43 protein-coding genes (2 of these 43 running past the window's edge) are annotated in these 57,671 nt (G+C 44.1%); 28 read left to right on the top strand and 15 right to left on the bottom strand.

Features of this window, described 5'->3' with window-relative positions; genetic code table 11:
• Nucleotides 1-550, bottom strand: partial view of an HAD family hydrolase gene (locus AAIR98_RS06400; RefSeq protein WP_423971366.1) — the 5' portion only. It extends 107 nt beyond the left edge of the window; only the first 550 of its 657 coding nucleotides appear in the window; it begins with the start codon at nucleotides 548-550; its stop codon lies off the left edge, out of view.
• Between the two features lie 46 nt (nucleotides 551-596).
• Between AAIR98_RS06400 and AAIR98_RS06395 the strand changes: the two genes are divergently transcribed.
• Together AAIR98_RS06395 and AAIR98_RS06390 are read left to right on the top strand one after the other, a co-directional pair.
• Nucleotides 597-1,151, top strand: a complete 555-nt coding sequence (locus AAIR98_RS06395; RefSeq protein WP_423971365.1) for a LemA family protein — start codon at nucleotides 597-599, stop codon at nucleotides 1,149-1,151.
• 20 nt (nucleotides 1,152-1,171) lie between these two features.
• Nucleotides 1,172-1,588 carry an FKBP-type peptidyl-prolyl cis-trans isomerase gene (locus AAIR98_RS06390; RefSeq protein ID WP_423971364.1) on the top strand — a complete coding sequence of 139 codons (417 nt, stop codon included), beginning with the start codon at nucleotides 1,172-1,174 and terminating at the stop codon, nucleotides 1,586-1,588.
• Nucleotides 1,589-1,709: 121 nt separating this feature from the next.
• On the opposite strand, the gene AAIR98_RS06385 is transcribed toward AAIR98_RS06390, so the two are convergent.
• The 4 genes from AAIR98_RS06385 to pbpC form a co-directional block, all read right to left on the bottom strand.
• Nucleotides 1,710-3,497 carry a hypothetical protein gene (locus tag AAIR98_RS06385; protein ID WP_423971363.1) on the bottom strand — a complete coding sequence of 596 codons (1,788 nt, stop codon included), beginning with the start codon at nucleotides 3,495-3,497 and terminating at the stop codon, nucleotides 1,710-1,712.
• Between the two features lie 158 nt (nucleotides 3,498-3,655).
• Nucleotides 3,656-5,485, bottom strand: a complete 1,830-nt coding sequence (locus AAIR98_RS06380) for a hypothetical protein (RefSeq protein WP_423971362.1) — start codon at nucleotides 5,483-5,485, stop codon at nucleotides 3,656-3,658.
• A gap of 181 nt (nucleotides 5,486-5,666) precedes the next feature.
• Nucleotides 5,667-7,469 carry a hypothetical protein gene (locus AAIR98_RS06375; protein WP_423971361.1) on the bottom strand — a complete coding sequence of 601 codons (1,803 nt, stop codon included), beginning with the start codon at nucleotides 7,467-7,469 and terminating at the stop codon, nucleotides 5,667-5,669.
• A 102-nt stretch (nucleotides 7,470-7,571) separates the two neighbouring features.
• Entirely contained in the window at nucleotides 7,572-9,707 is a 2,136-nt protein-coding gene (pbpC, locus tag AAIR98_RS06370; RefSeq protein ID WP_423971360.1) for a penicillin-binding protein 1C, read from the bottom strand.
• Nucleotides 9,708-9,766: 59 nt separating this feature from the next.
• Between pbpC and gmk the strand changes: the two genes are divergently transcribed.
• The 7 genes from gmk to AAIR98_RS06335 all read left to right on the top strand — a co-directional run bounded on the left by gmk (nucleotide 9,767) and on the right by AAIR98_RS06335 (nucleotide 17,740).
• Nucleotides 9,767-10,369 carry a guanylate kinase gene (gene gmk / locus AAIR98_RS06365; protein ID WP_423971359.1) on the top strand — a complete coding sequence of 201 codons (603 nt, stop codon included), beginning with the start codon at nucleotides 9,767-9,769 and terminating at the stop codon, nucleotides 10,367-10,369.
• Nucleotides 10,370-10,380: 11 nt separating this feature from the next.
• The gene (locus AAIR98_RS06360) at nucleotides 10,381-10,671 is read left to right on the top strand and encodes a hypothetical protein (protein WP_423971358.1); all 291 of its coding nucleotides are present in this window, start codon (nucleotides 10,381-10,383) and stop codon (nucleotides 10,669-10,671) included.
• A 4-nt stretch (nucleotides 10,672-10,675) separates the two neighbouring features.
• Nucleotides 10,676-11,572 (top strand): uracil-DNA glycosylase, encoded by an 897-nt coding sequence (locus tag AAIR98_RS06355; RefSeq protein WP_423971357.1) that lies wholly within the window; start codon nucleotides 10,676-10,678, stop codon nucleotides 11,570-11,572.
• Nucleotides 11,573-11,911: 339 nt separating this feature from the next.
• Nucleotides 11,912-13,807 carry a replication restart helicase PriA gene (priA, locus tag AAIR98_RS06350; protein WP_423971356.1) on the top strand — a complete coding sequence of 632 codons (1,896 nt, stop codon included), beginning with the start codon at nucleotides 11,912-11,914 and terminating at the stop codon, nucleotides 13,805-13,807.
• A 58-nt stretch (nucleotides 13,808-13,865) separates the two neighbouring features.
• Nucleotides 13,866-15,023, top strand: a complete 1,158-nt coding sequence (gene tyrS, locus AAIR98_RS06345; RefSeq protein WP_423971355.1) for a tyrosine--tRNA ligase — start codon at nucleotides 13,866-13,868, stop codon at nucleotides 15,021-15,023.
• Nucleotides 15,024-16,004: an endolytic transglycosylase MltG gene (gene mltG, locus AAIR98_RS06340; RefSeq protein ID WP_423971354.1), complete on the top strand. Its 981-nt coding sequence runs from the start codon at nucleotides 15,024-15,026 to the stop codon at nucleotides 16,002-16,004.
• A gap of 275 nt (nucleotides 16,005-16,279) precedes the next feature.
• The gene (locus AAIR98_RS06335; protein ID WP_423971353.1) at nucleotides 16,280-17,740 is read left to right on the top strand and encodes a phospholipase D-like domain-containing protein; all 1,461 of its coding nucleotides are present in this window, start codon (nucleotides 16,280-16,282) and stop codon (nucleotides 17,738-17,740) included.
• A gap of 70 nt (nucleotides 17,741-17,810) precedes the next feature.
• Here the strand turns inward: AAIR98_RS06335 and AAIR98_RS06330 are convergent, their stop codons facing one another.
• From AAIR98_RS06330 to crcB, 3 genes are all read right to left on the bottom strand, one after another.
• Complete coding sequence (locus tag AAIR98_RS06330) at nucleotides 17,811-22,823, bottom strand: MFS transporter (protein ID WP_423971352.1); 5,013 nt, start codon at nucleotides 22,821-22,823, stop codon at nucleotides 17,811-17,813.
• A gap of 248 nt (nucleotides 22,824-23,071) precedes the next feature.
• Nucleotides 23,072-23,470: an OsmC family protein gene (locus tag AAIR98_RS06325; protein ID WP_423971351.1), complete on the bottom strand. Its 399-nt coding sequence runs from the start codon at nucleotides 23,468-23,470 to the stop codon at nucleotides 23,072-23,074.
• Between the two features lie 13 nt (nucleotides 23,471-23,483).
• Nucleotides 23,484-23,849 (bottom strand): fluoride efflux transporter CrcB, encoded by a 366-nt coding sequence (gene crcB / locus AAIR98_RS06320; RefSeq protein WP_423972039.1) that lies wholly within the window; start codon nucleotides 23,847-23,849, stop codon nucleotides 23,484-23,486.
• A 73-nt stretch (nucleotides 23,850-23,922) separates the two neighbouring features.
• Here crcB and AAIR98_RS06315 point away from each other — a divergent pair, with 73 nt between their 5' ends.
• Nucleotides 23,923-24,348 (top strand): hypothetical protein, encoded by a 426-nt coding sequence (locus AAIR98_RS06315; protein ID WP_423971350.1) that lies wholly within the window; start codon nucleotides 23,923-23,925, stop codon nucleotides 24,346-24,348.
• Complete coding sequence (locus AAIR98_RS06310; protein ID WP_423971349.1) at nucleotides 24,329-25,519, top strand: PBSX family phage terminase large subunit; 1,191 nt, start codon at nucleotides 24,329-24,331, stop codon at nucleotides 25,517-25,519. The genes AAIR98_RS06315 and AAIR98_RS06310 overlap by 20 nt, the downstream gene beginning before the upstream one ends.
• A 156-nt stretch (nucleotides 25,520-25,675) precedes the next feature.
• Here AAIR98_RS06310 and mgrA read toward each other — a convergent pair whose 3' ends face one another.
• The 3 genes from mgrA to AAIR98_RS06295 all read right to left on the bottom strand — a co-directional run bounded on the left by mgrA (nucleotide 25,676) and on the right by AAIR98_RS06295 (nucleotide 28,148).
• A complete protein-coding gene (gene mgrA / locus AAIR98_RS06305) occupies nucleotides 25,676-26,665 on the bottom strand; it encodes an L-glyceraldehyde 3-phosphate reductase (RefSeq protein WP_423971348.1) in 990 nt (329 codons plus the stop codon).
• A gap of 9 nt (nucleotides 26,666-26,674) precedes the next feature.
• The gene (locus tag AAIR98_RS06300) at nucleotides 26,675-27,622 is read right to left on the bottom strand and encodes a permease (protein ID WP_423971347.1); all 948 of its coding nucleotides are present in this window, start codon (nucleotides 27,620-27,622) and stop codon (nucleotides 26,675-26,677) included.
• A 112-nt stretch (nucleotides 27,623-27,734) separates the two neighbouring features.
• Nucleotides 27,735-28,148 carry an ArsR/SmtB family transcription factor gene (locus tag AAIR98_RS06295; protein WP_423971346.1) on the bottom strand — a complete coding sequence of 138 codons (414 nt, stop codon included), beginning with the start codon at nucleotides 28,146-28,148 and terminating at the stop codon, nucleotides 27,735-27,737.
• A gap of 123 nt (nucleotides 28,149-28,271) precedes the next feature.
• Between AAIR98_RS06295 and AAIR98_RS06290 the strand changes: the two genes are divergently transcribed.
• Complete coding sequence (locus AAIR98_RS06290) at nucleotides 28,272-28,748, top strand: hypothetical protein (RefSeq protein ID WP_423971345.1); 477 nt, start codon at nucleotides 28,272-28,274, stop codon at nucleotides 28,746-28,748.
• A 15-nt stretch (nucleotides 28,749-28,763) separates the two neighbouring features.
• A complete protein-coding gene (locus AAIR98_RS06285; protein ID WP_423971344.1) occupies nucleotides 28,764-29,780 on the top strand; it encodes a hypothetical protein in 1,017 nt (338 codons plus the stop codon).
• Nucleotides 29,781-29,822: 42 nt separating this feature from the next.
• On the opposite strand, the gene AAIR98_RS06280 is transcribed toward AAIR98_RS06285, so the two are convergent.
• A complete protein-coding gene (locus AAIR98_RS06280) occupies nucleotides 29,823-32,015 on the bottom strand; it encodes an acetate--CoA ligase family protein (protein ID WP_423971343.1) in 2,193 nt (730 codons plus the stop codon).
• Between the two features lie 44 nt (nucleotides 32,016-32,059).
• On the opposite strand from AAIR98_RS06280, the gene AAIR98_RS06275 reads away from it, so the two are divergent.
• The 5 genes from AAIR98_RS06275 (at nucleotide 32,060) to AAIR98_RS06255 (ending at nucleotide 37,275) form a co-directional block, all read left to right on the top strand.
• On the top strand, nucleotides 32,060-32,377 hold the full coding sequence (locus AAIR98_RS06275; protein WP_423971342.1) for a DUF1232 domain-containing protein: 318 nt from the start codon (nucleotides 32,060-32,062) through the stop codon (nucleotides 32,375-32,377).
• A gap of 94 nt (nucleotides 32,378-32,471) precedes the next feature.
• The gene (locus AAIR98_RS06270) at nucleotides 32,472-34,469 is read left to right on the top strand and encodes an ankyrin repeat domain-containing protein (protein WP_423971341.1); all 1,998 of its coding nucleotides are present in this window, start codon (nucleotides 32,472-32,474) and stop codon (nucleotides 34,467-34,469) included.
• A gap of 112 nt (nucleotides 34,470-34,581) precedes the next feature.
• Nucleotides 34,582-35,043 carry an AsmA family protein gene (locus AAIR98_RS06265; protein WP_423971340.1) on the top strand — a complete coding sequence of 154 codons (462 nt, stop codon included), beginning with the start codon at nucleotides 34,582-34,584 and terminating at the stop codon, nucleotides 35,041-35,043.
• A gap of 59 nt (nucleotides 35,044-35,102) precedes the next feature.
• Nucleotides 35,103-36,776 carry an AsmA family protein gene (locus AAIR98_RS06260; RefSeq protein WP_423971339.1) on the top strand — a complete coding sequence of 558 codons (1,674 nt, stop codon included), beginning with the start codon at nucleotides 35,103-35,105 and terminating at the stop codon, nucleotides 36,774-36,776.
• A 322-nt stretch (nucleotides 36,777-37,098) separates the two neighbouring features.
• Nucleotides 37,099-37,275 (top strand): hypothetical protein, encoded by a 177-nt coding sequence (locus tag AAIR98_RS06255; RefSeq protein ID WP_423971338.1) that lies wholly within the window; start codon nucleotides 37,099-37,101, stop codon nucleotides 37,273-37,275.
• A 268-nt stretch (nucleotides 37,276-37,543) separates the two neighbouring features.
• On the opposite strand, the gene AAIR98_RS06250 is transcribed toward AAIR98_RS06255, so the two are convergent.
• Together AAIR98_RS06250 and AAIR98_RS06245 are read right to left on the bottom strand one after the other, a co-directional pair.
• On the bottom strand, nucleotides 37,544-38,191 hold the full coding sequence (locus AAIR98_RS06250; RefSeq protein WP_423971337.1) for a hypothetical protein: 648 nt from the start codon (nucleotides 38,189-38,191) through the stop codon (nucleotides 37,544-37,546).
• 9 nt (nucleotides 38,192-38,200) lie between these two features.
• The gene (locus tag AAIR98_RS06245) at nucleotides 38,201-38,704 is read right to left on the bottom strand and encodes a hypothetical protein (protein WP_423971336.1); all 504 of its coding nucleotides are present in this window, start codon (nucleotides 38,702-38,704) and stop codon (nucleotides 38,201-38,203) included.
• 569 nt (nucleotides 38,705-39,273) lie between these two features.
• Here AAIR98_RS06245 and AAIR98_RS06240 point away from each other — a divergent pair.
• The 4 genes from AAIR98_RS06240 (at nucleotide 39,274) to AAIR98_RS06225 (ending at nucleotide 49,082) form a co-directional block, all read left to right on the top strand.
• A complete protein-coding gene (locus tag AAIR98_RS06240) occupies nucleotides 39,274-40,746 on the top strand; it encodes a T9SS type A sorting domain-containing protein (RefSeq protein WP_423971335.1) in 1,473 nt (490 codons plus the stop codon).
• A 286-nt stretch (nucleotides 40,747-41,032) separates the two neighbouring features.
• Nucleotides 41,033-45,667, top strand: coding sequence for a PAS domain S-box protein (locus tag AAIR98_RS06235; RefSeq protein WP_423971334.1), 4,635 nt, complete (start codon nucleotides 41,033-41,035; stop codon nucleotides 45,665-45,667).
• 17 nt (nucleotides 45,668-45,684) lie between these two features.
• Entirely contained in the window at nucleotides 45,685-46,578 is an 894-nt protein-coding gene (locus AAIR98_RS06230) for a hypothetical protein (RefSeq protein WP_423971333.1), read from the top strand.
• A complete protein-coding gene (locus AAIR98_RS06225) occupies nucleotides 46,575-49,082 on the top strand; it encodes an autotransporter family protein (RefSeq protein WP_423971332.1) in 2,508 nt (835 codons plus the stop codon). The genes AAIR98_RS06230 and AAIR98_RS06225 overlap by 4 nt, the downstream gene beginning before the upstream one ends.
• A gap of 59 nt (nucleotides 49,083-49,141) precedes the next feature.
• Here AAIR98_RS06225 and AAIR98_RS06220 read toward each other — a convergent pair whose 3' ends face one another.
• Nucleotides 49,142-50,392, bottom strand: a complete 1,251-nt coding sequence (locus AAIR98_RS06220) for an MDR family MFS transporter (protein WP_423971331.1) — start codon at nucleotides 50,390-50,392, stop codon at nucleotides 49,142-49,144.
• An 84-nt stretch (nucleotides 50,393-50,476) separates the two neighbouring features.
• Between AAIR98_RS06220 and aqpZ the strand changes: the two genes are divergently transcribed.
• The 6 genes from aqpZ to nifJ form a co-directional block, all read left to right on the top strand.
• Nucleotides 50,477-51,178 (top strand): aquaporin Z, encoded by a 702-nt coding sequence (gene aqpZ / locus AAIR98_RS06215; RefSeq protein ID WP_423971330.1) that lies wholly within the window; start codon nucleotides 50,477-50,479, stop codon nucleotides 51,176-51,178.
• Between the two features lie 157 nt (nucleotides 51,179-51,335).
• Complete coding sequence (locus AAIR98_RS06210; RefSeq protein ID WP_423971329.1) at nucleotides 51,336-52,463, top strand: hypothetical protein; 1,128 nt, start codon at nucleotides 51,336-51,338, stop codon at nucleotides 52,461-52,463.
• Nucleotides 52,464-52,468: 5 nt separating this feature from the next.
• Nucleotides 52,469-53,668 (top strand): hypothetical protein, encoded by a 1,200-nt coding sequence (locus AAIR98_RS06205; RefSeq protein ID WP_423971328.1) that lies wholly within the window; start codon nucleotides 52,469-52,471, stop codon nucleotides 53,666-53,668.
• Between the two features lies 1 nt (nucleotide 53,669).
• Nucleotides 53,670-54,890, top strand: a complete 1,221-nt coding sequence (locus AAIR98_RS06200) for a hypothetical protein (protein ID WP_423971327.1) — start codon at nucleotides 53,670-53,672, stop codon at nucleotides 54,888-54,890.
• A gap of 189 nt (nucleotides 54,891-55,079) precedes the next feature.
• Nucleotides 55,080-56,219, top strand: coding sequence for a hypothetical protein (locus AAIR98_RS06195; protein WP_423971326.1), 1,140 nt, complete (start codon nucleotides 55,080-55,082; stop codon nucleotides 56,217-56,219).
• A gap of 285 nt (nucleotides 56,220-56,504) precedes the next feature.
• Nucleotides 56,505-57,671 carry the 5' end (the start) of a pyruvate:ferredoxin (flavodoxin) oxidoreductase gene (gene nifJ, locus AAIR98_RS06190; protein ID WP_423971325.1) on the top strand. It continues 2,403 nt past the right edge of the window, so only the first 1,167 of its 3,570 coding nucleotides appear in the window; it begins with the start codon at nucleotides 56,505-56,507; its stop codon lies beyond the right edge, outside the window.

Raw genomic sequence — 57,671 nt, 5'->3', positions numbered from 1 at the left:
TGCCCGCCGCCTCGGCCGCCAGTACGCCGTTTTCACTGTCTTCAAAAACTATGCAGTCCTTGGGCGCTATATTAAAGTCTTTGGCGGTTTTTAAAAATAAATCAGGCGCGGGTTTGGTGCGCTCAACGTCTCCGGCGGTATTTATTACTTTAAATTCCCCCGCCAGGCCGCTGCGTTCAAGGGCGAAGTGTACAAAATTTTTATCGTTAGAGGACGCTACGGCCGCCGGTATGTTCAACTGCTTAAGGCGTGCTAAAACCTCTTTTACGCCTGTTTTTTGGTCGATACCGTGCGTTTGAACGTGTTTCCATATGTTTTTGTAGGAAGTCTGTTCTATTTCCTCTGCCGGGAAATCTTGGCCAAAGCGCTCTCTTAAAATACGGCGTATATTGTGGTTGCCTATACCTATGCAAAGAGAGTAAATTTCTTTGGTACCCTCGTAGCCAAATTGTTTGGTTGTTTTAAAAAAGAAGTCTTCATACAAACGTTCACTGTCTAAAAGCAGGCCGTCCATATCAAATATCGCAAGTTTAATATTTTTATTCGTCATATATATATGATATCTTTTTAGGGCAAATATATGCTAAATTATTGTTATGACAGCGTTAATAATATTTTTTAGTATATTATTTTGCACGGTGGGGTTTGCCGCGTATTCTTACTTTAAACTTTCACGTTTGCATGAAAGTTTAAAAAGCGCGTGGGCGTCCTTAGACGTGGCGTTGAGATTTAGAAGAGAGATTGTAAAAAATTTTGTATCTCTTACTGAAAAACATTCTATAGAAACTGAAGAGCTGGTAAAAGTTATCAACGCGCTTAATACGGACTTAGACCCCGAGGTTATGCCCAACCAACGCAGCAAAGAAGAGGTGGAAATATCACACAATCTGCGCAGTTTTTTTATTTTAACCGATATTAACTTATCGCTTACAACTAACGAGAATTTTGTTCTTTACAAAAAATCTTTAGCCAAAGCTGAGATAAAAATAAAACAGACTGTATCCGGGTATAATAACGCCGTGAGGGATTTTAACACTATGCTTTCAATTTTCCCCGTAAGTATAGTGGGCAAAATGTTTGATTTTGAAAGATATGATTTTTTTATTTTCGAAGAAACCGACCCCGGCGCCGGCCATCAGGCACAAATTTAAATTAAATAATGGAGAAATAAATGATAAAACAAGGTTCAAAAGTCAAATTTGACTATACATTAAAAGTAGACGGCGACGTAAAAGACACATCTTCAGGCCGCGGCCCGTTGGAATATGAGCATGGCGCCGGGCAGATTATAAAAGGGTTGGAAAAAGAACTTGAAGGCATGAAAGTAGGCGACTCTAAGGTAGTAACAGTAGCCCCCGCCGAAGGCTACGGTGAAGTTAACGCCGACGCCAAAAAGACCGTTCCCGCCGAAGCCATAACCAACGCCAAAGACCTTAAAATAGGCGACATTGTAGGCGCGCAAGCGGGCGGGCAGACATTCCAGGCTGTGGTAAGCAAAATTTCCGACAAAGAAATAGAGCTTGATTTCAACCACCCCTTAGCCGGTAAGGAACTGCACTTTGAAGTAAAGATTGTAGAAATTAATTAAGCTTTATATAAAACCCCCGCCCGTTATTTATGGGCGGGGGTTTTTTGTCTAAATTACTCAAAGTATAATTGTAAAAATAAAAAACTCCACAGCCTTGGCTGTGGAGTTTTGGTTTTAAATATTAATAACCGCCGTCGTCGTAACCTCTGTCGTCGTCACAATACCACGGTACATGTTCACACAAACCTTCGTCGAGACCTTGTTGCGGTGAACAGATGTCATGGCCGCTGTTTAAGTAATAGCCAGGGTCACAAATAATTTCGCACTGCATTTTTTGTAAGTTAAACACAGCTTTACCGTTGTAAAGAGGCTGCTGGTAAACATCGTCAAAGAAAGGCGTGCATTCTTTACATGTACCATCATAAGGTGAGAGCGACTGGCCCCACGGGCAACATTTTTTTGTTACGCCGTTGGAAGACATGTAGTTTTCCTCAGGGCAAGCGTCGCATCTTTCATAATTGGGCCAGTAATACTGCGCGGTTGCGGGACAGCAAACACCGTCGCCGTTTATCGCGGGTATCTGCCCGTCTTTACAATAGGTACAAACGTCGTAATTAGCGTCGAAATAAGGCTTATCTGCGGTGCAGCAGGCGCCTGTTTCGGTATTATAGTCTACACCGGCCTCATTACACTCACATTGTTTTCTTTCCGTTTCGTTAGTTAAAGCGGCGCAGCCTGTTGGGGTAACGCCCTTGCTGTCACCACAACACTGCTGTTCGTAGTATTTTCTTTCTATAATGCCGGTTTCCCCGGTGGAACCGTCACTGCCGCCTGAAACTTTGAATTTACAGGTAAGTAATGTGCCGGCTACAGATGTACCGCTTACGCATTGTTCCTGGCTGCTTTGGTTAATATTGTCCGTTAAGAAAATTGAACACGTATCTGTGCTTTGCGCTTTGCAACCGGATAAAGCTTCCATACAATATTCCGTTTCATTGCCGGACAAAAGTAATTCTCTGTGATGGCCGGGGTCTACAGCTACGGAAGAATTGTAGGGTTGGTTTAACTTACCGCCAATACAAGGTAGCGAGGACGCCGATTTAGAGTATGACTGTAACTCATAAGTAGGTTCCTGCGAAGAACTGCCGCCTGTACCTGTTGTGCTGCCGTCAGGGTTAACAAAGTAGTAACAAGATTTTTCTTCTGTAATGCCTGTACACTTGTCGCTATATTGCGGATAGGGGCAGGCGTTGTTAAACCAATAGCCATAAGCGCCTAAAAGTATTTCCAATGGAATATATTCACCTATGTTAAAAAATCCCGCGTTGTCAGGGTTTCTTGCTACAAGCTGAGCCATTAGATTATTATCAACTAAAAAGTCCCCGTCGCCGTTGCGCACTAATTTGGCTGTATCAAAAAGGAGTGAGCTTTTTTGTTCGCAGCCGGGGTCATATTCATTAATAGCAAGAAATTTACCCTTTTTCTTTTTGCCGTCAAGGCCGGTAAAAGTAATTTCTTTCCATATTAATTCCTGCGCCGCGGGTACCGCCGCCTTGGCGTATGGGAATATTTTATCGCCAAAAGTTATAGTATCCACTATATGCGCCTGCTTGGCTTGTATATTGTTAGATTCTAAATCAGCGTTAAGCTTAATAGTGCCGGCTTTAAGTTTGCCCCCTTCTGAAGTCTTGGCTGTGGGGCCGACGCTAAGATTTTTTGTTTTAAGCTGTTTTACGCTTTCTGCCGACAAACTACCGCCAACCTCAAGTGTTGTGATGTTGATGTTTTGCGCGGAAAAGGCGCCGCCGCCTTTATCCGTGGCAATGTTAGTTTCCCCCACTGCTACATTATCGTACGAAGCGTACGGGGTGGGGTAGTATGTTGTCATCTTCATTGGTTCCGCGGCGTTAGCGTTTGCTGACGCTAAACAAAATGCGGAAGCGATGATAATTGCTATATACTTTTTCATGTTATCCCTCTTACCTACTTGTTTATGAGTATCATATATATTTAATATATTATAGTAATTATTACATGTTTGTACAGACCTAACTTTATTTATAAAAAATCCCCCGGTTTTGACGGGGGATTTTTTTATAGACAGATATATATGTTTATTTTATCAACTTAATTACCGCAGCACTGTTGCTCAAAGTATCTGTAAGTTAAGCCGTCACTGCCGCCGCCGCCACCCTGGTTGCCCTGGGTAACATTATACTTACACGTAAGCATTGTGCCCGGTACGCTGGTACCGCTTACACACTGTTCCTGCGTGCCTTGGCTAAGATGGTCAGTAAGGAATAAGCTGCATGTGTCTTTGTTTTGTGTTTTACAGGCAGATATTGCATCTTGATCACAGTAGTCCGCCTCATGTCCTGCCAGAAGGCTTTCTTGATGGTGGCCGGGGTCTACTGGTGAACCTGTATCAGGTTGCGTTAATTTACCGCCCACACACTGAAGTGACGAAGGCGCCTTGGTAGCCGATAGTAATGTATACGTAGTCTCTGTATTGCCGGATGAAGAACCGTGACCAAAAGGCCCGCGTATAACACCGTTAGAGTCTATTGGGAAAATACATTTTTTCATAGTGTCTATACCCAAACATTTATCTGAACCTAATGGATATCTGCAATAGTCATTATTTGTGTCATAACCCAGTGCGTATAATACTATATCCATATCAATAATTGCGCCTATAGCAAAATGTAGGCTATTATCAGGATCACTTGATACCAACAGGTTGTGCAAATAAGTGTTTACAACTATATTATTACCGGAATATTGGAACATAGCGGTATCAAAAATAAGTCTGTTTGATTGTGTGCAAAGTTCCGGCCCGGGGGGCGGTGTATATTCGTCACAGCAGCTTACCATTCTAAATTTTACCGAGTCAGGTAAACGTATAGTGTTAGGACAGTGTATGTTGTAAAGCCTGGCGCAATTGTTTTGCGTATAGGTGCTGCCGCCGCCAGTAGCGCACTCCAGCAATTGTTCGCACGGCAATACTGATTGGTAATCAGGCTTTAGATCTAAGCCTACTCCGGGAGGAAACTGCGTATATCCGCCGCCCGCTTTTCCTGATTTTAATTTTGGAGAGATAATCGTTCCCGCAAAACCTACAAACCGTATCCAGTTTGTTGTGCCCTCATCAAGCGTAAAGCTGGCGGTACCGCCCGGTACGCTTATTACGTCTATACATCTTTTGGGCTCAAGATTGGGACAGGTGTAGTCCGCTGCTTCATTATCGTCACAAAGGTTCGCTTCAATTAAAGCTTCACAGTATTTAAATGTTTCGTCTACATATTCCACATCATCAGACATAAAAATATCCGATGGTATCGTATAACCTAAAAACTGGCACGCCGCTAATACTTCTATCTCGTATTGGCTCACTTCCTCTGTGGCGGACTGCTCAACAACATAGTTGTATTGCGCACAAGTGTTTTCCACGTCTATAGCCAAAAACGTGCCTTTTTTCTTTTTACCGTCAAGCCCTTTAAAAACAATTTCTTTCCAAACTAATCTTTCTGCAGCCGGCGCCGCCGCTTTAGCGTATGGAAATACCTTGCCGCCAAAGTCTATGGTGTCAACTATATGCGCCTGCGCGGCTTCAATATTATTTGCTTCTAAATCAGCGTTAAGCCTTATTTTAGACGCTTTTAATTTACCGCCGGATGTGCTTGCCGCCGGGCCAACTCTAAGAGTTCTGGCCTTAAGCTGCGTCACATTATCAGCAGTTAAAGAACCGCCAACTTCCAATGTGGTAACATTAAGGTTTTGTGTGGCCAGCGCGCCGCCGCCGCTCTCTGTGCCTATGTTAGTTTCCCCCACAGTTACTGTCGAATACGACGCGTACGGCGTGGGGTAATAGGTTGTCATCTTCATCGGCTCTGCCGCTTGCAATGCCGGCGCCAAAAGCATGAGCGCCCCTACAAAAACAGCTATATATTTTTTCATAAGAACTCCTTTACTATAGTTCTATATTTTTTATTAGTGCAGTATAATATGTGCGCATATAAAACCTTTGCAATTATTATAATAATTATTTGGTATTTATACAGTGATAATTTTTGTGTAAAAAAAACATCCCCCGGTTTTAGCGGGGGATGTTCTTTTTGATTACTAAAAATAAACTGCTTTATGGCGCAGGCTGGCAAGCGCGGTCGCCTGATATCCACGTCATCGTACCTGGTTTACAGCATTGTAGCGTGGGCTCAAAATCATGTCCGGAGTTCCACAGCCACTCTAGCTGCCCCTGGCCGCTAGCGCAGGAACAGCCTTCCATATAGGCATATTCGCCAACGCAGGGGTTGGTTTGGCAGGTCAATTTGTACTGCATCTTTTTTACAATTTCTTGAGACCATTCATTACCAAGAATATTGTAATACTCAGTGGTTCTGCCGTTTACTGAAGTATATCTGCCGCCTACCTGGCACTCTGTGGTATTAACGCCCACGTCTAAACAGTTGCATGACCTGAAATCGCCGTTTATACATCTGCATTCATAGGAAAGCAGATTATCCGCGCAGTAATCATTGCATTTTTTTGTAAGGCCGCAATCCTGGCAAAGTTTTATATTTGCGCTGCCGCCCGTTTCGGTAAAGTAACATATGCCGGTATCCTCGGCGCCGGGGCGTACGGTAAAGCATTTTTCCAGTCCGTTATCTATACACGGTTCACACTTTTTATTTGCTACGTTAAAGCGATGGTCGCTGGGACATAATGTATATTTTAACGGGTCAGGACATTTATCCTCAGTTAGTGCGGCGCCTTCCGGTGTATATTCGTCGCAGCAGCTTACCATTCTTAATTTTATTGTGTCAGGTAACTGTAAGGTTGTCGGGCACATCATGTTGTGCATTCTGGCGCAAAGCTGCCTTAAATATTCGGTGGAACGTGACGAGCAGTCCTGCCAGTATTCACACGGCAATACTGCCTGTATACCGCCGCCGCCAGGGCCTATTTCAAGTTCTACACCCGGAGGGAACTGCGTATAGCCGCCCGCTCTAAGTTGAGGTGTGGTAGACCCTGTGCCAGAGCTGGTGGACGCAGCCGCTGATCTTTTGCCCGGCGTATAGGGCAATGCTATACCCTGGAAGCCGTTAAACGGTATCCAGTTCCATTCCCCGGTCTCCGCAGTTAAATCAACCGTCCCGCCGGGTACAGACATTACGTCTATACATCTTTTCGGTTCAAGAGTTTCGCAGGTGTATAAAGCTTCCTCGTTATCATCGCAAAGGTTTGCTTCTATCAAAGCTTCGCAGTACCTGAAGGTTTCGTCTATAACATCAACGTCGTCCGTTACAAAAATATCAGACGGTACGGGATAACCTAAAAACTGGCACGCCGCCACTACTTCTATTTCGTATTGGCTTATTTCTTCAGTTGCGTTGTAGGGCACCGCGTAAGTATGCTGGGCGCAAGTATTTTCTACATCTATAGCCAAAAACGTGCCTTTTTTCTTTTTACCATCAAGCCCTTTAAAAACAATTTCTTTCCAAACCAATCTTTCTGCGGCCGGCGCCGCCGCTTTAGCATATGGAAATATTTTTCCGCCAAAGTCTATAGTGTCAACTATATGCGCCTGCGCGGCTTCAACCGTTGTGGTTTCTAAATCAGCGTTAAGTTTTATTTTAGACGCCTTAAGTTTGCCGCCTGATGTTCCCGCCGCGGGCCCCACTCTAAGATTTCTTGTTTTAAGCTGCGTAACATTATCAGCGCTGAGAGTCCCGGCCACGTCCAGCGTGGTAATGTTAAGGTTTTGGGTGGTTAGCGCCCCGCCGCCGGTTTCTGTACCTACATTAGTTTCCCCCACAGTTACTGTCGAATATGACGCGTACGGCGTGGGGTAATAGGTTGTCATCTTCATCGGCTCTGCCGCCTGTAATGCTGTCGTCAAAAGCATGAGAGATGTTACAAATAACACTATAGTTTTTTTCATTATTAGCCTTTTACTCAGTTAATTAGGATAGGTCAGACAAGTACTATTATAATACTTCTTCATTATTATAATAATTATTTAGACAAATTAAAGCGGTAACTTTTATTTTAAAATTTTAAATGAAATTCTTTCTTTTTGTTTTGACGGAGCGGCGCACTCAAGTTGGTGCTGCCCGGGTGTAAGCTGCCACCAAAAATTTGTAAGCGGTTTGCCGTTAAGTTCGCAAACAATATTTTCTGAAGTAAATTTGAACAGCAGTTTTTGTGAGTCTAACGGCACGGAGGAGTCTATTTTAAAAACGTCGCCCTCTTGCGGAAATTTTATTAAATAATTTTTTTCTTCTCCGCCGTGGTCATGGCTGCCGTCGCAATTTTCTTGCGGCGTAAATTTAGAGTTAAAAACTTCGTCTTTTATATTTTTGCATTTGGGGCCCGGCAGTAAACCTGACTGCTGGCATACTGAAAGTTTTACTATGCCCTCAGGCATTGTAAAATTAGTTGTAGGATAATGCTTGTGCATATACATCGCCACGTCTCTAAGTAAAGGCGCGCTGCCGCTGATGCCAGAAACCTTACGCATAGGCTCGCCGTTAAAGTTGCCCACCCACACAACTATTGTCCACTGCGGCGTATAGCCGGCGGCCCAGTTGTCGCGGTAATCTTTTGATGTGCCTGTTTTTGAGGCGAAATCAAATGGCAAATGCAGCGGCGAGTTTAGGCCGAACGCTTCCGCCCTGGCGTTATTGTCAGCCAAAATGTCTGTAATTAAATAGGCTGTTTGGCGGGTGAAGACGCGTCTTGGCCGCGCCGCAGGCGCGGGCGGGGCCAGCGTATACACAACTTCTCTATACACCCCCCCGTTAGCTAAAGCCGCGTAAGCGGCGGCAAGTTCAACGGGTTTAACTTCCCCGTTGCCAAGCGATATGCCCAGGCCGTAAACATCAGGCTCTTTACTAAGGCTGTCAAAACCTATTTGCCGCAAAACATTTAAAATTTTTGTTGTGCCAAGATACTCCGCCACGCGCACAACGGGTACATTATAAGAGTTAGCCAGTGCGCTTCGCAGGCGTACATTGCCGTGGAAAGTTTCATCGTAATTTCTGGGGCGGAAGCCGCCGGTAAAAAATGTATCTTCATCTTTTATCACAGTGGCGGGCGTATACCCCTCCTCCATAGCCATGGCGTAAATAAAAGGTTTTAGGGCGGACCCCGGCTGGCGCAAAGCGTTTATACCGTTTACCTGGCCGGCAGACGCCTCGTCAAAATAATTTTGTGAACCCAAGTACCCAAGCACCTGCATCGTTTTATTATCCAATACAATTACGGCGGCATTGTTAACATTGTTTGACGACATTTTTTTAATATAAGCGGGTACAATTTTTTGCAAATGATTTTGCAGGGCGGCGTCTATGGTAGTGGTTACGCGCGTTTGGGGTGAGGGTAAATTATTTATTATAAACTGCGCGTAGTGCGGCGCGTCAAACGGGCGTGCGGCGGCTGTTATGGCTATGGTTTCTTCTTTAGCTATGCGGTGCATTTCTTCTGTTATCAGGCCGTTCTCAAGCATTTTATCAAGTACATTGTCACGGCGCTGTAGTGCGAGTTTAAAATTTTTAAGCGGGTTATAAGAGGCGGGCGCCTTTACCATGCCCGCCAAAAATGCAGCCTGTGATAAAGATAAATTTGCCGCGTTGGTATTAAAATAGAAACGGGCGGCGGCCTCGGCCCCTTGTATCATGTTTGAAAATTCTACCGTGTTAAGGTAAGACTCCAGTATTTGGTATTTATCCAGCTTGCGCTCCATACGCAGGGCGATAAGAGCTTCTTTTATTTTAGCGGGTAAACTTTTGGGGCGGGGTTCTATGGCTTTTACAAGCTGCTGTGTTATGGTGCTGGCGCCGGACACCACTTCCCCCGCCGTTATATTTTGCCACATAGCCCTGGTAACAGCCTTTATATCCACGCCGGGGTGTGTAAAAAACCTTTTATCTTCCGCCGCTGTCAGCGCCAGTATAAGCCAGGGTGAAATATCTTCAAGCGGCACAGGCGTGCTGTAGGTTTGGTTGGCCGAAATAAAACTGCGCATAGGCACGCCGTTGCGGTCGTACAACGATATGCCCGCCTGTACAGAGTAATCCTCAGCGGCGGGAGATTCTGTAAATAACATCCCCGCCCCCATGCATAAAGCCGCAAAAATTATTATGATTAATACTAAGCGCAGTTTGTTTTGGCGTTTCATAAGAGAATTTTATCAATTTTTACGGTTGCGCTGCAGTGATTTATTTAATAAAATAAACTATGAACGCTTTTCCGCTTATAGTATCTTCGCCGTCAGGCGGAGGTAAGACAACTATAGTCACCGCTCTTCTTAAGGAAATTGACGGTGTAAAAAGAGTAATCACAGCCACCACCCGCGCCCCCAGACATGGCGAGCGTAACGGGGCGGATTACCATTTTTGGACGGTAAAACAGTTTGAATCCGCCATAAAAAATAAAAAAATGGCGGAGTGGGCCAAAGTACATACAGACTACTACGGCGTGCCAAAAACCAGTTTGGACGCGTTAATAAAAAAGGGTATCATCCCCGTATTAGTAATAGACGTGCAGGGCGCCAAAACAATAAAGAAACATTATAAAAACGCGGTAAGTATTTTTATAATGCCGCCCACCTGGAGCGAGCTTAAAAAAAGGCTGCTGGCCAGAAGTCAGGACGGGACAAATAATATAACCCTGCGCTTAAAAACAGCTAAAAAAGAAGCGGCGGAAATAAAAAATTACGACTATGTTTTAATTAACGACAACTTGGAAGAAGCGGTGCAAAATTTAGGCAAAATTATATTTGCGGAGCAAAGCAAAACGGCGCGTAAACTGCCGCTGCTTAAAAAACGCAAACTTATTTAACGGAGAAAAAAATGGCAACAGATAAAGAATTTGAAACCAAACTTATGGACTATAGCGGCGACCGCTATGACATGGTTGTGCTTGCTACAATGTGGGCAAAAGAGTTAAGAAAAAAAGAAGAATACAAGTCCCAGCCCGCCGCGGTTGTTATTAAAGTAGCGTTAGACGATATCCTTTCCAACAAAGTTCTTAAAGAGCAAGTGGTAGAGGCCGTACGCGCCAGCTTTGAGGCGGACATGAAAGCCGCCGAAGAAGCCAGAAAAGAAGCTGAAAGAAAAGCTAAAGAACCCCTCAAATTATAATTAGATGAAGAACGAAGCGAAAAAGTTGGTAAAAGAGTTTAAAGCTTTTTTACTTAACAATGAGGAAGACGACTTTACATTAACAGCGGGGGCTTTGCAAAAAGCCCCCGCCGTTTTGCCGCGCCAGGCCGCTGCTAAAGCGGCGGCAGAGCCGCCGCAAACACCCGCGCACGCAGTTGCCGCGCCGGTGGCGGAACCAATTAAAACTGCCCCCAAGCCACAGCAAATTTCTACAGGAGTCACGCCTATGTCTTCCGCCCAAAATACAAATAAAGACGCCGCCCTTAAAGAGCTGGCAGACCAAATTTTAGTATGTAAAAAATGCCCACTTGGCGCAACGCGCTTAAACGCCGTACCCGGCGAGGGTAACGCAAACGCACGCCTTATGTTTGTGGGTGAGGGCCCCGGGTTTGACGAAGACCACAAAGGCCGCCCTTTTATAGGCCGTGCCGGCACGCTGCTTACCAAAATGATTGAGGCCATGGGCCTTAGCCGTGAAGAGGTTTTTATAGCCAATATGGTTAAATGTCACCCTATGACTGACCCTTCTAACCCCGAACGCCATGGCAATGACAGAGCGCCCAGCAAAGAAGAAATTGCTTATTGCAGAAATTATATTGAAGCGCAGATAGGCGTAATAAGGCCTGAATATATTGTAGCGCTTGGCGGAGTGGCGGCAAAAGCGTTAATACGCGACGCTGACTCACTTGGCGCGTTAAGGCGCAAAATACATACGCTTGATTTAGACAGTGTGGACCTTGGCGGCAAAACCAAAATTATCGCCACATATCACCCTGCCGCCCTTCTTAGAAACCCTAACTGGAAGAAGGACGCCTGGGACGACCTTAAAATGCTTATGAAAGACATGGGCATCACTCCCCCCGCTAATAAAGGGGCGTAATAATTAAAAACAAAAGTGTGTAATAATTAAAAAAATCGTAGGGGCGGAGCTTGTCTCCGCCCGCAATGAAGTAAACGATGTTTTTAAAGCCGTTTTCTCCCTTTTGTAAAGGGAGTACGGCAAAGCCGGGAGGGATTTAATAAAGCGAGGTACGAGCTTTGCCGCGTTGTAGCAAAGCGAAGACGGGCGCTATTAAACCAGTGTCGTTATAAAATAAAGTCATGTTGGGTAGGCTCTTCAACATGCCAACGTGAATATCTACAATTTTAAACATATTTTAACAACGGGCGGAGACAAGCTCCGCCCCAACAGCTTTTTTATAATAGATAAGGATTTACTATGTACTGCAAAGTTGTTTTTGATATAGCTCTTGACAGAGAGTTTGACTATATTGTGCCTGATGCTCTTGCCGACGCAGCCCGGCCCGGCGTGCGCGTGAAAGCGCCGTTTGGCCCGCGCGTGGCGGTTGGTATAATAACGTCTGTGGCCGAGTCTGTAGAAACAACTTTTAAGCTTAAAGAAATTAAAGAAGTTTTAGACATCACCCCCCCCTTCAGTTCTGACCTGCTGGACCTTGCCCTTTATATGAAAGCGACCTGGGGCGGCGGGCTGGGCCCGATATTATTTTCTCTGGTTCCGTTTTTTGTGCGTGAAGCGCACAAGGCGCAGTTTGCCCCGCACCAAATAACCACCCCAAATTTGACGGCGCAGCAAGAAGCGGCGGTTAGTGATATTAACGCCTCTTCATCACCGTGTTTATTGTATGGCCCGGGCAGTTCAGGTAAAAAAGATATTTTAGTTTCTCTGGCGGCGGAGGCGGCGCAAAACGGCCCCGCTTTAATATTGCTGCCCGACATTTTATCTTGCGAAGTTTTTGCCGAGTATATTAAAAAGTTTATTCCTAACAATGTTCACGTTTGGCACAGTAAAATTTTGTTAAGCGCAAAAAAAACTGTATTCGCCTCTCTTTTGCAGGGCGACAACTGTGTGGTTATAGGCACACGTTCAGCCGCGCTGCTGCCCTTTGTTAAACCCACTTTTTTTGCCGTAATTAATGAAGAGTCCGAGGATTATAAACAGGAAGAAAACCGCCCATTCTACCACGTGCGTGATATACTGTTACACAGAGTAAAGGCTAACGGCGGCAAGCTGGTATTTTCCAGCCAAACCCCATCGCTTGAAATATTAAAAATGGCGGCTGAGGGCGGTGTAAAACAAATTACTTTAAGCCAAAATTTAAATATTGAAAACCCTTTTCCTATGGTCAGCGTTACAGGTAAAAAAGCGGGCAAACAGTCCGTATTCCCAGACGTAACTTTTGACCAGTTAACGCTTGCTGTCAAATCTAATGAAACTACACTTTTAGTGCTTAATTCACGCGGCGGCGCGCCTGTATATTCTTGCCTAAATTGCGGGCTTATAGCGCGTTGCCCTGACTGTAACGGCATTTTAGTTTTTAAAAACGAGACGGACACTCACTTAACCTGCCTTAAATGCGGCAAGACGGCCCAGCTTGAGCAAAAATGCCCCAAGTGCGAGAATGTTATTTTCCGCATGAAAACAAGCGGCACGCAAAAAACTTATACGGAAGTAAAAAAACTTTTTCCCGCCGCCAATATTATACGTATGGACACAACTCTTGCCGCCCCGCAAATTGCCGAGGGTAAAGCTAATATAATTATAGCCACTACGGCGGGCCTTAAAATGCTGGCCGAAAGCAAGGCCAGTGTTAATCTTGTAGTGTTTTTAGACGCTGATATGGAGCTAAACTCGCCGGATTTCCGCGCGTCGGAACATTTGGCCGAGACGCTTTTTACCGCAAAATCCATGCTGCACTATACCGCCGGTGCGCGTATGGTTGTAACCACAGATAAGGCCGAAAGCGGCCTGATAAACGCCGTCGTGCACGGCGATTATAACGCGTTTGCCGCAGAGGAGGCCGAGTTTAGGGAGGCCTTTAACTTCCCCCCGTACGCCACGCTTATAAGAATAAATATTTCAGCCAAAGATAAAGCGCTTTTACTAAAACGCGCCGAGGATATTAAACAAGCTTTCGCCCCGCTTGGCGACGTGCTGGGCCCCATAACATTCGGCAAAAAGACGGACGCTCTTAAAAAGGAATATTTGCTTTTAAAAAATATCCCTTTTGCCGCTGTTACGCAAACAATGGCTGCCTTACCGGCGGACAAAAATATAAAAATAAAAGTTGTTGTTGACCCGTATTCGTTTTTTTAAAATGATATAATTAACGTGAAAGCGGGTTTTTGTCCCGCGTTAAAATTGGAGTTAGTTTATGCAAGACACAGTAGATTTTTTGACACGCGGGTGCGTGGACGTTGTATCTAAAGAAGATTTAAAAAAGAAATTAGAATCAGGCAAACAGCTGCGTATTAAACTGGGCGCGGACCCAACCAGCTCTGACCTGCACTTTGGGCACAGCGTGGTGCTTAGCAAACTGCGCCATTTTCAAGATAAAGGCCACATAGCCGTGCTTGTTATAGGTGATTTTACCGCCGGCGTGGGCGACCCAAGCGGGCGCAACTCAGCCCGCCCTATGCTTACGCGCGAAGACATTTTACAAAACGCCAAAACTTATACAGACCAAGTTTTTAAAATTTTAGATAAAGAAAAAACAGAAGTACGCTTTAACAGCGAATGGCTGGACAGCTTTGTGCAAGGCAGAGATTTTCTTAACACACTTTCCAAAATAACTATAGCGCAGGGGCTTGAGCGTGAGGACTTTAAAAAACGTATTGCCAACAGAGAACCCGTAAGCATACTTGAAATTTTGTACAGCATTTTTCAGGGGCAGGACTCCGTCGCTTTAAAGGCCGACGTGGAACTTGGCGGTACAGACCAAATTTTTAACCTGCTTATGGGCCGCCATATGCAAAGACTTAACAGCCAGCCTGAGCAGGTTGCCATGACGCTGCCGCTGCTTGTCGGTTTAGACGGCGTTAAAAAAATGTCTAAGAGTTATAACAACTACATTGGTCTTAACGACGCGCCAAATGACATGTTTGGTAAAGTTATGTCACTCTCTGACGAGATGATGTACACGTATTACGAACTTTTAACATCAGAAGATATGGCCGAAGTTAAAGCAAAGCACCCCATGACGGCCAAAAAAGAACTGGCCATGATAATGGTGGCGCGCTTTAACGGCGAAGCCGCGGCCAAAGCCGCGCTGGAACATTTTGACAATGTTTTTTCTAAAAAAGAATTACCCACCGATATGAAAGAAGTAAAAGTGGAAAAGGGCACCATGCTTTCCGCTTTGCTGGTATCGGCCGGTATTGCCAAAAGCAAAAATGAAGCCAGACGTTTAATTGACCAGGGCGCCATACGCATTAACGAAGCCAAAATTGAAGCCGACGGTGAAATAGGTTTTGAAGGCGACAGCGTTGTGCTGCAGGCAGGCCGCAGGCATTTTATTAAACTTATAAAATAAATGAAAAAATACAGAAAACTTATTTTAATACTTCTTTCAGTACTGCTGTTTGTTATTGTAGTATGCGGCGTGCGCTCATACTACTTTAACAAAGGCGAAAGCGTTGTGTTTGAAATAAGAGACGGGCAAACAGGCAGCAGTGTAGCGGCGGACCTTAAAAAAGCGGGCATTATAAAAAGCGAGATACTTTTTAAAATAGTACTGCGTTTATTTGCCGACCCGCGCGGCCTTAAAGCCGGCACATATGACCTGTACAAAAATACCTGCCCGGAAGAGGTTATAAGCTGTATTTCCAGCGGTAAATGCCAGCATCTTGAAAAAGTTACAATTATAGAAGGCTGGAGAATTGAGGAAATCGCCATGGCGTTGGAAGACAACGGCATATGTGATAATCTTGAGTTTACGGCGCTTGCCAAAAAGCAAAATTTAGAGGGCTACCTTTATCCGTCCACCTACAGGTTTTCAAAAAACACTCCCGCGCAAAAAGTGATAGATGTTATGACTGGCGAGTTTAACAGGCGCGTGCGCCCTATACTGCAGGAGCAGTACATGCGCGGCCTTAGCGAACGCGCTATAATTACCGTGGCCTCCATTGTAGAGCGTGAGGCTGTGGTGCATGAGGAACGCCCAAAAATAGCCGCCGTTTATCTTAACAGAATTAAAATAGGCAAAAAGCTTGAGGCCGACCCTACCGTACAATATGTTTTGGGTTACACGCCTAATGAGAACAGATTTTGGAAGAAGGGCCTTACCCTGCGCGATTTACGCATAGATTCCCCCTACAACACTTACCGCTACGGCGGCATACCCCCGGGGCCTATTTGCAGCCCCAGTTACGAGTCCGTCTACGCCGTGCTCCACCCAGAACCTAACTTTGACGCTTTATTTTTTGTAGCGGAAAGGGAAGACGGTAAGCATGTGTTCAGCAAGACCTACAACGAGCACGTAGCCAACATAAGACGCATACGCAAGGTGAGGTAACGGCTTGCTTGAGACCCTCACGCGCGTACCTTGCTGAGGGAACGGCATTTTTATTAATACGCACGGTTGCTTGCCGTGCCAGTCTTAACCCCTCTTTATTAATAAAAATCAAAACCCTGTAGTCAGACAGAGCTTACGCTTATATTTTGTTGTTCTTTCTCCCTTTACAAAGGGAGAAAGTAAAACATTATTTAAAAACTTAATATCAATACGATGCTGTGTTCTAATAAATTACTTATCCTTTTATTTCTCTAAAAAACTTTTATAATTAATGTATGGATATAACTACAGCCATTGCGGGCACGCACAGCGGAGTTTATTATTTTTTCGCGGTACTGTTTTATTTAGTACTGGCGGTAAGCCTTACTTGTCATATTTTACTGCATAAAGAGGATGTTAAGGCCGCTATAGGCTGGATAGCGCTTGTATGGCTTACGCCTGTACTGGGCGGCATAATTTACGTTATATTGGGTATTAACCGTGTAAGGCGCCGCGCCAGAAAGTTGCGCCACCATAACTATAAAAAAGATTTTGAATTCTTAAAAAAGAAAGTTCCCCCTGAAATAGCGGCTAAACTTAAAGACGAGGACTTAACATTTTTTAAACTGGGTATGAATATACACCCTGAAGTAATGAGGCCAGGCCATATTGTAACCCCGCTTGTTAATGGCGACCAGGCCTACCCCGAAATGCTGCGCCTTATTAACGGCGCAAAGCGCGAGGTGCTGCTTACCAGTTATATTTTTGACGGTGACTCAATAGGCGAAAAGTTTTGCGCCGCCCTTACCGCCGCCGCGCAGCGCGGAGTGCGCGTGCGTGTTATGCTGGACGCCGTGGGCATAGGAAAATGGCGCAGAAAAGTTGTGCAAATGCTTAGCACGGCTAATAAAAATTTGCAGTACGCGTTTTTCCTGCCTACCAAAAGCCCCGTTAAACTGCCGTTTATAAACCTGCGCAACCACCGCAAAATACTTGTGGTAGACGGCGAGGCCGCGGTATTTGGCGGTATGAATATAAGCGCGCCCAACATTCTTGCCGAAAACCACCCTGACGCCGTGCAAGATATTACTTTTAAAATAGAAGGCCCTGTAATCACCAAGATAGGCAGCCTGTTTTTGCAGGACTGGTTTTTTACCACCCACCGCCGCTTTAAACCGCTTAGCTATCAGGGTAAAACCATAACGGGCGGCGCGTACTGCCGTTTAATACCAGACGGGCCGGATGAAGATTTTGGCAAGATAGAACTTTTGTTTTTGGCCGCTTTAAACTCCGCCGCCAAAACAATTAATATTGTTACCCCTTACTTTTTACCAAACGAGACCGTGCTTGTGGCGGTGGAAATGGCCGCTATGCGCGGCGTGGAGGTTAACCTTATTTTGCCTAAAAAGAGCGACCAGAAAATTTTTGAGTGGGCGCCCGCCGCCAACTATGAGCGTTTGCTGGCCAAAGGCGTAAATATTTACCACAGTCAGGAGCCGTTTGACCACAGTAAAGTATTTGTTATTGACGGGGTGTGGAGTATTATAGGTTCGGCCAATTGGGACGAACGCAGCTTTAAGCTTAATTTTGAAGCGTGTATTGAATGTTTGTCTAAAGATTTTGGCGCGCAAATGGATAAATACGCGCACGCTAAAATTAAAGAATCCGCCCCGCAAACGCTTGCCCACTACAAAGCCCTGCCCACATTAAAAAAGCTTAGAAACAAGCTTTTTAGGCTGCTTACGCCTTATTTTTAGTATGTGTATATAAAAAAATCCCGCCGGGCGTTATATCCGGCGGGATTTTTTATTTTGATATTTACTCAGATTATTTTCTAGCCGCGTCCTCAGGCATATTTTTATTATACGGAGCCGTTGTTACGTCCAGTTTCGGCATGTCCACATAGTCGGCGGGTTTAAGGTGCTGCTCTAAGAACCCAAAGTCCTGCGCTTTGTAAAACTGCGGTTCATATGTTTCCTCAAGCATGGCTTTTGTTTTTTGCGGCAGCGTTAAACCTATGCCCAGCGCGGCGGCTGTTCTATACTGAGCGCCCTGGTTAAACTGCTGCAGCGATTTACCTGCTTTAACATCTGTAAGCATGCGTGTTGTTTTAGAGGCGTTAAGCATATTTTTACCTACAAACATACTGCCTATGCCAAGCGCGGCCGCGGGCGCCCAAAGGTTTTGTTGGAAGACTTTGTTTTTTTCAATTTTGCTGTCACTCTCAGAGGTTTGCTCTTTTACTATATTCGCCGGTATCAGCGGTATAAACGCCATACCTACGTGTATACCGGGGTACATAACGTTATAGCCCTCTATGAAAGACTTGTCTATTGTAGCGGCTGATTTCAGGTTTTTAGACAACTCTCCGCCTTTGGCAAATTCTGAAGAGAAGCGGCCCGCTTTGTTAAGTTCAGTAACCATGGCGAGTTTATTTTTAAGGTTAAGCTGGCCAAGTTTCTGTATACCCTGCGTGGTGCTGGCAAAGCCCGCCGCCGTAAGCGCCATGCCGCCGGCAAATGTCGCGGGGCTGTCTTGTGTCATTAATAAAGCTGTGCCCGTACCTGCGGTAGCTAAAGAGCCCGCCAGTAACCTGCTGTAAGCCGCGGGGTTTGCTTCACCGCCAAGAGCGCTGATAATTTTTTTAGAATTCCATCTTACTATAAGCGGCGCGGTTATAAGAGCGGAGGTAGCTATAATAGGCCTGACGTCTGAACCTACATCCATAACTTCATCCACGTATATGTTTGCCGTGCTGTTGCTGTACTTGTTAACTAAAGCGGATTCCGCCCCCACCACAAGAGTACCGCCTATCATGGGCGCCACTACTTCTTTATGGCCCACTGTTTTGACTGACTTCCAAGCGTCCGCGCTCATATTTTTAAGAGTTTGGGTTTTGGTGGTGCCTTTAATTTCTTCTATTCTGCCAATTGTGTTGGGCAGTTTTGATTTTTGCAGCCAGACTAAAGACGAGCCTGTTACCGCCGCAAGCACAGGGTAAGAAAGAGCGAAGTCTGTAAAGCGCACGGGTTTATTATTTTCATCCAAAAGCGGCGTGCCGTCCTTGTTGGTTCTGTCTTTACCAAACGAATTGAAAATAAGAGGCGGCGCTATCATGGCAAATGAACTGAAGTTTTTAAACACCATTGATTTAAGAAAGTTACCGCCGCCGCCGATAGCGTCCATAAGCGGGTTAATGGATGACCTGGTTAACGCCGCGGAAACGCCCACAAGTGACGCGGAGGCAAGCAAAGGCGTTACGCTGGGGTTATCAGGGTTGCCGGCATAAATATTGCCAAAACCGTTATAGCCGTAAGCTGTGGGTATTGAAAGCGCGCCCAGCGCTATAAGACTGCTGGCCTTTAACATATTGGCCGCGCCATATCTTTTAACCAACGGGGCAAACAACGGTGACGCCGCGGACGCCGCGTAAGGAAAACCGATTGTTATCATGGTGATGGTGGAATCGTCCGTTTTAAATGTATTTTCCAGTGGGCCCACCAAACCTGACGACGCCGCGCTTAAGCTGATAGCCGTTGTGAAAAATAACGGGTTAATTTTATTTTTGCTGCCGGTAAGCGTAAGGTTAAGGTTTAAATCTTTATTTACCTTGTTAGCGGCGCCGGCTATTTCCATAAAGTTATCTAACTGCGCTTTAGGCAGGTAAAGGCCGAAATTATTATTAAACTGCTTGCCGTAAGCGTTAAATATGCTTACGGAGTTGTCTGAGTTTAAAATAAGTTTGCCGCCTTTAAATCTGCCGTCGGCAAGAACTTTAATGTTAGAGGCTTCTTCCACGCCGGAAGCGTTTTTAAAGAAAACGGGCATTTCCTGAGATGTAAGATGTTTTTTGCCTTTAAAGAAAGACGGTACTTCAAACTTAACCATTTGCGCGGCTTTCTGGGCGCCGGAATATTCGGGCACCAATTTTAAAACAAAAGGTTCTTTAAGAGTGGTTTGATTGGCGAATTTTAAGATATCGCTAACGCTTTCTTTATTAAGTTTTATTTTAAAGAAATCCGCGTCTATACCCCTGTTATCACTTTTTATAAATTTAAGAAATGTGCCGCTCTCCCCTCTTTTAGCGTCGGTAAGGTAAACGCTGGCAAGGTCAGCGGTTTTCTTTTTAGAATGACGGAATAATGTTCTGTTTACGCCAGGGATAGAGCCCTCTAAGAAAATTCTTACAGACTCAACCTGCTCAGGGGTGCCGTCTTCCGCTTTTCTAAAGAGGATGAGGCTCTTTTTATCTTTCATGAATCTGGTGTTTACCTGCGCCGCGGTAAAACCCTCTTCCGCCTGTTTTAATGATGCTATAAAGGTTTTTATGTCTTTAGTTATTTTTACATTGGCCAGCATGTCTATGGCGGAGCCTTTTTCAAAAGCTGTAAGATAGTCGGCGCCGTATATAAACTCTTTACCGCCTTTTACTAAAGAACTTTTAAATACTGTTTTGGGCGCAAGTCTGGCTAATGCCTTGGGCCTGCCAAGCTGTGTGTTTTGTATGCTGCTGTTAAGCGCGGGCATAATTTCATTTTTGGCTTTAATAATATCAAGCACTCTGCCGGGGTTGTCTTGTGACAATCTATACGCTTTTTTAGCGTCTACGGCAAGCTTACCCGTTTCAGCGGTAAACCTGGCTGTTTTAAATACATTCTGCATTGTAGAGTTGGGCGCCGGGGGCACAAACTCTATAGGTAATTTGGCGGAGGTAAATTTTTTAATATCCTCCAGAACAGGCGCGGAAATACCGTTTTTTATTCTTGTGGAAGCTTTGGCAAGGGCTGTTCTCTTATTTACCAGATATCTGCCGTAAGTCATATTTTTAAGCAGGTATCCGGAGGTTGTTGATTCTTTCCCTAAACGCGCTATTCTGATGGTATGGTACATGTTGGGGCCCATAAATTTATATATACCCCTAACGCCTTTAGTGCCTAATTTTGTAATGTCCCACGCGCACCATACAAGTATGCCCACGTCAGCTACTGAGGCGAATGTGCGCCATGAATCAAAGTTGCTTACTCTTGATTCTTTAGCTTTTAATTTCGCGCTGTCAATTACCGCGTAGCTGTTATATTTATTTTTAAGTCTTACACCGTATATATTGTCAAGCTGCGTGTCAATATACTCTTCTTGCTTGGCGTCTATGTCGCCAAAGTCTCTGTTTATGATATGCGCGGCCACCGCTTCGGCGGGTGTTACGCCCATCTTTTTTGCGTAATAGAAGAAATTGTTTGTATAGTTCTGCGCTTCAATTTTGCTGTTGGCAAGGTCTTGGTGCGTATAAACAACAGTTTTGCCGCTGGCTATAAGGTTGTGCGTATTTGTTATCACGGGCTGTTTATTATATTTATCCGCGCCGCTTTTCTTGGATACTAAAGCGCCCACTAAAAAGGGCATTAACGCGCTGTTGCAGTTTATGTAAGCATTGGATGTAAAATCTAACTCTCTTTCGAATTTAACGGTACATTTTTCCACGCCTTGTTTTCTTAAAATATCTAAAGCTTTAGGGGAGCCGTCTCTGGCCAAAATAAGCGCAACGTCAAACCAAACGTTGTTTTTAACATTGTTATCCATTACATACTGGTTATATTTGCTTATGTTACCAAGGTACTGGCCGTCTTTATTGGCGGCGGCCGTAACATAGGTTCCTACGCTAAGAAGGTCAATATCTTCCAGTTTTCTGTCTTTGGTTGCCACGCCGTTTATAATGCCGTTAATTTCGCCGTAGGCTTTAAGAGCGGCTAAAGCGCTGATGCCTGTGGATATAATTTTTACAGACTCCGCGTGCTGCAGGTGGGAGTTAATAAAACTATTTATAGGCATAAGGTCATCGGCGTCGCCCACTATGCCCAGGCCCGCTAAAGAGTTAAGGTGCGGCGCGCAGCTGGCGTATTCTGTGCAGGATTTAGAGTTGGCCAGTGTTTTTCTGTAAAGGTTTCTTAAGGTGGCGTTTTCTGTTTTGCTAAATAATCTTTCACCTTTATAGGTGACCATTAAAAGCATGGGGGTGAGCTCAACCAAATACCTTTCCATTTTTTGTTTGTCTTTGGCGTAGAGCGTCATTAATTCCTGGGCAATGTCTTTAAGGTATCTGAATGCTTCGTGGTTGGCTTCTTCTTCCGCCTGGGCTATATGTTTTTTATATTCTTCATATTTTTTATTGGCAAGCTTTTTCTCGTTTGTCTGAATTAATTTAACTTGCTGCTGCACGTCTTTAAACCAGGTTTCAAGTGAAGCGTTTTGCTCGCTTGCCCACGCTTCCACTTCCTGCGCAGTATATATATCGGCGTAGTTTTTGGCTTCTTTTTTTACGTCACGCTGGTATCTTTCGTATTGTTTTTTTGCGTTTTGCAGCATTTGCTGGGCTTGGGTGTCTATGTCTTTTTTAAACTCGGCGGCAAACTCAGCTTTGTTTAAGGTTTTTTCTTCTTTTACTATTTTTGGGGCAGGCGTTGTAAGCAGATGTTTAATAATCTCCGCTTTGCCTGTGATAGGGTCGTTAAGGGTGCCCTTGTAAAGGTTTAATGGCAGTTCTACATGCTGCTGTTTTACGACATTAAGCGTGCAAGGGCTGCAATCTTTAAACCTTTGGTTAGCTTCTGAGTTTAATTCTAGGGATTTTTTACTGTAAAGCTCATTTTCCTTGCTGCCCGTGGGGAACGGGTTGGTGGAAAGAGTGTTTAAATATTGCTGAAGAACGTCCTGTTTTTTGGGGTTTTTAAGTTTAGGTAAAGAGGTTGTCTGCGCAAGCAGATCTATTGAAATATTTGAAATCATGCTTGTGATAAGTAAAATAGAAATTGTTTTTTTGATGCCGTTTAATAAAGTATTCCTCATATTAAATTCCCCGTGTTAGTACATATTTTATTGCCTTACACTTGAATTCTAACACTAAAAAAATTTTTTAACCAGGGCCAAAAGGCCTACGCGGACATAGGACTTTTGTACTATGCCAAAAATGATATAAAAGTGGGTTTTACGTCTAAGAAATGCTTGAAATGGTAAAAAACAAAAAAGTTCATGTTTTTAAGATTTTTAAAAACATGAACTTTTTTAGCTAAATTTTGTAGGACTTTTTTATAGGACTATTTTACATTTACCTCAACTTTAATTTCCGGGTTTAAAGAGTTATGCACCGGACAGCTGTGTAATGTGTTTACATACATAGCCTTTTCTTCCGCGGTAAGGTTAGCGGGCAGTTCAATTTGTAAAATAAACTTGCCAACGCGGCGCGGGCTGTCGGCCATAATTTTATCTACCTCTATTTTAGCGCCTTTAAGGTCGTGCCCTTTACGCTCGGCCAGTTTGCCCATAATTGTTAAAGCGCAAGCGCCAAGAGACGCTGCAAAAATATCTGTAGGTGAAAACGTTCTGCCTTTACCCCCGTTATCAGGCGGCAAATCCGTTACCATAGTGTCTTTGGTATGTTCGTGGGTGGATTTTACTTGGTCGTCCCCCAAATATTCTGTCATTATTTTTGTCATATACCCTCCTGTTTTAAAAAAATAATTTTGCTGTTTTAAGGCCGATAAACACGCCTATTAAACAAAGTGTAACATTTAAAAATATATTTAACAGCCCTTTAACTACCGCCCCGTTTTGCAGCAGACCTACCGTCTCATATGAAAAGGCCGAAAACGTGGTAAACCCGCCTAAAATACCCACTACCAAAAATAGTCTCAGGTGGTTAGAAGTCTGCGCCGCCAGCAGACCTATAAGGAAAGAGCCTATTATATTAACCGCCAACGTACCAAAGTGGAACCCGTGCCTGAGCGTATGCTCGGCAAGGTATACATTAATAACATGTCTGCCGCCCGCGCCTAAAAAACCGCCCAGCCCGACAATAATAAATTCTTTTAATATAGCCATATTTAAATTCTACCAAATTCTTGCGCGGCCGATTAGTTGATATGTAAACTAAAATTTGGTATAATACATGGCAGGAAGCCGTCATAAAACCCAAATTTATGACATTATGACATTAGACAATATTTTTAAACCTAAGGCGGACCATAGTACCGCCGCAAAAAGCAAAAAAGCATTTCTTAAAGAATTACAAAAACCACAAAGCGTGGAAGCCGCGCTGGAAGCCGCGGGGCTTGAATTTATGCGTTTTTACGGTTATTTGGAAAAAGACCGGGAATTTAGCGCCAAATTTGACAGTATAGTTAACCTTAAACTTGAACTGGCTTTCTTAGACGCCGCTTTAAAAACCAAATCCGCCAGTATCCTTTCCTTTGCCCTAAGCAACCGCTTGCCAGAGAAATACAATAAATCAAAGCCCGCCGCACAGCCCGCGTCCTCCCCGCAAGGCGCGCAAATTATATTTACGGAATTAACCGATGACACAACCGCCGCTTAAAGCCATAGTGGCGCGTGTTTTTAAGGCAAACAATAAAGCGGCGGCCCGCACTGTGGTAAACGTAGGCGGCGCGCGCAGCGGTAAAAGTTACGCTTTGGCGCAGCTGCTTATAATGCGCGCGCAAAACCTGCAGGGTATAACGGTAGGCATAACCCGCAAAACCATGCCTGCCTTAAAAATGACGGCCTATCGCTTATTTATAGACCTGCTTAAAAAGTACGGCCTGTATAACGCCAAAAAGCATAATAAAATGGAACATTATTATATGCTTGGCGGCAGCAGGGTGCAGTTTTTTTCACTGGACGACCCTGAGAAAATACGCTCCTCAGAGTTTAACTATATATGGATGGAAGAAGCGACTGAGTTTACCTACGACGACTATATTACGCTGCTTACCCGCCTTTCCGCCCCCGCCGCACAGGGGCATAAAAACCAAATATTTTTAACTCTCAACCCATCTGACGCAGAGTCCTGGATAGCCACAAAACTGCTTGCTGCGGCGGATACGCAGGTTATACACAGTTCTTACAAAGACAATCCTTTTTTAAGTAAAGACTATGTCAACACCTTGCTCAGCTTACGTACTGCGGATGAAAACTACTACCGTATTTTTGCCCTTGGCCAGTGGGGGCAGAGTAAAAGCGTTATTTATGATAATTATACTTTTGTCGATGCTCCGCCGCAGACGGACGACATTATATGGGGCCTGGACTTTGGTTTTAATAACCCCAGCGCGCTTGTTAAGGTTTATATAACCGACGCCGGGTTAACTGCGGAGGAAAAGCTGTATGCGTCAGGCCTTACCAACGGGGATTTAATAAAAGAGCTTGCCCGCCACATTCCCCCCGCAGAGCGCCACCAAACTATCTACGCCGACGCCGCCGAGCCTGACAGGATACAAGAAATAGCGCAGGCCGGCTTTAACGTAAAACCCGCCCATAAGGCGGTAAAACAGGGTATTTTGAGTTTGAAAGCCAAAAAGCTGTTTATAGTAAAAGGCTCGGCCAATCTTACTCAAGAAATACAAACATATTCATGGAAGACCGACCTTAACGGCGTTGTGCTGGAAGAGCCCGTTAAGTTTAACGACCATACTATGGACGCGTTACGCTACGCCGTACACACGCACTTTAGCGGCGCGTCCGCCGCGCCCGAAGTTACGTTTTTTTAATATTTTTTGAGATATCAAAAAAATAAAGTCATCCTGAGTTTTTGCGTCAACGCAAAAACGTGAGGATCTACCTTATAAAAACTACAATAGTTTCAAAGCGGTAGATGCCTACGTAGACGCGTTGGCGCGCCTCCTCAGCATGACTTTATTATTATATTAACCTAATATTTTATCTATAGCGTCCAGTTCTTCTTTGGTAAAGTCCAGGTTGGCCAACGCTTTTACGTTATCTATTATCTGCTCCGCGCGGCTGGCGCCTATAAGGGCGGATGTTACGCAGTCTTCACGTAAAACCCAGGCCAAAGCCATTTGCGCTAAGTTTTGGCCGCGTGCAATGGCTATCTCGTTAAGCTTTTTGGTCTTCTCCACATTTTCCTCGGTAATAGACTCTTCTTTAAGAAAAATGCCGGATGTTTTTACCCTGGAGTCCAGCGGTATACCGTTAAGGTAGCGCCCGGCCAAAAGGCCCTGCGCCAACGGGCTGAATACTATGGAACCCACGCCTGTCTCTTTAAGCGTTTTAAACAGCCCCTCTTCAGGCGTTCTTACAAACATAGAATATTTGGGCTGGTGTATTAACAGCGGCACGCCCATATTTTTTAGTATGGCCACGGCCTGTTTGGTTTCCTCCGGCCCGTAGTTAGATATGCCTACGTACAAAGCTTTGCCCTGTTTAACGGCGGAGGCTAAGGCGCCCATGGTTTCCTCTAAAGGTGTATTAGGGTCAAAACGGTGCGAATAAAAAATATCCACATAATCAAGGCGCATACGTTTAAGGCTGGCGTCTAAGCTGGACAGCAAATATTTGCGGCTGCCCCAGTCGCCATACGGGCCTTCCCACATGGTGTAACCCGCTTTGGTAGATATTATCATTTGGTCACGGTAGCGGTAAAGTTCGTCGTTAATTATAGTGCCAAAGTTTTCTTCGGCGCTTCCTACAACAGGGAACCCATAGTTGTTGGCAAGATCAAAGTGGGTTATGCCAAGGTCAAAGGCTGTTGTAAGCATTTCTACCATATTGTCAAAATCGTCCCCGTCGCCAAAGTTGTGCCACAGGCCCAGCGATATTAACGGCAGCCTTATGCCGCTGTTACCGCAGCGGCGGTACACCATTTTGTCGTATCTTTCTTTGTTTGGCAGGTACATGTTTCCCCCTTATAAAACGTAAGGCGCTATAAAATTGATGGCGTAACCAAGTATGATTATTCCAACAATTATAGTAGCAAAAAACGCCGCCAAAAGTTTCAGTTTCATCACGCTTCTTAGCAGTATGGCCTCGGGCAGGCTCATGGCTGATACGGACATTAAGAACGCCAGCGTCGTCCCCAGGGGAATTGGCTTACTAAACATTACCACCGCTATGGGCACCACGCCCGCGCAGCTGCCGTATACGGGCGCGCCTATAAGCACCGCTAAAGGCACGCTGAAAACGCCGCCAAAGTTGGCTATTTTAAGTATAGTTTCATCGGGCACATAATTATGTATGGCGGCGCCCAGCGCGACGCCCGCCAAAATCCATATCCACAATTTTTTTACTATGTCTTTGCCCTCGTTAACGCCAAAAGAAACTCTTTCTTTAAAACTGTTAAAAACCATGTTTTCCGGCGCGTTGCCGCTGGCGTGCGCCTCAATATATTTTTCCATACCCAGTTTTTCCAGCACCCAGCCGCCGGCCATACCCACGGTTATGCCGCCTATTATGTAAATAGCTACTATTTTTATGCCAAAGTAGCCGGGCATAAGCGCCACAAGGTATTCGTTAACAAGCGGCGACACCGCCAAAAAACAAATGCTGGCGGCAAAAGGTATTCTCATTCTTACCAAACTTAAAAATATAGGTACGGATGAGCACGAACAAAACGGCGTAAAAATAGCGAATAAGGCGGCAAAAAAACTGCTTATAAATTTATTTCTGCTGCCAAGGTACTTTTCCATTTTATCTTTGCCAAAATACGTGCGCACCACGCCAATGGCAGATATCATAAAGAACAGCAGCAGTAAAATTTTAATGCTGTCGTATATAAAAAATGACACCGCGCCGCCAAAGCGGGTTGTAATGTCCAGCCCGGCGGTTGTAAGCAGGTTGTTTACCAGGGTCTCCATAGCTATTTACCGTCCTTTTCGCACACGCCTGATTTGTCACCGCAGTGACAGGGTTTTTCAGATTCTTTTTTAAGCCATTTATCAAATTTTTTAATTAATTTATCAAACATAGTTATTTCCTCTTTTTTATTGTTTTTTTAGTTTTTGCCGGGGCCGCCGCTTCCTTGTCGTGGTCGCAGTGGCAATTTTCGCGGTGTTTTTCCTCAAGAGCGTCAAACACGTTACACCTGGTGCATGCCCCCTCAGCCGCGCAGCAGTCTACTAACAGAAAATCTATTATGTCTTTAATAGCCTCAAAATTGACAGAATAAAAAAGGAATAATCCCTCCTTACGCTTTTGCAAAAGCCCCGCCTGGGTAAGCAGCAGCAGGTGAAAAGAAAGAGTGTTTTTTGTTATTTTAAGCTCTTTACTTATATCGCCCGCGCACAGGCCTTTGTCGCCGTGTTTTACCAGCGTGCGGAATATTTTCAAACGTGATTCCTGCGACAGCGCCGCAAAAATATTACCTACTTGTGATATTTTCATACGTCCTCCAAAGTGTATGGAAACTAGTTCCATGATTCTAGAATTATAGAACTTAATTTATGTTTTGTCAATAGTATTTTTTATTTCAAAAATTTGTAATATGAATTGTAACGGGGAATTAAAATGCACGAGTATAAACACAATTTAAAAATATATATAGCTATGGCGGTGATGGTTTTTATTTTTGCCATATTCTTTTTTGCGGGTATTAATAACAGCGGTAGCAAGTTTTACCCGGCGCTCTTTATGCTCGCCGTGCTTACGCTTATGTTTGCCCCTGTTATAATAATGGATATTTTACGGGTAAGGCGCGCCAATAAACTTTTGAAATACGGCGCCGTGCAGCCTATGCGCTTTTCACGCACTACGCATGTGGTAAAGAGAAGCAAAAACACCAGCAGAACGGTTTATTATATTGAAGTTAAAGACGACAACGGCGTTATATACAAAAGCCATGGGTTTGACTTTCAGCCTTCCCCCTTTATACCGGAGGAATTAAATGTTTTTTTCGACGTAAAAAACCCTAAAAAATATTTTGTGGATACAAGAGAAGTTTTTATAAAAGCAGGTAAAAAACGCTGCATAATTTCAGATAAATAACGTTATAGGAGAACTATGCAAAGAATTTATGTTAATAATAATTTAGCGGACGCGCAAAATATTCCCCCCGCACCTGCGCAGCCTGCCAAGCAGCCAGACAACACCCCGCCGGTGTTTAGAAGAATATCCCCGGTAAAAGTTTTTATTTTAATGTTTTTTACTATGGGCGTTTACATAGCGTTTTGGTGCTATAAACAATGGGCTACGCTTAAGAAAAACACACCGGCATATTCCAAAATAATGCCGTTTTGGCGCGCGGTGTTTTCGCTCATATTTATTTTCCCGCTGACGGAGATTTTGGTAAATAAATATAAAAAGAGCGCCGCTCTCTATATTATCCCGCTTGTATTAATATTTATACAAATACTGTTTAAAATTATGCCTGTGCTGTTATTTGTTATATTTTTCATGCTTGTGCAGGCGGTATTGCTTACCGTAATGCAGGTTATTATTAACGGTACCGGCGGCGTAAGTAAGAAGGAAGGTTTTTTGGTTATATCTGATATTCTTGCTTTAATATTTACTTTTATTGTTTTATACTTTAGCTTCGCGGCGGAGTTTAAAACGCCGCCGCCGCTTAAAACCGTACCCCAAGCGTCCAGGCAGTACCTTGAGGGCGGTATAAGCGTGGAGTTCCCCTATACTCTCACTCTTGAGCCTGAAATTACTGACCCCGCGTTTAAAGAAATAATAGCAGAACATCAGGTTTACTCCTATGACAGTGATGTTACGGGCCTGGCGTTTTCCCTAAGGCACTCAACGTTTTACGGGGAGCCGGATATAGAAACAATGTTTAACAGTATTATGGAGCACTTTCCCTTCAGCAAATCTGACTATGAAATTATGCCCGTTAATATTGATAATGTGGACTGTGAGCGCCGCGACTTTACCCTAAAAGGTCTTTCCACCAGAAACAAAGTTATGGTGTGTGTTGACGGTAACGACCTGTGGACAATTGCCGCCACCCACAGAGTGGAGAACAGCAGGGACGCGGTTTCAGACGCGGTTTTTGACAGTATAGAGATATACTAATATAAAAAAGCCCCGCGTTTTGCGGGGCTTTTTTATTGTAATTTACTTAACAAACTTGGTTATCATTTTTACCAGCTTGTCGGCGTCGCGCATTACAACAAACCCTTCCGCGCGGCCCATACTGGCGTAAACGTCAAACTTCTCTCCCCCCGCCACCACAACGTATACGGGTAAGCCTGTTTCTTCTTTTAGCTTGGCCAGTTTGGCAAAAACATCGGGGTTTTCCTCGGGCAAAGTTTTTACCACGGGGGACAGCGGTATCATGGAATACACTATTTGGCCGTACTCGCCGCTTTTGGCGGCGGCGGATATTATGTCAAAGTAGGCGGCGTCGGGCGCCATGGGCGTGATGTCAAAGGGGTTGCGCACGTCTACAATGCTGTCAAGTTTATAGGTTTTAAGTACGGCTTTCATTTCTTCTTTTAGTTTGTCAGACGGGAACGGGCAGGTTATAACGTCGCCGTCTTCAATATTGTCGGCCATGCCGCTGGTTTCAAAGCCGCCGTTGCTTATCATAAATGTTTTGCCGTTGGTCCTGTTGTAAGACATGCACATGTTGGCCAACGTTTCAAATTCCTCAAACGTGTCCGCCATTATAGCGCCCGCGCGCTCAAGCAAGGTTTTGGTAACGGTGTAGGAGCCCGCTATCGAGGCCGTGTGCCCCATAACAGCCTTTTGGCCCGCCGCTGTTCTGCCAGCCTTATAGATTATAACGTCTTTATTCAGTTCCTTGGCGCGTTCTACTACATTGACTAAGTTTCTGCCGTCCATAAATTTAAAGCCTTCTATATAAAGCAGCAGTACTTTTACGTCTTCATCTTCCACGGCGTAAGAGGCGTAGTCTGTAACCGTAGCGTCAAGCTGGTTGCCTACTGTTACGCTGTAAACAGGTTTTAACCACGGGTTTTTGCTAAGCGTGGATACTACAAACGCCCCGCTTTGGCTTAAAAACGCGCAAGGTTTAAGTTTTTCGTTAACGCCCAGCGGCGGGGTAAGCTTGTTCTTGGGAATAAAAAGCGTGTTAACCTTGGATGGGTTAGACACTATGCCCAAAGAATTGCCGCCGTTAAGCATAAAGTCGGGGTTGGTTTTGCGGGCTTCTACTATCAGGTTTTCTATATCTTCTTTTAAACCTTCGCTGCCTTCCTTTTCCCCCACTCCGCCGGAAATTAAAACTATACTTTTAATTTTACCGCTGGCGGCGGCGTCTTTAATAACGTCGGGCGCGGCGGCCGCGGGTACTGTTATGATAAGGCAGTCTATTTTGGCAGGCAAATCAGCGCAAGTTGCGTAGCAGGGTACGCCGTCTATTTCTTTAGTTTCGCCGGGTTTTACTATATAGATATTTTCTTTGGCCATGCCGGCGGAAATTATATTGTTAAGTATAATCCTGCCCATGTTCATGTTTTTCTCGCTCACGCCCACTACGCCGACGCTGTTTGGGCGCAGTAAACTGCGCAGCCCCTCTTTGCTTGGCAGCGAGCGGGTTTTGCTCTCTGCTTGGCGGAAGCGGATTACGCCGTCTAACGCCACCAGCTTGCCCTCACTTACGGCAAGCGGGTTAATTTCTGCTTCTTCCACGGTCCAGGCATTGCCTGCTTCGTCTGAAAAGTAATTGATAAGCGTGCTCATAGCGCTTACCCATTTGGTAAGCAGTTTTATGTCCGCGTGCTTTTTGGCGCCGCGCACAAGGCCGTGCATGTAATGGGCGGCAAGGTTATTTGATACAAACTCCTCAGGGTGCACATTGGCGCTTAGCGCTATGCTTGGGCTGGCGCCCGGTTTCAAATTTTTAGTAAGAAACTCCGCCCCCGTACCGCCCAGGCCAAGCACTGTAAGCGGGCCAAAGGCCTCGTCCGCGCGTACGCCAAGCATAAGCTCTGTGCCAAGGGTAAATGGGGTGTACTTTACAAATTCCACCGCCAGCACCCCCTCGGCCTTGGGAAATTTCTTTTTAAATTCTTCAAAGGTTTTTTTTGCTTCCGTTTTGGTTACTATTTTTACGCCGCCTACTTCTGTTTTGTGCAGAATATCGGGCGAGGATATTTTTAAGGCCAGCTTGTCGCCGTCAAAAGATGATATTATAGCTTCAAAATTTTCGCCGTCCATATCAAATAACTGCCACTTGGGCGTTTCTAAACCAAGGCGGTTAAAAACCTGGTAGCACTGCGCCTCGGTAAGGGCGGTTTGCCCGTTGGCGTGGGCGGCGGCGAAAATATTTTCTATAAAGTTCATGATAACCTCGTTGACCTGGGGAATATAAAAACATAAAATAAAATATGAGCAAAAAAAGCAACCCCGTTACTAACCCCGGCGATATAGAAACATTTTTTAAAATGTTTAACGCCGTACGCAAAGGCAAATACCCCATGCCGTGGGCTATGAGCCTGTGGATGCTGTTTTTCTTATTTTACTTTATTTCACCCATAGATATCATACCCGACATAGCTTTGCCCATACTTGGTTTTACCGATGACGCCGCGCTTTTATTTTTTACGGGTACCAGAGTAAAAAAAGAACTAAAAAAATTCCGCGCACAGCAGGGTAACGCCGATGATTCCCCCAAACAACTGCCAGAGCAGAAAGATGAAAAATAGCGTTTTTCTACAACCCTATTTTTGCAGCATAAAAACAATATTTATTTTTATATCTTTATTCCTATATACTTTTGCAATTTCGCAAGAGGTAACCGTGACTGATAATAATTTATACAAAACCGCTTACAAAGCAGCCGCAAAATCCGACGGTAAAACATTACAAACCCTGTTGGACGGCGGTTTGGATATAAACGCGCAGTATCTTGGCGGTGATTATAAATCAACACTGCTGGTAAGGGCAGTTTACGAGAAAGATGCTAAAGCTTTTAAAACCCTGCTTAAATACGGCGCCGATATGGACGCCGCTGACGAACGCGGTAATACCGCCTGGGATTATATTGATGATAAAACTATAGCCGATGCTTCAAAAGAAGCGTACAAAGGGGCGGCGCAGAATTTTTTAGACGAGGAGCTTGAGGCTTTAATTAAAAGTATTGCATATAACAGCAAAGGCAGTATCTTCAGGGCGGAAGCGCTTTTAGCCGCCGGGGCGGACGGGGAGAGAGTTTTTGAACCGGAGGGCGTTAACCTTTTATTTTTTACTCTTACAGATAAATACTGGGGCGGCGCGCGGGAACTGGCGTCCCCGGAGATTTTAGAAAGAATGCTTAAAGCCGGCGTAAACCCGGGCAGCCGTAACGCAGAGGGTAAAACAGCGCTTATTTATGAGATAGAAAATATTAATGCCGGCCGGGGTATGACAGAACGTGTTGCGCTGTTATTAAAATATGGCGCGGATGTAAACGCAGTGGATAATAAGGGCATGAGCGCGCTTACAAAGGCTAATGTATTACCCGCAACCAAACACGTTTCTTATACTTTGCTTGAGAGCGGCGCTAAAAGAGATGTAGAGGCAGAGTGGTTTTTAACCGCTTATGAATATAAAAACGACCATAGGCATTATAACTTTTTAATAAAGCAGTTGTTGGCGGATAAAGCAAATATTAACGCCCTGGCAAAGCAAGAGCTGTATGATATAAAAGCCGGACAAACGGCGCTTTTGTATATGGCGGCGCAAAAAAATTATGACAGTGTGCGGGATCTGATTGACAACGGCGCAGATGTAAATATAAAAGATAATGAGGGCAGAAACATGCTGCATTACATTGCCCTTATGCCTGAAGCGGGTGAGACCGACGCGCGTAAAATAAAAAATATGTCTGATTTATTTTTCTATAAAGGCGGCAGAGACCTAAAAGATATTTACGGGAAAACCGCGTTTGATTACGCCTTAGAAAATAATAACGATAATAATATACTTTTAAATATTTTTGACGCTTCCGTAGGTGAGCGCCGCGCGGAAATGGCGGATAAAATATTTGCCGCTTACGGCACCGGGAAAGATAAAAAGAAAATTGAAAAATTTATAACGCAAACCGAAAAACTAAAAGTTACTGACGAGCCCGTGCCAAACGCGTTTGAAAAAAGCGAATCTTGGACAAAAGAGTCCGGCCTGGCGGCAGGCATTAGCGGCACTTCATACTTTTTTTCTAAAGACGGCAGATTTTCTTATTCGCACTATTATTCCGGCGGAATATACTTTAACGACAGCGCAGGCGGCACGTATAATTATGACGCCAAGCGCCAAACAATTACTCTTAAAACAGACGTAGCGTTTACTAACTCCCCATATACAAAAAGGCAGAACCCCCTTTTACCCCATGAAATAAAAATTATCAGGCAAACGGCAGACGCGGTTGAGACAACCGCAGGCAACTTTACGCGCAAACAAAGCGACGATGTTTCACCGCAAGGTTTTTTAAGAGGAGGAGCACTGCAGTCCGCAGATATTACCGCGTACGTATCAAAGTATCCGTTTAAATTTACTGCCCGCTTGCTTGCGCTTAGTGAAGACGAAAGACTTGTTTTTAATAATTTTTACTATGCCCCCAAAACGAAAAAAAATATAACCGCCGCTTCCGGCGCATTAAGGTTTGAAATAAAGTTAAGTTACGGCGGCAGCGCTAAAAGCATTGTTTTTTACCCCGAAGATAACTTGCTGTTTGAAGATAATAAATACTATAAGTTAGACCCTAAAAACAACGAAGTTAAAAAGTTTAAAAAACTGCTGGCATCTTATTTAAAAAATTAGGCTGCCTAAATTACAAAAATACTTCTGAAAATAATACTAAAAATTATTACCCCCGCAGCCCCCTTTTTGATATAATTTATTTGACTTGTAATGATTATAATTTGGGGGACGTATGAAGAAGTTAATAAAAGTATTAATAATATTATTTATTGTCCTGCTTGTGCTGCTTTTGGGCGCGGCTTTTGCGCTAAGACAGATTTTTAACGCGGACAAAGTAAGAGAAATTGTTGTAGACTACGCAAAAACAAACTACAACAGAGAAGTACGTTTTGATGACGTGTCTTTCAGGCTTATAGGTGTGGAACTTTCCAACTTCGCGGTATCTGAAAAGGCTACGTTTAAAGACGGCACTTTTGCCGAGGCAAAAAGCCTGGTTGTAAAAATTGCCCTGGCCCCGCTTTTTAAAAAACAAATAGAGGTAAGCACGGTAGGTTTAGAAGGTTTTACCGCTAACATAATAAAAGATAAAAACGGTGTTTTTAACTTTGCCGATTTAATACCCGCCGAGAATGAAGCCCCCCGCAGCCCGAGGCCCCGCAGGAAGTTACCGACAAAGGCCTTGCCTTTGACGTAAGCGTGGATAAATTTTACATCAACAATTCAAACGTTAATTACAACGATAAACAGCAAAATATGAAGCTGCACATTAAAGATATTAACGTTAAAATTAATGACTTTAAACTTGACGGCGTGTTTAATATAGACGCCGCGCTTAAAGTGCTTTATTCTGACAGCGATATGGAAGTGACGCTGCCCGTTGTAGGTCAGTTTGCGGCCGATCTTAAAAACAATAACTTTGACACCGCCTACGCTGAAATCAAAAAACTCGCCTTAATATTTAACAAGGCCACTTTTGACGTAACAGGCAGTGTAACCGGCTTTAACAACCCGGTGGCGGATATTAAAGCCACCATCAGCGGCGTAAACAAACAAACCGTAAGCGGCTTTGTGGCGGACCTGCCCAACTTTACCCTGCCCGTTATAAAACTGGCCGCTAAAGTTAAGGCGGATTTGGATAACTCAAAAGCTACGGTTGAAAACTTTTCAATAACCCTGCCAAAGTCGCTTATTAAAGGCACGGCCAGCGCAAACTGGGGCGGCAAGGATATTGCCTACACGGCTAATACCAACATCTCGCTTGCTTTGGCGGAAATTGCCGCTATAGCGCAGGAACTTACCGCGCCCTATAACCTGACAGGCGGCGTTACCGGCGACATTGTTACGACGGAAAAGAACCCGGTTAAAGGTTCTATTAAACTATCTAACATAAACGCTTCTTATGAAGATATTGCGACTGTTAAGGAGATTACGGGCGATATTACCATATCCTCCCTCTCCGCCGTTAAAACAAGCGATATTACAGGCAAAATTAACGACGCAAACTTTAAAACAAACCTATCATTGACCGAGGCTAAGGCCAACCACTATAAAGTTGATTTTAATTTCGACTTAGACAGCCTTACGCTTAAAAAATTACCCGCTTCTTCCGCCGATACCACCGCGTCCGCAACGCCCGCCGCATCGGGTTCTGCCGCGGCGCAGCCTTCAGGCTCCAACATGTTGTTTGATGTTAAATCAAACATTAAGGTTGGCAAAATAACTGTACCGCATTTTTATTCGGACGGTGTTACACTGCAAACCAATCTTACTAACGTTGACGCCGATCTTAAAAAAATTACGGGCCCTATGTCATTTGACCTGCAAAAAGGCGCTATAAGCGATATTAACGCTTTTCTTAAGTCAAATAAACTTGTTAATGTAATGTTTATTTCACTTGGCGTGGTGGACAAAGTGTTTAAATACCTTAAACTTGACGTTTTTAACAAGAGCGGGCAGGCTAAGGATGAAATACCCTTCCACTCTATAGAAGGCGCTTATACGTTTAAATCAGGCCTTATGAATATAGACAAAACTACGCTCAACTCTGACCTGGCCACCGTGCAGGCGCTTGGTACTATTGACTTTAATACAGAAAAGTTGAACATGAAGGTTAACGCGCACCTGGGGAAACAGGGTTCCAGCGGGTTTAAGCCTGTGGCTATTAAAGTGGGCGGCACTATGAGCGACCCTAAACCTACGCTTGATGTGCTGTCTACGGCTACCTCTATTATCCCCGGGTTGACCACGCTTGGTAAAAACACGGCGACAGGCACGGCAAGCACCGCTAAAGATGTTGCCTCTGGCACGGCTACAGCGGCTAAAGACGCTGCCGCCGCCACAGTAAATACCGCTAAAGACGCGCTTAAAGGCATAGGCGGTTTGTTTAAAAAGGACTCATCTTCCTCCGCGTCTTCTGAATCTAAGTAGTTAGTTTTAGCGTTTTACGCAGCATATACCGCCGGGGCTAATGCCCCGGCGGTTTTTTTGTTTCACAAAAAAGATTTTGACAATTTTAACTTTGTCAAAATTGCAACGTGTCAAAATCTACTTATTAATACGGCCGTCCAGTTGGGCGGCCTTTTTCTTCCATACTTTTATAATAGTTCACCTTTTAGAAAATGGAAAGTTATTTTTGCTGTTAATTAATCTAATATATGCTATTCTAATTAAAATTTACTATAATATTAGCGTTGTTAAAAACATCGTGGTGAAGGGCGCGCGCTGACGCGCGCTCTTGAGAGGGGTACTAATGTCAGACAAAAGGAAAACTCTTAAGGCAGAAAACAACAAGGATGGTCTTAACCCGGCAGAAGAGGGCGAGCAAACGGTTGTGGGCAGCATTTCCAACTTTTTGCTTAAAGACGGTTGGAAAATAATGACTTTTTGGGGCACCCCCAAAACTGTCAAAGAAGAAGAAAACAAATAGTAGTTGCAGCAATGTAGTGCAGGGTTTAACGCAGTACCGGCAAAATGGCAAAGCAGTTTACTTAGCAATGTTTGCCGTCACATTTGCAGGGGTTTTAAAATAGGGAATGTACAAAAAACCCGCGTAATAAAATAATTACGCGGGGTTTTTGCGGTTGCTTGTTAAGCTGTAAATATTTTTCGCTTTGTTGGATGGAAAAGATAAAACACCCGGGATTATTTTTTAATCCCGGGTGTTTTATTTGTAAATATTTTTTAAGTCTTTTAACTTATCTTAAACCTGATTTGTTTACAGCAGCCTGACGGTCAACTTCCCACTGTGCGTTGCCTGTACATGCAGGACCGGCTGGGTTAAGGCAGCAAGCTCTTGCATATCCATCCGGAGGACAACCTGCACCAGAAGAATTTGTGTCTTCCATCAGAACCATATGCTTTTTACCGTCCACGTCAGTTAATTGTAACCATCTGAGTGTGGCGGACGAGGAAGGGCTTTTAAAGTTTGCGGTGTCACCGTTTGTGGCTTTAAAAACAGGCTTTGTTTTTTGCGCGCCCAGTCTGCTTTTAGCGGTAAACTTCGTGTTAGGCGACGTAAACTTTTTAGAAGCGTGGTTTGTTTTAATATTTGCCGAACCTGTTACATCCACTTCAGCGCCTGTGCCTCTTATTGTAAGAGACTCTGTAACAACCAGGTTGCCCGCGCTGCCGCTTTCTGATTTTAAGTCTAAGTTACCGTTGGTCACCAGCCTGCTTATATTGGCTGTTGTACCGCCGGTTGTGCCCGCGTTAAGCGTGTTAGACACGTTTAATTTGTCATACTTGCCTGAGGGTGACGGGTGGAAAGCCACGCTCTCTATTGTGGCGGCCATGGCAAGGCTGGCAACTGTTAAAAGTGTTAATAAAGATAATAATTTTTTCATGTTAATCTCCTATTCCAGGCTGGTAATAGTACCGTCTGTAACGGCCTTAATACCGGATGTAACTTCGCCCACTTTTACCTCGTTCCAGTTTATATTGCCTGTGCTGGGCGCGGCCCATTTTACGCCGTTTATGTAAAGGGAGTTATCAGCCGTAATGGCAAAATTATTTGAGGTTACGGTACCGTCAAGCACGTCAATGTTGTCAGCTTCAGCTTCACCAAAATCTAACGCGGAGGTGTTAACTGTTATGTCGGCCTCTTTAGCTTTTATTATTTGGCCTACTATAACGTTGGGCACATAAATATCCGCCTGTTTTGTTTGTACTGTGCTTGTTGTGCCGGATTTGCCCATATTAACTTTTGTAAAGTTAGAGTTCCCCGCCACTTCCAGCTTAACAAACGCAGCCACGGGCTGTGGTAATATTGTTACCAGGTTCACCGTGTCAGCCAGTGCCGCGCTGTTTAATGCCGCCACAGCGGCCAAAGCGGCGCAAATTGCCATTATTCTTTTCATGATTCCTCCCCTAATTTATATATAAAGGGTTATTTAAATATTATTTATATAATAATCATATAAAAAATATTTGTCAAGACCTAATAAGTCTATTTAAAATATTCATAAATGTCAATAATATTTATTTACCTCTTTCTCCGGTTACAAATATTTCTTAAAAAATATGAGTTTGCCATAAATAGTTGCTTATTTTCCTCCTCTTTGTAAGAGGGGTACCTTTTTGCAAAGCTAAAAGGGGAGGCGATTGATAAAGTGAGGTACAAGCGCATATTAAAGTGCTGTACATGTACGGCAAGTATTAATCTCCTCCCCCGCTTTGCGGGTACTCCCTTTGCAAAGGGAGTAAATTTTTAATCAAAGGGAGTACGGCAGAGCCGGGAGGGATTTTAAGCAATCCTTATTTTTAGTGAAATATGTTAATAAATTCTAGTGTAAAATTAAGTATTGTGCGCTAAGTTTTGTTACAGTACACTTAATAATATATATATAATATAAAAACATAAAATGTATTTTGTATTTAGTTAACATATGTTAATATGTTATATATCAGCAAATATTGGAGGCTGTTTATGAACAGGATAGTAACAATTACCCTATGCACACTTATCGCTTTGGCCTGCGTCACAAACGCTAATGCGGGATATGTGCAAACTTCTATAGACTATACCGTTATTCCCGCTCAAACCCCTGCAGGTGAAAACTATTATTACGAAAGCCCGATGACAGTTACTGTTGGCGCGGGTTCTTTTAATGATGAGGTTAACGCTGCAATAAGAGCAACTGTACCCAATACAGATTTTATGAAAGCCCTTATGTCAGACGAGCCTGTTCTTAAAAAAACTAAAGCTGCTGATCCTAAAGCTAAAGGTGAGATACAAGCTTATACAATGGACCATAATGGCCGTATTGATAAAACAAAAATAGCCGCTTTACAAAATACAAAAAAAGTTGCTTTGAAAACTTTAAAAACCCAACTTAAAACAACCTCCTCTATTGACGAAGTAAATGAACCTCAATATGAAATTGACCCGGATGAATGGGTAAATGTTTGGGAAAGTGATAGGTTTAATATTTATTCTCCTGGTGATGAGTATGTTGTTGAAAACAGACTTTTCCCCCCTACAGTTAACATAAAAGGTGAGGAATTTGTAATAGGGGGTGCCCCATATTTATCAGTAGAAAACATGGATTTGCCGGAAGACGATGATTTCCGTTATTTAAACAGGCAAATGTTTTGGGCGGAAAGAATAAGCGACCCGTATAATTCTTTTGGTACAATAAGCTCATATTACGACTCTGTAAAAGCTAATCCGCAAATTTTATCTAATATGGAAGCTGATATTTGGTATGTCATTGTTAGTAATTGGGCTTGTTTTGAGTGGTATAATATAGATGACTTTAACAATGGTATACAAGCTTTTGTAGACAAAGGTATGGGTAAAGGCTTCAGCCACTATTTTGAAACAGGCGAAGACTTTGACAAATGGGACCAATCCACAGGTTTATGTATGCCTGACACAGTGTTGGGCTATGTATATGCGGGTAGAGCAAATCCATATGAGTTAACCACTTTTGATGTTAACCTTAAAGACCCTGTTGATGGAACACCTTTTAAAGTAAGAAACCGCCAAACAGGCTTACCCACAGGGAAAACGCTTGCTGATGGTGGTGATTATTATGCGGTTACATTTTATAAAGTAGTTGATGGTCTCAGGACTCTTCCTCATGGTCAACAAGAGGGGTATGTATCACAAGCTACTCTTAAAGTCCCTAAAGCCACAGGCCACAGCACGGTAGGCATAGATAAAGCGACAACGGAAGAAAAGGCCAAAGCCTATAGAACCGCCGATGGTGTAACAATAGAATTGCCTGAGTGGAGACCGGGCGCCAAAGCCACAATCTACGACATGAACGGCAGAATGTTAGCCAGCGAAGCGCTTAACGACGCTGTTAACAAAATCAACGCCAACCTGCCCAAGAACAGCATGTACATAATAAAAGTAGACACAGACAAAGGCGCACAATCAATAAAACTAAGATAAGTTTTTTAACACAAACCGCGGGGCTAAAACCCCGCGGTTTTTTTATTTATATTTCCCTCGCCTTCTGGGGGATAGCGTAAACTGTGTATTCCCCTCACCTGCTCACTAACGCTCACTTTACTTCCTCCGCATTCTACGCTTATCCCCAGTGGGGCGGGGATATCTTATTCCACGGCGGGTACTCTTGAATTTAACGCATTAATTTAATAGCATTACTACAACGGCTTATATATAATATATATATAAATATAAATAACATCATGTTCTTATTATACCAGGGGAGTTTATGACAAAGAGTTTGTTTTCGTTTTTTTCCGGTGAAATGTCAGAAGAAAGTAAGGCCGCTTTAACGCAGGCAAGGCAGTTTTTTAAAGAGTTTTCCTCCCCCATCGTTATACTTGGCGCGGATAAAAAAATACTTTACGCCAACCAACGCGCTTTAGACCTGCTTGGCTACCCTGAAGAGGAGGCCGAGGGCCTGTCATACTCCAAATTAGCCCTTAAAAAAGACACGCTTAAACCCGGGAATGTCTTCTCCCAAAAAATAACCACTAAAGAGGGCAAAAAAGTTTTTGCCAAAATTTCGGTAAGTCCGTTATCGGGCACCAAATTTTTAATACTTACAGTGGAAGCCCACCAAACGCAGGCGCAGCTTACCAGAACAAGCATGTTTGATATGTTTGACGAGTCCCCCTTTTCCATCTGCATGCGCGACAAAGAGGGCAACGTACTGCTGTGGAACAATACCGCCGCCCTTAAAACAGATATTATGGCAGGCGACATTGTGGGTAAAAAACTGTCCGCCATTATTAAAGATAAAGCAGTGCTTAAAGTGTTTGACGACGCCGACGCCGCGCTGCTAAAAAAAGGCCGCGCCATGTATATGGAAAATTTTAAAATACCCACAAACATGGGCGATAAATATTTTAATATATTTAAAAGTTTTAAAAATACGGACGACGGAGACTCTTTGTTTTTAGACGTGTTTGAGGAAGTTACCCAAAAATATAAAGAAGACGTAAAAAACAAGCAAGTGCAGGAATTTTTGGAAACAATCATCGCCACCATCCCCATGGCGCTTTACGCGCGCGACGAGCACGGCAGATATTTATTTACCAATAAAAAATCCAGAGAATACTTTGGCGGTGAGGAAATGCCGCCGTTTACGGAGCGCATATCATCGCTTTATGACCGTGAGGTTGGCAAAGAAGCCTGGCGTGAATTTAACCCCAAACATGAAACGCTCTCACAAGTTAAACAGTATCTTAACCGTGAGCAAAAAATATTTGCAAGCGGCGAAACGCTGGACGTGGAGCAGGAAGATTACGTCAGAGAAGACGGCAGCAAAAAAGTTGTGCACCTTATAAAAGCACCTGTATACAGCGGCAAAAACAATGTTATAGCCGTGCTTACCGTGGCCGAGGATGTTACGGAAAAAATTAAAAAAGACAGAGAAGTGCTGGAAGCTAAAAACTTTTTAGACGCCGTGTTTTCCTACGCGCCGCTTTCAATGTACGCCCGTGATTTAGACGGGAATATGGTATTTTCCAACAAGAAAACAAAAGAAATATTTATAGATAAAAATCTTTCCGTTAAAAATATGTCGGCGGAGGATGAGCTGGCGTTCATCACCGCGCGTGAAGCAAAAATAGTTAAAGAACGCAAAACTATGGAAGTGGCGGAAGAAATTTACGTTACGCCTGACGGCGCGGAAGAATATGTGATGCACCTTATAAAAGCGCCCGTCTTAGACGACAAAGGCCAGCCGTTTTTAGTGCTTACAATAGCGCAGGATATTACCGATAAACGCAACTCAGAGCGTGAGGTTATTAACGCCAAAAACTTTTTGCAAAACGTGGTGGACAATTTGCCCGTGGCCTTACTTGCCAAAAAGTATAACGGCCAATATATTTTGTGGAACAAAAAAAGCGAAGAACTTTTTGGCGCCAAGGCTGACGAGGTTGTAGGTAAAGAATTTTACCAGACAAACCTTAACAAAGACCTTAAAGATTATATTTTACAGCAGGACAAAATGGTATTTGATTCCAAACGTGAAATTGATATTCCGCAGGAGTTAGTTTCCACCATGAAGTCCGGCGTTAAAATAATGCACACCGTTAAAACGCCTATCTACAAAGAGGACGGCACGCCTGATTACCTGCTGTCGGTATCAGAAGATATTACGCAAAAAAGCAAGATGGAAAAGCAGCTCATGCAGTCCAGGGAAAAATATTCCCTTATGGTAGAAAACTCTAACGAGGGCGTGGTAATATTAGAGGGCAAAAAAATTATTTTTGCCAACGCCAAAATGGCAAACCTGCTGGGTTATGAAACGCCAGAGCAGATTATGAACGTCAATATTGTTGACTACGCGGTTAAAGAGCACAAAATGTTTTTGGAGGAACTTTGGGACGGCGCGGTGAGCGAGTCCTCCCCCAAACCCGCCGATATCAAAATGCTTAAAGCGGACGGCGAGGAAATAGCTGACCTTGAGGCCAGCGCGGTACTTTCCAAATATATGGGCAAAAAAATTGTGCTTATGTTTTTTAGGGATGTCACGCTGCAAAACTCTCTTATTAAAGACCTGCGTACAGACGTGGAAAAATTTAGAAACTCTTTTGAAAACAACCCCTCCGCGCTTGCTGTTATGTCCAGCACGGGTTACCCCATGTTGTTAAACGCGGCCGCCAGGGAAATATTTAATCTAAAAAAAGAAGACCAAAAAGTTTACAGAACATATTATGTTAAACCGTTGCTGCCCCTTGGCGTACGCAAACGTTTAAAGCGCGGTGAGAGGGCGGACAGCCACTTTACTTTTGACCCCGCTAAACTTAACGAAGCGGTGTTTACCTCTGACCTTAAAGAGAAAATGGAATTTACGCTGCGTATGGCCCCTATAAACAGGCGCGACACAAGGGACGGCAGCGTGGCGTCTGATTATATAGTTCTTATAGAGCGTTATGTTAAGGAGGACCCGGCTTTTAACGTTATTGACGCCATGTGGCTTAACGACCCTGCCGTAAAGTGCCTTAACGACGGCACTATAGACAGCGTTAACCCCGCTTTTGACACGCTTGGCCTGCCTGGGTCTATGTACCAAAAGGGCAAAATGTTCAGCAATTTATTTGTTCCGGCAGACAGGCATATGCTGGCGCGTGATTTAGAAGAGCTTTTTAGAAACAGGCATATATACGGCAGGTTTTATAAGCTTAATACCGATAATCCCCTTTCCGTGGTAATAAGCGCGGCCAGAACAAGCGATGACAGCGGGTTTATAGTTATTTTTAAAAATGAAACTCCCGCCGAACAAACCGCCGGTATTTTAAGAGAGCGCCAGGAAATAGCCAACTCTCTTATGGCCTCTATTGGCGGCGCGGCTTTCTTTTGCAAATTAGAAGGTAATATGGCGGGCCCCATACTGCACGCCAACAAAGAGTCTGAGGGTATATTCTCTTATAAAATGCATGACTTTGCCGACATGAGCCTGGAGCGTTTATTTACAGCCCCCGCTAATGAAAATGTAGAGAAGGCGCAGCGGCTTATAGACGCGCACATTAAGCAGCTTTCATCTGTGCCGCGTGTTGTTTTTACGGCAAAAGCTTATAAGCAAACCGGTGAGGAAATGCAGGTGGAAGTGGCTTTTAATAAGTTTGACCTTAATGATTCCTCCATGGTTTTATGTGTGGTAAGGGATTTAAACGCGCTTGTTAAAATGGCGGCCGCCGACAGTAAAGACCATATAGAACTTTCCAGCCTTAAAAAATTTTTCAAAGGTATTTTGCTTAAAGCCGACGCCGATGGCGTGGTACAGGAGGGATACACAAACTCCAAAGATTCCGGCGGCATTTATAATTTTACAAGATACCAGTATAAATCCCCTTACGACGCTTGGCCTAAAGATGTGGCGGATACTTTGGTTTACTCTATCAAAGAGGCTCTTGGCATAAATATTACAACTTCTTTTACATTCAGTCTTAGTAATGAGGATGGGGTTAAGTCGTACGAGGCTTTTATCTCCCCCATACTTGAAGAGCAGCAGGTTTTCTTGCTTTTAGAAGAAATTGCCAACACCAATGAAATGGAACGTAAAATACAGGCGTTATATGAAGTAACGTCTGAAAATGGTGATACTTTTACCAAACGCGTGGATGAGGTTTTAGAGCTTGGCAAAAAAATGTTTAACGCCGACGCCGGTTTTATACTGCGTTACGCGGGCGGAGGCAGTGATAATTTTACTATAGTTTACGCTTCTGAAAATGACCTTAACATAAGGCGCAGCATGGTATTTCCTGACGACCAGTGTTTTGCCGGTATTAAAAACGGCAGCATAATTATGTTATCTGACGTAGACAGGTCCTCCTGCGAGCCAGGCTCTCTTTGTAAAAGTAAAGAAATAAAAGTTCTTATTGCCGGGCCGCTTTATTTGGGCGGTAAAGTGGCGGGCGGCTTATGTTTTGTAAGCAGAGACAGAATTAAGTTTGGCGAGGGCGACCAGGAGCTTATAGCTCTTATGTCGCGCCTTTTAAGCGCCAGTATAGAGGTGCGCCAGGCCGGTAAAATTTTAGATGAAGGCACCAAACGTCTGGAAGATACGTTTAAATATCTTTCACTCCCCGCCGTTATTTTTGACCCTAACGGCGACATTAAATATATTAACGGCGCTTTCCTTTCCACATTTCACAGGCCGGAGGAGGAAGAATATCTTGGCAAAAACTTCTTTGATCTTTTCACCCCTGCGCCGCATATGGCCAGAAAAGCTTTTTTTACCGCGTATAACAGCGAAAAAGGCACATTTACTTGGGACCAAAGCGTCATGTTAACTGAAAGCAAAACAATCAACTGCGTGTGGAAAGTAGATATAATTAAAACAGCGCAAGACGAACTGAAAGGTTTTGCCCTTGTGGGCAGCGTGGACAAATAAAATACGCATATATTTATATGCTTTATAAAAAAGTTATATTTTGCTGCGCGCTATGCGCGCTTTCTCTGTCCGCGCGTGTCACACTCTACGGCGGGCAGAATGTTGAATTGCAGTCCTTTTTTACAAAAGCGGTTTCTTTTTTACCGGGTGAGTTTGAGGGCGCCGCGCATTTAGAACGTTTTGCTTTATTGTCTGATATCCCCGCCGTTCTTGGCCCGCAAAATAGTTCCGCTTTGGCCTTATGGTCCCCTTCGCGCAAACAAATTCTTATTATGTCCTCCCCCCTTAAAAGTTGGCTGGAACAGACTTCTTTAAATTATTCTGAGGAAGAACTGCCCGCCTTATTTGCCCGCTGCGTAGCGCCTGTTATTATACACGAGGCCGAGCACGCTTTGCTATGGTCTAAGGGGCGGGAATACGGTTTTACCTGGCCGCCAACGCTTTATGACGAATTTCTTTCTTCTTCCTGGGAAGCGTATTTTATTGTTTCAAAAACCGCCGCAAATCCCGCCTATTACGCCGCTTGCGGTGATTACGCGCGTTTGTCCGCCCCCGCGCTACAAAGCTTTAAAAATAAAGATTTTGAGGCTTTTAAACAATATGCTTACGCGCCTTATCTTAACTATAAAGGGACGGGCTTTCTCCCCCCGCCGTTTACCGCTGATAATATAGAACAGCTTTTAAATCCCGCCGCTGATAACCTGCATTTCTATGGCAGAATATACGCCCCCGCCGCCAGAACGCTTAGTAATAAAAAGTTGTTTAAACACGGCGGTAATTGGCTTAATTTACGACGTAGGGAACTTAAAAAAACAACTCTATTTCCTTTTTACAAATATTATGCTAGTATTCTTGGTCAGGAAGAGAGTCACATTGAAGTTATTATAGCAGGACAAGAGGCAATTAAATGACGAAAAAATTATTAGCGGTACTTTTGAGTACCTTTATGATAGCGGCAAACGCCAACACAGCCTTTGCCCGTACGGAGTATACCGCGCAGCAAACTGTTCAGGCGGGTTCACCTGTTACTTATACGGACGCTGATTTTATTAACATTCCCACTCCCGGTAACGCAGGCGGCGGGGCTGTTTTAGCTTATGACGGGGTTACTATTGATAACGCTACCTTTAGCGGTAACAGCACCACCCATTGGGGCGGCGCTATTTACCAGGTTGGCGGGCCGTTAACAATAAATAATACTGTGTTCTCAGGCAATAGCGCAACGGGCGCCACGGCGCGCGGCGGCGCTATCAGCGTAAGGGCTGAGGGTAACGGGCCTATAGGCACGGTAACTATTAATAATACGCAGTTTATAAACAATACCGCCCAGGCGGGCGGCGGGGCCATTATAAATGACTTTTACCCCGCTTCAGGTTACGCCCATCAAACGCTTAATATTGGCGACGGCGTTTTGTTTCAAAATAACTCAACCACCGGCGCTACCGGCGGGGCCATTTTTAACAAAAGCGTTTTGGCTGTTGGCGATAATGTGCGGTTCTTGGGCAATTCCACCGGCGGCTGGGGCGGCGGCGCGATATCGCAGGAGGCCGGCACAGGCGATGACCCGGCGCTGTTAAGCACCACTATAGGAAACAATGTTGTGTTTGATTCCAACAGTTCTAACTCTTACGGCGGCGCTATTTATAATACCGGCGGCGCTTTTAATATAGGCGATAACGCGACTTTTAACGCTAATACGGCGGGTAACAGCGGCGCGGCTATATTTAATATGGGCACCGTTAATATAGGCTCCGGCGCTAAATTTACGGACAATATATCACAATCTTCTTCCGGCGCTATTTATAACCATACGGGCTCGGAGATTAACTTTGCGGGTGACGTTACGTTTAGCGGCAACAAAGCGGCCGGGGCGGATAATGATATGTACAACCTTGGCACGCTTAACTTTAACGGTGGCACCGCAGTTATAGGCGGCGGCATAGCGGGCACGGGTACTGTAAACATTAATAATACCGCCACGCTTGATATAGGCACTACGGTTTTACAGGCGGACACGGTTAATATGGCTAACGGTTCCACGTTATCACTTTCTATGACGGAAACAGAAATGGGCACGGTGGACGCGGCTAATGTTAATATCGGCTCTTCCGCTTCCGATAAAGCTAATCTTGTTATAGCTTTGTCTAAAGATTTTGCTTCCACCACACCTGTAACCAAACAGCTTATCACAGGCAGCGTGAACAATGGTTCTTTAGTATTGGCAAACGCCAGCAATATTTTATACGGGCTGGAGATGGATGATAGTTTTAATATAACAGCCGCGCGTAATACGGCCGAGCAACAGGCCGATGCTATTAAAGACGCGGGCGGCACGTCAAATAACGCGGCCACCGCTTCAGCATTTTTGGCGGGCGGTGATTTGGGGTCTGCCTCAGCTAACCAGGCGGCGGATATTTTGGCCAATTTAGCGCAGGTTGATACAGGCGGTTTTATAGCGGCAAGCACCGCCATAGCGCCGGAATCCGCCCCCGCGCGCCAAGCTGTTCACGCGGGCGCGACACAGCAAATTTTTAACGCGGCCAGCATGCGTATGTCAGCAGTAGCGGCGCCTTCATCTTACGCTTTGCCCGCTAAAGGTTCCGTTTATACCAGTGACGAGGCTGACTTTTCTTTCTGGGTGCAAGGTTTGTTAAACAAAACGCATAAAGAATGGACGTCTTCTTCCTCTTCTTATACGGGTAACACCACAGGGCTTTCCGCCGGTATTGATACCAATGTTGGCGGGGACTTCCTGGTGGGCTTAGGTTACGCGTATACACATACTAATGTTACTTCTTTACAGCGTAAAACTAAAATTGACGGGGATAACTTTTTTGTCTACGGGCAATACCAGCCGGGCGATTTTTATGTTAACGCCATATTAAATTACGGCCATTCAAATTATGATGAAAACAAATATATCCCGGGTATGCCCATAACGGCGGACTATAAATTACACACGTATTCCGCTTCCGCTAAAACAGGTTATTATATACAAGACTTTCTGGTGCCAAATATAGGCGTGCGTTATATGCGTATGCACCAGGAGGGCTATAGCGACAGTTCCGGCCAGTCAGTTTCCGCGGACAGCAGTGATTACCTGGCGGGTTCCGCGGGTGTTGATCTTATAGCGGAAGAATATTCTGTTTCACATAAACTCAGGCTGCAGCCGCAGGCGAACCTGGGTCTTGTGTATGATTTTGTAAGCGACGGTTCTGACAGTACGGTAGTCTTGCCCAACGCTTCCAGCTACGAAGTTAAAGGCGAGCGTCTGCACCGCCTTGGCGTGGAAGCCGGCGTATCTGTAAACGCTATGATTAAAGATGATATGCAAGTGTCTTTAAGTTATGACGGCTTATTTAAAGAAGACTATTCGTCGCACACAGGTATGTTAAAACTGCACTATATGTTCTAAATATGTTTTTAAAAACCCCCGCTAAACAGCGGGGGTTTTTATAAGTATTAAATCAAAAGCTAGCTTACTACCTGTACGTCGTCGTTTTTTGCCGGGGGCGGCGGGGTTAGGGGTTGGTTAAGGCCGTCTTCTTCAGGTGTAAACATACATCTTATTTTATAAAATCCAAAAGCCGCCGCAAACGCTACCGCGCCCACCAGCAGCCAGGGTATTATTTGGTGAATGGGGCTTAGATGTTCTATCATCATACCCGCGGCAAACATGCCGCAAGCCACGCCTATCTGCCTGGAGACTTCCTGCATGCCAAGGTAGCGGCCGCGCAGTTTGTCAGGCGCTATGTTTGATATAAGCGTATTGGAGCCAGGCGACAAAGCCATTTCCCCTATGGATACCAGCGACACACCCACGGCGGCAAGTGTAAAAGCGTGTGCCGCACCCACCAAAATATAGCCTATGCCGTATATTATGCAGCCTATTATTAAAGCGGTGGTTACACGTATGCCTGTCATTATTTTGCCCATATGGTATTGTAATAGCACCACAACCAGCCCGTTAATGGAAAATAACATGCCTATTTGCCCCTGGGTAAGCTTTATATAGTTAATACCATGCAATGACAGCCCGGTAACCAGCTGGGCCGAAACTAAAGCGATTGCGAAGATTAAAATACACATTTTAAAAAGCCTTGGGTTTTTAAGTTCTAAAACCATATCTGTAAATTTAGCTTTGCGTTCTTTGCTTCTTACAAAGCATTCTTTAATGTTAAAATGCAAAAATATCCCTGTTAGAGCGTAAGCCACACCTGTAAGGGCGAACGGCAGCGCGAATGAGTGCCCCGCCAATATCCCCCCTATAGCCGGGCCCGATGCCCAGCCTATGTTAAGGCCTATTCTTATATAGCCAAAAGCCTGCATAAGGTTTTTACGGCTGACAGTGTCGGCTATCCAGGCGTTTGAGGCGGGCCTGAAGAAAGCGCCAAAAAAACTGCCCAGCACATGGCATATTATTATCCAAATATAGTGCGCGCCCAGCGCCATAGCCAGGCCCATCAGCAGCATGCTTGCCGCGCGCAGGTATAGAGAGACAACCATAACTTTTTTACGGCCCAGTACGTCTGAAAGTTCCCCGCTTACACCGCTGGCCACAGAAGTGCCCAGCATGGCAAACGCCACTATGGCGCCCACTATGCTTGCGGGTATACCCCTTTGCACGTTTAAATATATGGCGAAAAACGGTACTGATAACCCGTACCCCATAACAATTAACGCGTTGGCAAGCGATACCGTAAACACTTCTTTTGTAAGTTTCATAATATCTATATTTTACTATTTAAAGTTGCTATAATTATAAAGTTGCAATACTTTAGTTAATAAAATCAAGGAGTATAGTAAACAATGTCAAATACAAAAAAATATCTTGCTGAAGCTATTGGCACAATGTTCTTGGTGCTTATGGGCTGCGGCAGCGCGGTACTCGCAGGCGAACACGTGGGCACATTAGGCATAGCATTTGCCTTTGGTCTTTCTGTTATGGTTATGGTTTACGCCATTGGGCCTATAACGGGCTGTCATATTAACCCGGCTATTACAGTAGCTATGTGGTTTAACAAAAAAATAGGTTCTAAAGAAGCCGTGGGCCATATGGTTGCCCAGTTTATTGGCGCTACAATCGGCGCGGCCGTGCTTTACGGCATAGCTTCCGGCACACCCGGTTATGACATACTTGTAAACGGCCTCGGCCAGAACGGCTACGGCGTGCACTCCCCCGGCGGTTACTGCGTGCTTTCAGCCGCTTTAGCTGAGTTTGTGCTTACAGCTTTATTCTTATTTGTAATTTTCGGCGTTACAAGCAAAAGAGCCGCGGCCGGTTTTGCCGGTATCGCTATCGGCCTTTGCTTAACGCTTATCCACATTGTGGGTATACCGGTGACAGGCGTTTCAGTTAACCCCGCCAGGTCATTTGGCCCCGCTTTAATTACATTATTCGCGGGCAATACAGCGCCTATGGGCCAGCTGTGGCTGTTCATTATTATGCCTGTACTCGGCGGCCTTTTTGGCGGCTGGATGTGGCATGTAATTGACGAAAAAGCAAAATAAGTTTTAAATAACAGTTATAACTAAGCCCCGCCATACGGCGGGGCTTTTTGTATGCTTATAACTTACTGGGCCAAAAGGCCTAGGCATGCCTGGGTCTTTTGGCCCTTGTTTAGTTTGGCGGGCACTGTTAGAATCTGGGTAAGAGGATTTAAAATTTATGAAAATTCTTAAAAAAATTATTGCTGTGGGCCTGATTGCGGTTTTAACGGGCAACAGCTTTGTTTATGCGCAGGCGCCCGGGCAGCGCAGCGCAAAAGAATGCCAGACTATATTAAAAGAAGACACCGTTAAAATGAACGAATTTGGCGGCGCGTTGCTTATTACAGGCACTATAACGGCTGTGGCTGCGGGGCTGTATTCAATTTATAAAGGCATGGGAGATGTTGCGCCGGGCAGAGCGTCGTTGCGTTTGTCGTATCACTTAAACGAGGCTAAAGAAAGCCTTATTAAAGACGCTTTAGAGTACGCCACGGAAAAAAATGATAATGCTTTAAAAACAGTAATGAGAAATTTCGCTTCCAACAAATCAGCCACTTATGTGGACGTCATCAGCTTTCTTGAAGAGAGAGAGTTAAGAGGTCTTTCAAACTATCTTAACAGCAGTATTTTTGCAGGGCGTATGAATAACACCATGCCTGAAAGCGTATCAAGGACATTGTACAAGTATATAATGGAAGTTGAACAGCTTCGTACGCATTACGTAAACACAGGTGTTACTGTGGATATTCTTTTAAAAAAAGAAGAGCTTTATGCAAAAATAGAAAATCTATTAAATGTAAAACTTACCAGAAGCGTGGAAGAAATTACCGCTCATTCTATACCGCAGGGGCAGAGGCAGGCCTATTTAAAACTTTCAGATAAACTTACCAATGCTTATATAAACAAAGATTTTGCGGTTATGGAAAAATTGTTGAAAGCGGAATCTAACTCCGGTAAATCATATTTATTTAAAAAAGGGTTAAAGAGGATGTTCTTTTTGGGTTCTTTCTTAATTATAGTTTCTGTGGCTATGGACACCTCTAAAACAGATAAGCAGCTTGCCAGAATTAACGAGAATTTTGCTTTATTTTTACAGGCGGATGACAACCTTCTTGCCGCCATAGATAAAAACGAAGACTATTTAAAAGTGATTAACATAATAACCGACGGCTACCATGAGATTGCCAACGCAAGCCTTAAGGAGCAAGAGGAGTACAAGCGGCGCTACGAAGCACAAAAAAAGCAAATACAGTTTGACACAAGAAACACTAAATTTAATTCGACCGGTGTCAAAACAAGGAGATAAACATTATGAGCAAGCTTAATAAGCTGGCAGCAGTTATATTAAGCGCAATCATACTTTGTACAACAACTACGCATGCGCAAATAGCAGCAAAGGGCGCCAGGCCCGCAGGTTCTAAAGAACAACCTTTTACAATGCAGGAATATAAAGAACGTTATATTGAGGACAAAAAAGTTGTACAGGCCGCTATAGGAAACCATGAATTATTTGTTCTGGGGGGCTATGCGTTTATTTCGTTATTTGCCTTTTATGTCGCTATTACATACGGACAGCAAGAGAGAAAATACTGGCAATACAAGATAGCACGCGGCAATAATAATATGCCCAAAAAAACTACTTGGACGTACCGTGAGTTTGATTGGCAATATTCTAAAAGAGCCGCAAAGTTATATGAAAATTCCTACCTGCTTCAAACGTATCTTAAGAATAAAAATGAAACTGAACTCTACGAAGCCATTACTAAAAAAAGGGTGGATTGGGCGCACAGAACATCTTCCAACGGTCTTTCCCCAAGCTCTTTTAAAAATATTCTCCAACAGACAGAGCTTGAGCTTAATATGAAAGCCATAGCCGGTAACCCCAACCTTGTTTCCGAATATAAAACCTTAACCGCTTTATCGGCCCAACCGTACAAAAATATTTTAATGGAAAAAGAAGCCGTTTATATGGCGCTGGAAAAGAAAAATATTTCACCCGTAAGAGTGGTTGAGGATATTATACTTGACGGGATTAAGTATCCGGAAGAAAAAGTTTTAGCAGCGCAGTCTCTTAAAAAAATGCGCGACGTCGCTTTTAAAGGAGATTACGCGGCTTTTAAAAATGTGTTGAAGGCGGAAAGGAAAACTATTAATTTACTTTCCCCCAAAAACGCTAAGATTTTAAAAAGTTTGGGCGTATTGGGCGCTTTTATGGTGCTGAGCGACGCTATAGCGGCGCAAGACAACGGCGCCAAACACGCGGCTAAAGTGCTTGAGAATATTGACCTTATAGCAACCGCAGACAGTACCGCGCTTGAAGCCATAGAAGCCAATGCTGACGCCGCCGCCTTAATAAAAGAGGCTTTGGACATCTTCCACATGATTGCCCAAGGTGGGGATGAGGTGCAGGAAGCTTTTGCTACGGATATTGAGTCTAAGGCTAAAGAAATTAAATTTGATACCGCCAACAACACCAAACACAGCTCCTATGGCGTAAGGACAGGGAGATAATATGAATAATTTATATAAAATAATATCCGCTGTTTTAAGCGTCGTTCTATTAAGCAATACCTTTGTTTACGCGCAAAAACCGGCGGGTAAAGGCTTTGGCAAGTACAATGTACAGGGCGAGCCCGTTCATATGACAGCGTACGCGGAGCGTTATAAAGAAGATAAAATGCGTATGCCGGATATAGATATAGGCGGCGAAGACGTGGCGTTTTTGCTGGCGGTGCTGGCGATGCTTGCTATAAACAGGGTCACTGAGGATATAATTGTCGAGAATGTTAATGAAAGGACATTACTTAGAAAAAAACTAAAAAATACTTTCCATTATGAAAGCACACGCCCTACTTACGTAAGAAACTATAATCAGACATTATATGATTACGGCGTTAAAGTTAACAATATTATTCGCCAATGGGGTTTGGAGTCTCTGCGCATGAACCCCAACAGCCGTGTTTCCTATGACCCTGTAAGGGCCGGGTATTACCAGTCTTTCACCATAAATAATTTAAGCGAGTTAAAAAAACTTGCTATTGGTAACGAGCTTAAGCGTAATATGGAATTAGTGGAGCACGCTATACGCCAAAACCCCGCTTTAGCCAAAGAGTTAAACCCGCTGCGTGACGCTCTTGTAAACTTACAAAAAAGGCCTCCCAAAAATATGATTTTTAAGCAAGAGGCCATTTACTCTAAAATGGAAAGCCACGGTGTGGCCCCCGCGCGTATCTGGGAAGAAGTTGTACTAGCGCATTCAAATATTTTGGAAAGGAACGTTGTGCAGGCCCACTTGCTAAATATTAGAAAAGCCGCCTTAACTGGTAATTATGCTAAGTTTACCGCTACATTTAATAAAGAGGCATTCAAAATTAACCGCATGACGCCAGGCGCGGTAAGGTTTTTAAAAGGTTCTTTATTATTTGGCGCGTTTATGTTGTTTACCGACTCTTTAGCCGCTAACGGCGCCCAGAACGAAAAGATTGCTAAAATATTTGAAAATATTGATCTTTTAACCGAGGCCGACCAAGAAACGCTTAACGCTATAGAAGCTAACCCGGATCTGGCCGCCCCCCTAAAAGAAGCGCTGAATACTTTCCACGCCTTATCTATGGCTGACCAAGAAACGCAGGAAGAGTTTGCCGATAAGTATAACGCTAAGGCTAAAAAGATTAAGTTTAGCACGCCCAATAACGCCAAACACACTTCATACGGCGTTAAAACAGGAAGATAAACCGCTGTTTTTGGTTTTACAAAACATCCTCCCCATAACAAAACGGGAGGATGTTTTATTTTTATATATAGCTCTTTTGTATTACTGCGGGTAGCCTTTAGGCCTATAGTGTATATGGGTCCAAAGGCCCTGGCGGCACACGTATATAGTTCCTACAATTTTATTAAGAACTTTAAATGAGAGCTTGCAATGAACAATCTTAACAAAATTATATCTTTAACTCTTAGCGCGGTTTTACTTGCTAATAACTTTGCTTATGCGCAGTCCGCAGGCAGCCCCCTTAAAAAATCTGTGGAGGCGTTGCGGGCAGACAGCGCCGCTTTAGCTAAAAAAGGTATAAATTTGAAAGACATGCTGGACGGTGATATTTTAACTCTTACTTCTATGGGGTTTTTTAGCGGTTATATAACACTTGAAAGCAACCTTAATGAGCTGCGTAAAAAAGATCACAGTTTAAAAAATACCAGGGCCAAAAATACTCTTGCCCAAGATGTCTCGCGCTATGCAAAGGCCAACGGCGACAAAAAGCTGGCGGAGCAGTTTGCCCGCTACCTGCATGACCAAACGTTCAGCTATAAAGACATGCTTCTGCATTTGGAAGGCTACGAAATTAATGAAAACAGAAAACTGCTTGAAAAACTTGTTAAAGAAAACCCCCGGGAGTTTAAAAATCTTGCAGGCGATATGGGCGGCGGACGCACATTGCGGCAGGTTTACGACACGTATTTAAATAATTTACGTAACCATATTCTTTACGAGAACAATGTTCAGTCTTTTATCGCCGCCAAAGAGAGTATGTATATTGAAATAGAGTCTAACTTAGGCGGCCGCAAGCTTCTGCGTCTTAGAGAAGAAATTATGGCAAGCACGGTAGATAAAAATATGCGCGTGTCACTGTTAAAATCTATGGGCAAGGTAAGAGCGGCGTTTGGCACTAAAGAATATGAAAAAGTAGGAAATCTGCTTAAAAGAGAGTCCAGGTATCTTAACAGCGGCGCCAGAAGCGTTTTAAAAAGGTACGCTTTGCTTGGCGTGGCCATAATGGTTATGAGTGCAGCGTTTGCTTCTGAAAACGCCGGGGCGGTAAACAGAATTAAAAATAACGTTTCCCTTATTTTAGACGCGGATGATAAAGTGCTTGACGATATTTCCAAAGACGCCGCGCTTGCTGACGTGCTTGTGGAAATTTTAGATAATACCCATGCCGTGCTCTCCTCCCCCGCCACGCAGCGGCAGTACTCTAAAGAACTGCAAGAAAAAAAGAAGCAAATTAATTTTAACAGCAGAAATAATAAATTCAGCTCCTCAGGCGCTAAAACAGGCAGATAATATTTTATAAATAGTTAAGTCCCGTGCTGGTTTGCGCGGGGTTTTTTTATATTGTTTTTGCCAATTTTTTTGCGCGTATTTTTAAAGGCTTTTTCTCTCGTAAAAGTTAGGGTTTCCTAATATTTGCTTTCGCAGTTCCAAAGTTATAAAATATATGGGTCTTAAATGTATATCATATGCGGTCAATTTTTGTTGTTCAAATTCAAAATAGTAAACATGTGGTAATACTCAATAGCAGTTTTTATTTATTGGGGCGGCCAGCCGCCTAACAAGGAGAGTCATTATATGGCAAAATTAGTTGCAATGGACGGTAACAGCGCGGTAGCGCACGTAGCGCATGCTACAAACGAAGTTATCGCCATTTATCCTATCACACCATCTTCAAACATGGGCGAAATATGCGACGCAAAATCAGCAAAAGGCGAAACAAACATTTGGGGTAACACACCCATAGTGAGCGAGTTGCAGTCAGAAGGCGGCGCTGCCGGCGCGGTGCACGGCGCTTTAGCGGCCGGTGCTTTAACCACAACCTTTACCGCTTCACAGGGTTTGCTGCTCATGATTCCTAACATGTTCAAAATAGCCGGTGAACTTACTCCCACGGTATTTCACGTATCAGCCCGCGCTATAGCCACACACGCTTTATCAATCTTCGGCGATCATTCAGACGTTATGGCAGTACGCCAGACAGGCTGGGCCATGCTTTCCAGCGCTAACCCGCAGGAAGCTATGGACTTCGCTATGATTTCCGCCGCCTCCACCTTTGAAGCGGAAGTTCCGTTCCTCCACTTCTTTGACGGTTTTAGAACATCACATGAGCTTAACATGGTTGATCCTCTTACCAAAGAGCAAATGACATCCATGTTAGACGCAGAACTTGTCGCCAAACACAGAACCAGAGCCATGGACCCTGAAAAACCGACAATCCGCGGCACAGCCCAAAACCCAGACGTTTACTTCCAGGGCAGAGAAGCCGTTAACAAATATTACGACGCAGTGCCCGCTATTGTCAAAAAATATATGGACAAATTTGGCAAACTTACGGGCCGCAACTACGGCCTTTTTGAATACGTAGGCGACGCTGACGCTGACAAACTGGTTGTCATTATGGCCAGCGGCGCTGACGTGGCCGAAACAGCTGTTGAATGCTTAAAAGGTTCCAAAGTAGGCGTACTTAAAATTAGACTTTTCAGACCTTTCAGCATTGCTGACTTTGTAAACGCAATTCCCAAAACAATCAAAAAAATTGCCGTTATGGACAGAACAAAAGAACCCGGTTCACTGGGCGAACCTTTATTCCAGGACGTTTGCTCCGCTTTCTTAACAGAAGAAGGCCGCAAAGCTTTCCCCGTAACCCCCCTCATCGTTGGTGGCCGCTATGGTTTAGGTTCTAAGGAATTTACGCCCGGCATGGTAAAAGCTGTTTTTGATAACCTTGACTCAGCCAAACCT

The organism is Elusimicrobium simillimum (genome assembly GCF_049639735.1).
In the GTDB taxonomy this organism is placed as follows: Bacteria; Elusimicrobiota; Elusimicrobia; order Elusimicrobiales; family Elusimicrobiaceae; genus Elusimicrobium; species Elusimicrobium simillimum.
This window is presented reverse-complemented; position numbering and strand designations above follow the sequence as displayed.

Coding starts and splice junctions, on each gene's coding strand:
- AAIR98_RS06395 (WP_423971365.1), top strand. CDS start 597: ATGACAGCGTTAATAATATTTTTTAGTATATTATTTTGCACGGTGGGG.
- AAIR98_RS06390 (WP_423971364.1), top strand. CDS start 1,172: ATGATAAAACAAGGTTCAAAAGTCAAATTTGACTATACATTAAAAGTA.
- AAIR98_RS06385 (WP_423971363.1), bottom strand. CDS start 3,497: ATGAAAAAGTATATAGCAATTATCATCGCTTCCGCATTTTGTTTAGCG.
- AAIR98_RS06380 (WP_423971362.1), bottom strand. CDS start 5,485: ATGAAAAAATATATAGCTGTTTTTGTAGGGGCGCTCATGCTTTTGGCG.
- AAIR98_RS06375 (WP_423971361.1), bottom strand. CDS start 7,469: ATGAAAAAAACTATAGTGTTATTTGTAACATCTCTCATGCTTTTGACG.
- pbpC (WP_423971360.1), bottom strand. CDS start 9,707: ATGAAACGCCAAAACAAACTGCGCTTAGTATTAATCATAATAATTTTT.
- gmk (WP_423971359.1), top strand. CDS start 9,767: ATGAACGCTTTTCCGCTTATAGTATCTTCGCCGTCAGGCGGAGGTAAG.
- AAIR98_RS06360 (WP_423971358.1), top strand. CDS start 10,381: ATGGCAACAGATAAAGAATTTGAAACCAAACTTATGGACTATAGCGGC.
- AAIR98_RS06355 (WP_423971357.1), top strand. CDS start 10,676: ATGAAGAACGAAGCGAAAAAGTTGGTAAAAGAGTTTAAAGCTTTTTTA.
- priA (WP_423971356.1), top strand. CDS start 11,912: ATGTACTGCAAAGTTGTTTTTGATATAGCTCTTGACAGAGAGTTTGAC.
- tyrS (WP_423971355.1), top strand. CDS start 13,866: ATGCAAGACACAGTAGATTTTTTGACACGCGGGTGCGTGGACGTTGTA.
- mltG (WP_423971354.1), top strand. CDS start 15,024: ATGAAAAAATACAGAAAACTTATTTTAATACTTCTTTCAGTACTGCTG.
- AAIR98_RS06335 (WP_423971353.1), top strand. CDS start 16,280: ATGGATATAACTACAGCCATTGCGGGCACGCACAGCGGAGTTTATTAT.
- AAIR98_RS06330 (WP_423971352.1), bottom strand. CDS start 22,823: ATGAGGAATACTTTATTAAACGGCATCAAAAAAACAATTTCTATTTTA.
- AAIR98_RS06325 (WP_423971351.1), bottom strand. CDS start 23,470: ATGACAAAAATAATGACAGAATATTTGGGGGACGACCAAGTAAAATCC.
- AAIR98_RS06315 (WP_423971350.1), top strand. CDS start 23,923: ATGGCAGGAAGCCGTCATAAAACCCAAATTTATGACATTATGACATTA.
- AAIR98_RS06310 (WP_423971349.1), top strand. CDS start 24,329: ATGACACAACCGCCGCTTAAAGCCATAGTGGCGCGTGTTTTTAAGGCA.
- mgrA (WP_423971348.1), bottom strand. CDS start 26,665: ATGTACCTGCCAAACAAAGAAAGATACGACAAAATGGTGTACCGCCGC.
- AAIR98_RS06300 (WP_423971347.1), bottom strand. CDS start 27,622: ATGGAGACCCTGGTAAACAACCTGCTTACAACCGCCGGGCTGGACATT.
- AAIR98_RS06295 (WP_423971346.1), bottom strand. CDS start 28,148: ATGAAAATATCACAAGTAGGTAATATTTTTGCGGCGCTGTCGCAGGAA.
- AAIR98_RS06290 (WP_423971345.1), top strand. CDS start 28,272: ATGCACGAGTATAAACACAATTTAAAAATATATATAGCTATGGCGGTG.
- AAIR98_RS06285 (WP_423971344.1), top strand. CDS start 28,764: ATGCAAAGAATTTATGTTAATAATAATTTAGCGGACGCGCAAAATATT.
- AAIR98_RS06280 (WP_423971343.1), bottom strand. CDS start 32,015: ATGAACTTTATAGAAAATATTTTCGCCGCCGCCCACGCCAACGGGCAA.
- AAIR98_RS06275 (WP_423971342.1), top strand. CDS start 32,060: ATGAGCAAAAAAAGCAACCCCGTTACTAACCCCGGCGATATAGAAACA.
- AAIR98_RS06265 (WP_423971340.1), top strand. CDS start 34,582: ATGAAGAAGTTAATAAAAGTATTAATAATATTATTTATTGTCCTGCTT.
- AAIR98_RS06260 (WP_423971339.1), top strand. CDS start 35,103: ATGAAGCTGCACATTAAAGATATTAACGTTAAAATTAATGACTTTAAA.
- AAIR98_RS06255 (WP_423971338.1), top strand. CDS start 37,099: ATGTCAGACAAAAGGAAAACTCTTAAGGCAGAAAACAACAAGGATGGT.
- AAIR98_RS06250 (WP_423971337.1), bottom strand. CDS start 38,191: ATGAAAAAATTATTATCTTTATTAACACTTTTAACAGTTGCCAGCCTT.
- AAIR98_RS06245 (WP_423971336.1), bottom strand. CDS start 38,704: ATGAAAAGAATAATGGCAATTTGCGCCGCTTTGGCCGCTGTGGCGGCA.
- AAIR98_RS06240 (WP_423971335.1), top strand. CDS start 39,274: ATGAACAGGATAGTAACAATTACCCTATGCACACTTATCGCTTTGGCC.
- AAIR98_RS06235 (WP_423971334.1), top strand. CDS start 41,033: ATGACAAAGAGTTTGTTTTCGTTTTTTTCCGGTGAAATGTCAGAAGAA.
- AAIR98_RS06230 (WP_423971333.1), top strand. CDS start 45,685: ATGCTTTATAAAAAAGTTATATTTTGCTGCGCGCTATGCGCGCTTTCT.
- AAIR98_RS06225 (WP_423971332.1), top strand. CDS start 46,575: ATGACGAAAAAATTATTAGCGGTACTTTTGAGTACCTTTATGATAGCG.
- AAIR98_RS06220 (WP_423971331.1), bottom strand. CDS start 50,392: ATGAAACTTACAAAAGAAGTGTTTACGGTATCGCTTGCCAACGCGTTA.
- aqpZ (WP_423971330.1), top strand. CDS start 50,477: ATGTCAAATACAAAAAAATATCTTGCTGAAGCTATTGGCACAATGTTC.
- AAIR98_RS06210 (WP_423971329.1), top strand. CDS start 51,336: ATGAAAATTCTTAAAAAAATTATTGCTGTGGGCCTGATTGCGGTTTTA.
- AAIR98_RS06205 (WP_423971328.1), top strand. CDS start 52,469: ATGAGCAAGCTTAATAAGCTGGCAGCAGTTATATTAAGCGCAATCATA.
- AAIR98_RS06200 (WP_423971327.1), top strand. CDS start 53,670: ATGAATAATTTATATAAAATAATATCCGCTGTTTTAAGCGTCGTTCTA.
- AAIR98_RS06195 (WP_423971326.1), top strand. CDS start 55,080: ATGAACAATCTTAACAAAATTATATCTTTAACTCTTAGCGCGGTTTTA.